The 54881-nt window shown below is 66.6% G+C and carries 58 protein-coding genes (1 of these 58 running past the window's edge); 22 read left to right on the plus strand and 36 right to left on the minus strand.

The window, feature by feature from the left end:
* Positions 1-261 precede the first annotated feature (261 nt).
* From AC5JDC_RS04260 to AC5JDC_RS04285, 6 genes are all read right to left on the minus strand, one after another.
* Positions 262-861 (minus strand): dihydroxyacetone kinase subunit L, encoded by a 600-nt coding sequence (locus tag AC5JDC_RS04260; protein WP_495839402.1) that lies wholly within the window; start codon positions 859-861, stop codon positions 262-264.
* A gap of 2 nt (positions 862-863) precedes the next feature.
* The gene (locus tag AC5JDC_RS04265) at positions 864-1862 is read right to left on the minus strand and encodes a dihydroxyacetone kinase subunit DhaK (protein WP_495839404.1); all 999 of its coding nucleotides are present in this window, start codon (positions 1860-1862) and stop codon (positions 864-866) included.
* 34 nt (positions 1863-1896) lie between these two features.
* Positions 1897-2916 carry an ABC transporter permease gene (locus tag AC5JDC_RS04270; RefSeq protein ID WP_106775442.1) on the minus strand — a complete coding sequence of 340 codons (1020 nt, stop codon included), beginning with the start codon at positions 2914-2916 and terminating at the stop codon, positions 1897-1899.
* Positions 2917-3390: 474 nt separating this feature from the next.
* Positions 3391-4908, minus strand: coding sequence for a sugar ABC transporter ATP-binding protein (locus AC5JDC_RS04275; protein WP_495839406.1), 1518 nt, complete (start codon positions 4906-4908; stop codon positions 3391-3393).
* A gap of 338 nt (positions 4909-5246) precedes the next feature.
* On the minus strand, positions 5247-6269 hold the full coding sequence (locus AC5JDC_RS04280) for a sugar ABC transporter substrate-binding protein (protein ID WP_495839408.1): 1023 nt from the start codon (positions 6267-6269) through the stop codon (positions 5247-5249).
* Positions 6270-6571: 302 nt separating this feature from the next.
* Positions 6572-8002 (minus strand): S8 family serine peptidase, encoded by a 1431-nt coding sequence (locus tag AC5JDC_RS04285; RefSeq protein WP_495839410.1) that lies wholly within the window; start codon positions 8000-8002, stop codon positions 6572-6574.
* Positions 8003-8142: 140 nt separating this feature from the next.
* Between AC5JDC_RS04285 and AC5JDC_RS04290 the strand changes: the two genes are divergently transcribed.
* Positions 8143-8682 carry an RNA polymerase sigma factor gene (locus AC5JDC_RS04290; RefSeq protein ID WP_495839412.1) on the plus strand — a complete coding sequence of 180 codons (540 nt, stop codon included), beginning with the start codon at positions 8143-8145 and terminating at the stop codon, positions 8680-8682.
* Positions 8679-9449, plus strand: coding sequence for an anti-sigma factor family protein (locus AC5JDC_RS04295; protein WP_495839414.1), 771 nt, complete (start codon positions 8679-8681; stop codon positions 9447-9449). Before AC5JDC_RS04290 ends, AC5JDC_RS04295 begins: the two co-directional genes overlap by 4 nt.
* Here the strand turns inward: AC5JDC_RS04295 and AC5JDC_RS04300 are convergent.
* Positions 9370-9897 carry a hypothetical protein gene (locus AC5JDC_RS04300; protein ID WP_495839416.1) on the minus strand — a complete coding sequence of 176 codons (528 nt, stop codon included), beginning with the start codon at positions 9895-9897 and terminating at the stop codon, positions 9370-9372. The genes AC5JDC_RS04295 and AC5JDC_RS04300 overlap by 80 nt on opposite strands.
* 117 nt (positions 9898-10014) lie before the next feature.
* On the minus strand, positions 10015-10728 hold the full coding sequence (locus tag AC5JDC_RS04305) for a DUF6065 family protein (protein ID WP_495839418.1): 714 nt from the start codon (positions 10726-10728) through the stop codon (positions 10015-10017).
* A 740-nt stretch (positions 10729-11468) separates the two neighbouring features.
* On the opposite strand from AC5JDC_RS04305, the gene AC5JDC_RS04310 reads away from it, so the two are divergent.
* The 3 genes from AC5JDC_RS04310 to AC5JDC_RS04320 are packed head-to-tail and all read left to right on the plus strand — an operon-like array spanning position 11469 to position 14792.
* Positions 11469-13628 carry a transglycosylase domain-containing protein gene (locus AC5JDC_RS04310; RefSeq protein WP_495839420.1) on the plus strand — a complete coding sequence of 720 codons (2160 nt, stop codon included), beginning with the start codon at positions 11469-11471 and terminating at the stop codon, positions 13626-13628.
* Positions 13629-13684: 56 nt separating this feature from the next.
* A complete protein-coding gene (locus tag AC5JDC_RS04315) occupies positions 13685-14257 on the plus strand; it encodes a DUF1214 domain-containing protein (RefSeq protein ID WP_495839422.1) in 573 nt (190 codons plus the stop codon).
* Entirely contained in the window at positions 14250-14792 is a 543-nt protein-coding gene (locus AC5JDC_RS04320; protein ID WP_495839424.1) for a DUF1254 domain-containing protein, read from the plus strand. The genes AC5JDC_RS04315 and AC5JDC_RS04320 overlap by 8 nt, the downstream gene beginning before the upstream one ends.
* Positions 14793-14801: 9 nt before the next feature.
* On the opposite strand, the gene AC5JDC_RS04325 is transcribed toward AC5JDC_RS04320, so the two are convergent.
* On the minus strand, positions 14802-15065 hold the full coding sequence (locus AC5JDC_RS04325) for a hypothetical protein (protein ID WP_133170179.1): 264 nt from the start codon (positions 15063-15065) through the stop codon (positions 14802-14804).
* Positions 15066-15344: 279 nt separating this feature from the next.
* On the opposite strand from AC5JDC_RS04325, the gene AC5JDC_RS04330 reads away from it, so the two are divergent.
* A complete protein-coding gene (locus AC5JDC_RS04330) occupies positions 15345-16319 on the plus strand; it encodes a DUF2336 domain-containing protein (protein ID WP_495839426.1) in 975 nt (324 codons plus the stop codon).
* A 135-nt stretch (positions 16320-16454) separates the two neighbouring features.
* Here AC5JDC_RS04330 and AC5JDC_RS04335 read toward each other — a convergent pair whose 3' ends face one another.
* The 3 genes from AC5JDC_RS04335 to AC5JDC_RS04345 all read right to left on the minus strand — a co-directional run bounded on the left by AC5JDC_RS04335 (position 16455) and on the right by AC5JDC_RS04345 (position 19437).
* Complete coding sequence (locus AC5JDC_RS04335; protein ID WP_495839428.1) at positions 16455-16799, minus strand: DUF1491 family protein; 345 nt, start codon at positions 16797-16799, stop codon at positions 16455-16457.
* A gap of 165 nt (positions 16800-16964) precedes the next feature.
* A complete protein-coding gene (locus AC5JDC_RS04340; protein ID WP_495839430.1) occupies positions 16965-17702 on the minus strand; it encodes a peptidoglycan-binding domain-containing protein in 738 nt (245 codons plus the stop codon).
* Positions 17677-19437 carry a sensor histidine kinase gene (locus AC5JDC_RS04345; RefSeq protein WP_495839603.1) on the minus strand — a complete coding sequence of 587 codons (1761 nt, stop codon included), beginning with the start codon at positions 19435-19437 and terminating at the stop codon, positions 17677-17679. Before AC5JDC_RS04345 ends, AC5JDC_RS04340 begins: the two co-directional genes overlap by 26 nt.
* 462 nt (positions 19438-19899) lie before the next feature.
* On the opposite strand from AC5JDC_RS04345, the gene AC5JDC_RS04350 reads away from it, so the two are divergent.
* Together AC5JDC_RS04350 and AC5JDC_RS04355 are read left to right on the plus strand one after the other, a co-directional pair.
* Positions 19900-20292: a DUF5330 domain-containing protein gene (locus AC5JDC_RS04350; protein WP_495839432.1), complete on the plus strand. Its 393-nt coding sequence runs from the start codon at positions 19900-19902 to the stop codon at positions 20290-20292.
* A 64-nt stretch (positions 20293-20356) separates the two neighbouring features.
* On the plus strand, positions 20357-20785 hold the full coding sequence (locus tag AC5JDC_RS04355; protein ID WP_495839434.1) for a SufE family protein: 429 nt from the start codon (positions 20357-20359) through the stop codon (positions 20783-20785).
* Between the two features lie 3 nt (positions 20786-20788).
* On the opposite strand, the gene AC5JDC_RS04360 is transcribed toward AC5JDC_RS04355, so the two are convergent.
* On the minus strand, positions 20789-21583 hold the full coding sequence (locus tag AC5JDC_RS04360) for a DUF6456 domain-containing protein (protein ID WP_495839436.1): 795 nt from the start codon (positions 21581-21583) through the stop codon (positions 20789-20791).
* Between the two features lie 2 nt (positions 21584-21585).
* On the minus strand, positions 21586-21996 hold the full coding sequence (locus AC5JDC_RS04365) for a helix-turn-helix domain-containing protein (protein WP_245428661.1): 411 nt from the start codon (positions 21994-21996) through the stop codon (positions 21586-21588).
* Between the two features lie 202 nt (positions 21997-22198).
* On the opposite strand from AC5JDC_RS04365, the gene AC5JDC_RS04370 reads away from it, so the two are divergent.
* The gene (locus tag AC5JDC_RS04370) at positions 22199-22528 is read left to right on the plus strand and encodes a cytoplasmic protein (protein ID WP_495839438.1); all 330 of its coding nucleotides are present in this window, start codon (positions 22199-22201) and stop codon (positions 22526-22528) included.
* 39 nt (positions 22529-22567) lie between these two features.
* Here AC5JDC_RS04370 and AC5JDC_RS04375 read toward each other — a convergent pair whose 3' ends face one another.
* Together AC5JDC_RS04375 and AC5JDC_RS04380 are read right to left on the minus strand one after the other, a co-directional pair.
* Entirely contained in the window at positions 22568-22999 is a 432-nt protein-coding gene (locus AC5JDC_RS04375) for a Ros/MucR family transcriptional regulator (protein ID WP_106775715.1), read from the minus strand.
* Between the two features lie 396 nt (positions 23000-23395).
* Positions 23396-23761 carry an SH3 domain-containing protein gene (locus tag AC5JDC_RS04380; RefSeq protein WP_495839440.1) on the minus strand — a complete coding sequence of 122 codons (366 nt, stop codon included), beginning with the start codon at positions 23759-23761 and terminating at the stop codon, positions 23396-23398.
* A gap of 113 nt (positions 23762-23874) precedes the next feature.
* Here AC5JDC_RS04380 and AC5JDC_RS04385 point away from each other — a divergent pair, with 113 nt between their 5' ends.
* Complete coding sequence (locus tag AC5JDC_RS04385; RefSeq protein ID WP_495839442.1) at positions 23875-25977, plus strand: S9 family peptidase; 2103 nt, start codon at positions 23875-23877, stop codon at positions 25975-25977.
* 85 nt (positions 25978-26062) lie between these two features.
* Here AC5JDC_RS04385 and AC5JDC_RS04390 read toward each other — a convergent pair whose 3' ends face one another.
* The 9 genes from AC5JDC_RS04390 to AC5JDC_RS04430 form a co-directional block, all read right to left on the minus strand.
* Positions 26063-27004 (minus strand): DMT family transporter, encoded by a 942-nt coding sequence (locus AC5JDC_RS04390; RefSeq protein WP_495839444.1) that lies wholly within the window; start codon positions 27002-27004, stop codon positions 26063-26065.
* Positions 27005-27304: 300 nt separating this feature from the next.
* A complete protein-coding gene (locus tag AC5JDC_RS04395; protein WP_495839446.1) occupies positions 27305-28255 on the minus strand; it encodes a cytochrome c in 951 nt (316 codons plus the stop codon).
* Between the two features lie 22 nt (positions 28256-28277).
* On the minus strand, positions 28278-28715 hold the full coding sequence (locus tag AC5JDC_RS04400; protein ID WP_495839448.1) for a c-type cytochrome: 438 nt from the start codon (positions 28713-28715) through the stop codon (positions 28278-28280).
* A 127-nt stretch (positions 28716-28842) separates the two neighbouring features.
* Positions 28843-29556, minus strand: a complete 714-nt coding sequence (locus AC5JDC_RS04405; protein WP_495839450.1) for a nucleotidyl transferase AbiEii/AbiGii toxin family protein — start codon at positions 29554-29556, stop codon at positions 28843-28845.
* A 63-nt stretch (positions 29557-29619) separates the two neighbouring features.
* Positions 29620-29841, minus strand: coding sequence for a hypothetical protein (locus AC5JDC_RS04410; protein WP_495839452.1), 222 nt, complete (start codon positions 29839-29841; stop codon positions 29620-29622).
* Positions 29842-30008: 167 nt separating this feature from the next.
* On the minus strand, positions 30009-30608 hold the full coding sequence (locus AC5JDC_RS04415) for a superoxide dismutase (RefSeq protein WP_495839454.1): 600 nt from the start codon (positions 30606-30608) through the stop codon (positions 30009-30011).
* A 107-nt stretch (positions 30609-30715) separates the two neighbouring features.
* Positions 30716-31594, minus strand: coding sequence for a branched-chain amino acid aminotransferase (locus tag AC5JDC_RS04420; protein WP_495839456.1), 879 nt, complete (start codon positions 31592-31594; stop codon positions 30716-30718).
* A 246-nt stretch (positions 31595-31840) separates the two neighbouring features.
* Entirely contained in the window at positions 31841-32509 is a 669-nt protein-coding gene (locus AC5JDC_RS04425; protein ID WP_495839458.1) for a Vgb family protein, read from the minus strand.
* A 30-nt stretch (positions 32510-32539) separates the two neighbouring features.
* On the minus strand, positions 32540-33760 hold the full coding sequence (locus tag AC5JDC_RS04430) for a helix-turn-helix domain-containing protein (protein ID WP_495839460.1): 1221 nt from the start codon (positions 33758-33760) through the stop codon (positions 32540-32542).
* Between the two features lie 241 nt (positions 33761-34001).
* On the opposite strand from AC5JDC_RS04430, the gene AC5JDC_RS04435 reads away from it, so the two are divergent.
* Positions 34002-34661, plus strand: coding sequence for a haloacid dehalogenase type II (locus AC5JDC_RS04435; RefSeq protein WP_495839462.1), 660 nt, complete (start codon positions 34002-34004; stop codon positions 34659-34661).
* A gap of 198 nt (positions 34662-34859) precedes the next feature.
* The gene (locus AC5JDC_RS04440; protein ID WP_495839464.1) at positions 34860-35591 is read left to right on the plus strand and encodes a L,D-transpeptidase; all 732 of its coding nucleotides are present in this window, start codon (positions 34860-34862) and stop codon (positions 35589-35591) included.
* Between the two features lie 38 nt (positions 35592-35629).
* Here the strand turns inward: AC5JDC_RS04440 and AC5JDC_RS04445 are convergent, their stop codons facing one another.
* Both AC5JDC_RS04445 and AC5JDC_RS04450 read right to left on the minus strand, forming a co-directional pair.
* Positions 35630-36691: a GSU2403 family nucleotidyltransferase fold protein gene (locus AC5JDC_RS04445; RefSeq protein ID WP_495839466.1), complete on the minus strand. Its 1062-nt coding sequence runs from the start codon at positions 36689-36691 to the stop codon at positions 35630-35632.
* 74 nt (positions 36692-36765) lie between these two features.
* Positions 36766-38334, minus strand: coding sequence for a helicase HerA-like C-terminal domain-containing protein (locus AC5JDC_RS04450; RefSeq protein ID WP_495839468.1), 1569 nt, complete (start codon positions 38332-38334; stop codon positions 36766-36768).
* A 228-nt stretch (positions 38335-38562) separates the two neighbouring features.
* Here AC5JDC_RS04450 and AC5JDC_RS04455 point away from each other — a divergent pair, with 228 nt between their 5' ends.
* Both AC5JDC_RS04455 and scpA read left to right on the plus strand, forming a co-directional pair.
* Positions 38563-40005, plus strand: a complete 1443-nt coding sequence (locus AC5JDC_RS04455) for a methylmalonyl-CoA mutase family protein (protein ID WP_495839470.1) — start codon at positions 38563-38565, stop codon at positions 40003-40005.
* Positions 40002-42122 (plus strand): methylmalonyl-CoA mutase, encoded by a 2121-nt coding sequence (gene scpA / locus AC5JDC_RS04460; RefSeq protein WP_495839472.1) that lies wholly within the window; start codon positions 40002-40004, stop codon positions 42120-42122. The genes AC5JDC_RS04455 and scpA overlap by 4 nt, the downstream gene beginning before the upstream one ends.
* Positions 42123-42240: 118 nt before the next feature.
* Here the strand turns inward: scpA and AC5JDC_RS04465 are convergent, their stop codons facing one another.
* The gene (locus AC5JDC_RS04465; protein ID WP_495839474.1) at positions 42241-42702 is read right to left on the minus strand and encodes a DUF1801 domain-containing protein; all 462 of its coding nucleotides are present in this window, start codon (positions 42700-42702) and stop codon (positions 42241-42243) included.
* A 126-nt stretch (positions 42703-42828) separates the two neighbouring features.
* Between AC5JDC_RS04465 and AC5JDC_RS04470 the strand changes: the two genes are divergently transcribed.
* Complete coding sequence (locus AC5JDC_RS04470; RefSeq protein ID WP_495839476.1) at positions 42829-43716, plus strand: arginase family protein; 888 nt, start codon at positions 42829-42831, stop codon at positions 43714-43716.
* A gap of 13 nt (positions 43717-43729) precedes the next feature.
* Here AC5JDC_RS04470 and AC5JDC_RS04475 read toward each other — a convergent pair whose 3' ends face one another.
* From AC5JDC_RS04475 to AC5JDC_RS04490, 4 genes are read right to left on the minus strand one after another with little or no spacing between them, the layout of a single operon-like run.
* Positions 43730-44257: a DUF1801 domain-containing protein gene (locus AC5JDC_RS04475; protein WP_495839477.1), complete on the minus strand. Its 528-nt coding sequence runs from the start codon at positions 44255-44257 to the stop codon at positions 43730-43732.
* 13 nt (positions 44258-44270) lie between these two features.
* The gene (locus AC5JDC_RS04480; RefSeq protein ID WP_495839479.1) at positions 44271-44636 is read right to left on the minus strand and encodes a DoxX family protein; all 366 of its coding nucleotides are present in this window, start codon (positions 44634-44636) and stop codon (positions 44271-44273) included.
* Between the two features lie 39 nt (positions 44637-44675).
* Positions 44676-45080, minus strand: a complete 405-nt coding sequence (locus tag AC5JDC_RS04485; RefSeq protein WP_495839481.1) for an SRPBCC family protein — start codon at positions 45078-45080, stop codon at positions 44676-44678.
* Positions 45077-45400: an ArsR/SmtB family transcription factor gene (locus AC5JDC_RS04490; RefSeq protein ID WP_495839483.1), complete on the minus strand. Its 324-nt coding sequence runs from the start codon at positions 45398-45400 to the stop codon at positions 45077-45079. Before AC5JDC_RS04490 ends, AC5JDC_RS04485 begins: the two co-directional genes overlap by 4 nt.
* A gap of 179 nt (positions 45401-45579) precedes the next feature.
* Between AC5JDC_RS04490 and AC5JDC_RS04495 the strand changes: the two genes are divergently transcribed.
* Entirely contained in the window at positions 45580-45810 is a 231-nt protein-coding gene (locus AC5JDC_RS04495) for an AbrB/MazE/SpoVT family DNA-binding domain-containing protein (protein ID WP_106774828.1), read from the plus strand.
* Positions 45807-46193, plus strand: a complete 387-nt coding sequence (locus tag AC5JDC_RS04500; RefSeq protein WP_495839486.1) for a type II toxin-antitoxin system death-on-curing family toxin — start codon at positions 45807-45809, stop codon at positions 46191-46193. The genes AC5JDC_RS04495 and AC5JDC_RS04500 overlap by 4 nt, the downstream gene beginning before the upstream one ends.
* 10 nt (positions 46194-46203) lie before the next feature.
* Here the strand turns inward: AC5JDC_RS04500 and greA are convergent, their stop codons facing one another.
* Complete coding sequence (greA, locus tag AC5JDC_RS04505) at positions 46204-46674, minus strand: transcription elongation factor GreA (protein WP_495839488.1); 471 nt, start codon at positions 46672-46674, stop codon at positions 46204-46206.
* 106 nt (positions 46675-46780) lie between these two features.
* Here greA and AC5JDC_RS04510 point away from each other — a divergent pair, with 106 nt between their 5' ends.
* Positions 46781-48160, plus strand: coding sequence for a TIGR03808 family TAT-translocated repetitive protein (locus AC5JDC_RS04510; protein ID WP_495839490.1), 1380 nt, complete (start codon positions 46781-46783; stop codon positions 48158-48160).
* A gap of 4 nt (positions 48161-48164) precedes the next feature.
* On the opposite strand, the gene AC5JDC_RS04515 is transcribed toward AC5JDC_RS04510, so the two are convergent.
* A complete protein-coding gene (locus AC5JDC_RS04515) occupies positions 48165-49175 on the minus strand; it encodes an asparaginase (RefSeq protein ID WP_495839492.1) in 1011 nt (336 codons plus the stop codon).
* Between the two features lie 80 nt (positions 49176-49255).
* Between AC5JDC_RS04515 and AC5JDC_RS04520 the strand changes: the two genes are divergently transcribed.
* A complete protein-coding gene (locus tag AC5JDC_RS04520) occupies positions 49256-50041 on the plus strand; it encodes a DUF3750 domain-containing protein (RefSeq protein WP_495839494.1) in 786 nt (261 codons plus the stop codon).
* Positions 50042-50614: 573 nt separating this feature from the next.
* On the opposite strand, the gene AC5JDC_RS04525 is transcribed toward AC5JDC_RS04520, so the two are convergent.
* Together AC5JDC_RS04525 and AC5JDC_RS04530 are read right to left on the minus strand one after the other, a co-directional pair.
* Positions 50615-51358: an SDR family NAD(P)-dependent oxidoreductase gene (locus AC5JDC_RS04525; RefSeq protein ID WP_495839496.1), complete on the minus strand. Its 744-nt coding sequence runs from the start codon at positions 51356-51358 to the stop codon at positions 50615-50617.
* On the minus strand, positions 51355-52521 hold the full coding sequence (locus tag AC5JDC_RS04530; RefSeq protein ID WP_495839498.1) for an acetyl-CoA acetyltransferase: 1167 nt from the start codon (positions 52519-52521) through the stop codon (positions 51355-51357). Before AC5JDC_RS04530 ends, AC5JDC_RS04525 begins: the two co-directional genes overlap by 4 nt.
* Before the next feature lie 202 nt (positions 52522-52723).
* Between AC5JDC_RS04530 and betI the strand changes: the two genes are divergently transcribed.
* The 3 genes in view from betI to AC5JDC_RS04545 are tightly spaced (at most 1 nt apart) and all read left to right on the plus strand, a layout consistent with a single transcriptional unit that may run on beyond the window.
* The gene (gene betI, locus AC5JDC_RS04535; RefSeq protein WP_495839500.1) at positions 52724-53311 is read left to right on the plus strand and encodes a transcriptional regulator BetI; all 588 of its coding nucleotides are present in this window, start codon (positions 52724-52726) and stop codon (positions 53309-53311) included.
* Positions 53308-54834 carry a choline-sulfatase gene (gene betC / locus AC5JDC_RS04540; RefSeq protein ID WP_495839502.1) on the plus strand — a complete coding sequence of 509 codons (1527 nt, stop codon included), beginning with the start codon at positions 53308-53310 and terminating at the stop codon, positions 54832-54834. Before betI ends, betC begins: the two co-directional genes overlap by 4 nt.
* Before the next feature lies 1 nt (position 54835).
* Positions 54836-54881, plus strand: the 5' portion of a protein-coding gene (locus tag AC5JDC_RS04545) for a glutathione S-transferase family protein (protein ID WP_495839504.1). The gene runs 596 nt beyond the window's last position; the window shows 46 of its 642 coding nt (coding positions 1-46); it begins with the start codon at positions 54836-54838; its stop codon lies beyond the right edge, outside the window.

The raw sequence follows: 54881 nt of genomic DNA on the forward strand, positions 1-54881 counted from the left end.
CGCTACGCGGCCCCGGAATGACGGTCATCATCGGCATATGCGATTGCCCTGCCCTCAAGGGGGAGGGGGACCGACTGGCACCTCCCCCAGGCGCCAATCGTCGATGGTTTCGCGCGGCATGGCCGCCGCAAAGTCTCCCTCCCCCTTGAGGGGAGGGGTTAGGGGTGAGGGTATCGGGCCAGGCGACGCTTGCAGAATTGCCATATCCGATGGCTCCGCCGCCCACTCCCCGGGCCGAAACGGCCGATGGCGCGAGCGCCCTCACAGTGCCCCCACCATCACCTTGAACGCCACCATGCCGGGGTCGTCCATGCCGACCGTGCGTTCGGCGAAGATGCGCGCCCGGCCGATCTTGTTCGGCTTGTCGCGGAATTCTGCCAGCGCCGCGTTCACGCCCTCCCGCGCCGCCGCAAGCAGTTCGGCCGGATCGTCCTTGCCCGCCGCCGCCTTCGCGGCGCCCGACACCGCGTCCATCACCGTCTTGTCGCCGAGGCTCGCCTTGCCGCGCGCCATCATCGCCTCGACCGCCTTGTCCAGGAAGCCCGGCACCTCGCTCCAAGACGCCTCCGTCCTGCCCCTGGTCAGCTTCGCCGCCGCCATCAGGCTGGTGGCGAGCAGCGTGCCGAAGCTCGAGCTCGACACCTTCGACACCGCGCTCGCCGCCTGCATCAGCGCCATGCCGAGGTCGTCGGGCAGATCGCCCTTGATGCGGTCGAGCTCGCGGAACGCCTTCAGCAGCGTGATGCCGAGGTCGCCGTCGCCGATCTGGCCGTCGAGGCTGGTCAGCGCCTCGTGCTCCGTCTCCAGCGCCGCCAGGATGCGGGCGATGGCGGTGCGCAGCGAGCCGGCCGTCAGCGCCATGGTCACACCTTCCAGAAGGCGCAGGCGGCCGGCGCCGTCAGATAATTTTCCAGCTCGCCGTCGAGCGGCAGCACGGTGAGCGAGGCGCCCGCCATCTCCATCGAGGTGGCGTAGCGCCCGACCAGCGGATGGGCGATGGTCAGGCCGGCGTCGCCAAGCCGGTCGGCGATGCGGTTGTAGAGGATGAAAAGCTCCTCCACCGGCGTGGCGCCGAGACTGTTGACCAGCACCGTCACGCGCTCGCCGCGCGGCAGCGCGAGATCCGCCAGGATCGGGTCGAGCAGCGCGTCGGCGATGTCGTTGGCGGCCTTGAGCTTCTCGCGCTTCACGCCGGGCTCGCCATGGATGCCCATGCCGACCTCCATCTCGTCGTCGGCGATGGTGAAGGTCGGCTTGCCCGCCTGCGGCACCGTGCAGGGCGACAGCGCCACGCCCATGGTGCGGCAGCCGTCGGCGGCGCGCTGCGCCACCTTGGTCACGCCGTCGAGGTCCAACCCGGCCTCGGCCGCCGCCCCGGCGATCTTGAAGGTCAGCACCATGCCGGCGACGCCGCGCCGCTTCTCCCGTTCCGCCAGCGGCGCGCTGGCGACGTCGTCGGCCAGGAGCACGGTCGTGCTGGTTATATCGTCGAACTCGACCATCTCGCCGGCCATGTCGAAGTTCATGACGTCGCCGCCATAATTGCCGTAGAGCCTGAGCACGCCTGCCCCGCCATTGGCGGCGCGCATCGCCGCCGCCATCTCGTCGGCCGAGGGCGAGGCGAACACGTCGCCGCAGGCGCAGGCGTCGAGGAAGCCCGGCCCGACATAGCCGGTGAAGATCGGCAGGTGCCCCGAGCCGCCGCCCGAGACGATGCCGACCTTGCCCTGCCGCGGCTCGCCGGCCCGCGCGATCACCCGCGCCGCCCCCTCGACCAGCCGGTAATATTGCGGATAGGCCCGCGTCAGCCCTTTCAGCGTCTCCTCGGCATAACTGAACGGGTCGTTCAATATCTTCTTCAAGGCGGTCCTCCGAAACGATGCCGTGCCCGGCAGACTATTCGCGCGCGCTCTCCCTGAGCTTTTGCGCGTAGACGTTGATCACCAGCGCCGCCAGCAGGATCAGGCCGCGGATCAGGATCTTCAAAAAACTGTCGATCTGGATGTGGTCGAGCCCGTTGTTGAGCACGCCCAGCACCATCAGGCCGATGATGGTGTTGCCGATGCCGCCGCGCCCTCCGAACAGGCTGGTGCCGCCGACCACCACCGCCGCTATGGCGTCGAGCAGGAAGGTGTCGAACTGGTTCTGCTGCGCCGAGCCGAAATAGGCGACGCCGATCATGCCGGCGATGCCCGAGCACATGGCGCAGATCACCATCACAGAGCCGATGATCAGCTTGACGTTGACGCCGGAATATTCGGCCGCCTCGCGGTTGCCGCCGACCATATACACGTAGCGGCCGAAGCGCGTGTATTTCAGCACCAGATGCGCCACCAGCATGAACAAGAGGCAGATCACGATCGACCATTTGACGCCGAGGATGGTGCCGGAGCCCAGCGTGGTGATCAGGTCGGGAAAGTTGTAGGCGATCTGGCCGCGCACCAGCATGGCGGACATGCCGTTGGCGATCTGCATCATGGCGAGCGTCATGATGAAGGAGGGGATGCCGATGCCGGTCACCCCGAAGGCGGTGATCAGCCCCAGCGTGAAACAGGCCGCCAGCGTCAGGATGATGGCGATCCAGCCCTGTACCGGCAGGTTGGCGATGTTCACATAGTCCGGCTGGATGGTGAAATAGGCCACCAGGATGCCGATGGCGTTGGCGATCGCCGCCACCGACAGGTCGATCTCGGCGGTGAGGATCACGAAGGTCAGGCCGACGGCGATGATGCCGGTGATCGAGGCCTGGCTGAGGATGTTCATGAAATTGTCGAAGGTGCGGAAACTCTCGGCCTGGGTCGAGAAGAAGATCACCAGCACGATCAGCGTGAACACCGGCGCGATGTTGCGCATCTGCTCGGCGAGGAACCGCTTCAGCTCGAAGGGTTTTGGGGCCGCCTCGGTTTGCAAGGTCATTTCGAACCAGTTCCCCTCTGCATTGACTTGGATCGCCGGCGAAGCACCCCCTCACCGGCTCGCTTCGCTCGCCACCTCTCCCCTGCTTCGTGGGAGCGAGGAGCGCGGCTTCTACGGTTGGCGCCAGTCCTGCAGCCGGCGCTCCTCTTCCCCGGGCAGGCGGGACAATCGCATGCGAGTTTACCCCCACCCCTAACCCCTCCCCTCAAGGGGGAGGGGAACCGAGTGGCGTCTCCACCGAGCACCAATCGTCGACGGTTTTGCGTTGCATAGCGGCCGCAAAGTCCCCCTCCCCCTTGTGGGGAGGGGTTAGGGGTGGGGGTACCGGACCGAGCGACGCTTCCAGAAGTCCCATATCCGGTTGCCCGGCCCTGCAGGGGGAGAGGTGGCGACCCCGAGCTTGTCGAAGGGGCGCCGGCGAGGGGGTGCTTCAACGCCCGCGCGCGCCCGCCCTCCGGTCCCCGGCTTCGCCCATCACGCCGCATTGAGCAGGTCCGCCTTCTCGATGTGGCCGTGGGTGAACTCCTGCGCCACCACGCCGCGCTTCAGCACGGTCACCCGGTCGGCCAGCGTCAGGATCGTCTCCGGCTCGGTCGACAGCACCAGCACCGCGACCCCCTTGTCGCGCAGCGACTTGACGATGCGGATGACGTCCTCCTTGGCGCCGACATCCATGCCGCGCGTCGGCTCCGACAGGATCAGGACCTTGGGCAGCTCGGTCAGCCATTTGGCCAGCGCCACCTTCTGCTGGTTGCCGCCGGAAAGATTGCCCAGCGCGATGTCCGGCCTGGGCGGGCGGATCTGCAGGTCCTTGATGTGCCGCTCGGTGATCTCGCGCTCGCGCCGCGGCTTCAGCAAGACCTTGTGGATGCGGCCGAGGATGGCGATCGACACGTTCTTGAACACCTGCTCGGTGCGGAACAGCATCATGCCGCGACTCTCCGGCAGGTAGGCGATGCCGGCCTTGCGCGCCGCCGCCGTCGAGCGGAAGTTCACCCGCCTGCCGTCCAGCCTGAGCTCGCCCGCGCTCAGCCGGCCCTTGCCGAACAGCGCCCGCGACAGCTCCACCTGGCCGCAGCCCATGAAGCCGTAGACGCCAGTGATCTCGCCGCTCCTCAGCGTCAGCGAGATGTCGCGGATCATCTGGCCGTCGCTCAGGCCCTTCGCCTCCAGCACCACCTTGCGGGCGTCGTCGCCGGCGAGTTCGGTACTTTCGCCCATATGCATGTCGGCCGAGCCGCGGCCGATCATGTGCGAGATGATACTGTCCTTGGTGAGCGCGCCGGTCTCCTCGGTGATCACCTTGCGGCCGTTGCGGAACACCGTGACGCGGTCGGAGATCGTCAGCACGTCGTCCAAAAAATGCGAGATGAAGACGATGGTGCGCCCTTCCCGCTTCAGCCGCCGCAGCGCCTCGAACAGCCGCGCCACCTCCGGCGGCGACAGCGCCGAGGTCGGCTCGTCGAGGATGATGATCTTGGCGCCGGAGAACAGCACCCGCGACAGCTCGATGAGCTGCTGGATGCCGACCGGCAGGCTGCCCATGCGCGCCGCCGGGTTGATGTCGAGGCCGAGGCTGGCGAGCTGCTTCTTCGCCTCGCGCCGCATGCGCCGCCAGTCGACCACCCCGCCGGCCACCAGCGGCTGGGCGCCGAGGAACACGTTTTCCGCGACCGTCAGGTCCGGCACGATCGACAGCTCCTGGTGCACCATGCCGATGCCCGCCCCCAGCGCGTCGCGCGGCGAGCGGAAATGCACGGTCTGCCCGCCCACCTTCATCTCGCCCTCGAAGCCGTGATAGACGCCGGCGATCAGCTTCATCATGGTCGACTTGCCGGCGCCGTTCTCGCCGACCAGCCCGTGCACCTCGCCTTCGCGCAGATCGAAATCCACCTCGCGCAGCGCATGGATGCCGCCGAACGCCTTCGACACGCCGATCATTTCGAGCAGCGGCGGTTTTTCCCCGGCAGGCAAGGAGGCGTCCAACGTCATGTTACCTTTCGTCTCGCCGCCGGCGCCGCTCCGCCTGTCGGCAGCAGGGCGACCCATGTGAGTTCACCCCCACCCCTGACCCCTCCCCTCAAGGGGGAGGGGACCGGCTTGCGTCTCCGCCACGCGGCAATCGTCGACGGTTTTGCGCGGCATCGCGGCCGCAAAGTCCCCCTCCCCCTTGAGGGGAGGGGTTAGGGGTGGGGGTACCCGGCCGAGCACGCTTCCGGAAACCCCATATGCGATTGCCTGGCCTCCTGAGCTTGCCGAAGGAATGGCGCGAAGATGCCGGCAGGCGGATGAAGGCCGGGCAAAACCTCCCTCACCCGCCATCAGGCCGCTTACATCAGAAAGTTCTTCTGCAGCCACAGATTGCCCGGCGCCGTCTCCGCCGTGATGACCGGGCCGTCGGCCCAGACATATTTCGGCATGTCCTTGCCGGCCTCGCCTCCGGCCACGGCGGCGACGCCCGCGGCGACCGCCCAGCCATGGATGCGCGAGGACGGGTTGCGCACCGTCGCCACCATGGTGCCGTCGAGCACCGCATTGACCGCCGGCGGCATGGCGTCGACGCCGCCGATGACGATGCCGGTGCGGCCCTTGGCCTTCATGACGTTGTGGGCGGCGAGCGCCATGTCGTCATTGTGGAAGAAGGCGCCGGCGATGTCCGGATACTTCGTCAGCAGCGATTCCCAGATGCGGGCGACCTTGGTGACGTCCCAGTCGGCCGGCTGCTCGTCGAGCACCTTGACGTCCGGGAAATTGGCGACGACTTCCTTGAAGCCCTTGGCGCGGCCCTGGGCACCGGAGTGGCCGAGCGCGCCCTGCGTCATGACGACATTACCCTTGCCGCCGATCTTCTTCATGATCTCGTTGGTCACCACCGAGCCCATGAAGACGTTGTCGGGCGCAATGAAGGAGTGCAGCGCGAGCTGGCCTTCCGGCGCCATCATCGTGTCCATGGCGATCACCGGCGTGCCGGAATCGATCACCTTCTTGATAGGGTCGTTGAGCGTGCCGATGCCGAAGGTCTGCAGCGCCACGAAATCCCATTTCTGGGTGGCGAGGTTGTCGACCGCGGCGCGCTGCTTGGTGGCCGAGAGCTCACCGTCGAACCAGGTGATCTCGACATTCATCAGCTTGCCCCAGGCTTCCGCCGCCTGCTTGCCCTGGGCGCACCATGTGGCCTGCAGGCCGGCATTGCCCATGGCCGCCTTCAGCGGCTTTCCGGACGGCTTCAGGTCCTGCGCCAGCGCCGGGTCGAGACCGGCCGAGCCGAGCAGCGCACCGGCCAGCGCCGTCGCTCCGATCGCCTTGAAGACGTCACGGCGCGTTCTGGATTCCTCGATAAGATCGTCGAGCATTTTTTCCTCCCAATGCCGGCGACCGCGCCGGACGACGTTTCCCTTCCCTTCGCGCCGACACTTGCTGGACCGGCCTCCTCCGCCTGCCCGACGGTTTTTCTGCGCGTCCCGAAAAATACGGCTGAAAGCGCCGCTAGGTCAACATGGCGGCGCGGCAAATCGTCAGACAAATCGGAAAATGCCAGCGGCGGTGAAAAATGTTGAATATGTAGCCTGGCGCCGACGCGATCGTTGCAGCCGCTGGCGGGTGGACATTCCGGCGGTGCCCGCGTTCTTTCTCCGCGTCTTCGCGGGGCGACTTCCTACGACCGGCAGGCCAGCGATGCATTCAGCAGCCCCCAGCCGAACACCGGGTCGCGGCCGGGCTCGCCCAGATCCTCGGCGGCGCGCGCCAGGCGTTCGGCGATCACCTGCGGCGTGACCGCCGGGTCGCCGGCCTTCATCAGCGCGACCGCCGCCGTCACGAAGGGCGCGGCGAAGGAGGTGCCGGTCTTCGGCCGCACGCCGCGCACCGAGGCCGCCGTCCACACCTCCACGCCGGGGGCGGCGAGGTCGACATAGTCGCCCTGGTTGGCCCGCCGGTAGACGCGCTTGCCGCGGTCGACCGCCGTCACCGCGATCACCTCGTCATAGGCGGCGGGGTAGACGGGCGCGGCACGCGGCCCCTTGTTGCCGGCGGCCGCCACCAGAATGCTGCCGTCGGCCGTGGCCAGGTCGACGGCGCGCTCCAGCAGCAAATTGCCCGGCCCGGACAGGCTGAGATTGATCACGTCGATGTCGCGCCCCGCCAGAAGGTCGATCGCCCGCACCAGCGTGAACAGGTCGGCGCGGTCGTCGCTGCCGGCGCCGCGATGAAAGGCGTCGACCGCCGTCAGCTTGGCGCCGGCCAGCAGACCCGGCGTGCGCGAGCCGGCCGATCCGACCAGCAGCGCCGCGACGGCGGTGCCGTGCTGGCGTGTCGATTCCGGCAGTTCGCTGCCCTCGGCCAGGCGGACGACGTCGATCTGCCCCTTGGCAAAGGCCTCGTGGTCGGGGTTGATGGCCGTGTCGATCAGGCCGATCGACGCGTCGGCGGGACAACTCCCGGCACTCCCGGCTGCCGGCCAGGCGACCAGCATGTGGTCGGCGCAATGGCCGCCGGCGCATTCGTCCTGCTGCGGCCGGTAGTAGTGGTTGAAGTCGGCCGGCGATTGCGGCGCGGCCGCCCGTACCTCGGCAAGGGCGGCCTCGAGCGTCCGGTCGCCCGGCACGCGCAAGCGCAGCATCTCCGCGTCGAGCAGCCCGACCTGCCGGCGTTCGACGACCGCATAGCCGGAGCCCACGAGCTGATCCAGGACCGGCTGCGGGAGGCCTGCCACGACGATCTCGGAAGGAACGCGCGTCGGCAGCGGCTGCGCAATGCGCGGTGCCGCCCGTCTCGGCCCGGCGCGGCGGGGCGCGGCACGGCGCGGCTGGACCACGCGCCGCGGCGAGAACCAGCGCGGCACGCGCAGGCGCAGCACCGAGCGCGGGCGGTCGTCGTCATCGTCGTCGAAGGCCCGGCCGCCGCTGCTGCGTCCGCCGCCGCCCCCGCCGCCGCCGTCGTCCCCGTCGTCGTCGTCCGCAAGCGCCACCGCAACGCCGGCAAAGCCGGAGACGGTCGGCGACGTCTCGGCGACGGCGGCCGCAAAAAACTGCACGGCGACGAACCAGAGGGCGAGCCGCTTCAGCCTTGCTGTGGTGAAATGGACCATGGCTCACATCTCCGGGTGCGATACGGCAGTCGTTGTGATAGCTCATACGAGCCATCCGGCAAACGCCGATGACGGAAACGCGAGCCCCGCCCCCTTATTCCCGGGCCCCACGGTGGAAAATCCTTCGCAGTGAATTCACGATGAATCAGACGGACGAAACGGTCGAAGGACAGCTCGTCGCCTTCCTGCCCAATCTCAGGCGATTCGCGATCTCGCTCACCGGCTCGCGCGATCTCGCCGACGATCTGGTGCAGACGGCCTGCGAGCGCGCCCTGAACAACGCCGCATCCTTCACGCCCGGCACGCGCTTCGACGCCTGGATGTTCCGCATCCTGCGCAACCTGTGGATCGACCATCTGCGCCGCGGCAAGACCGCCGGCGTCCACGAGGACATCGACGAGCGCCACGATCTCGCCGGCGTGTCCGGCCAGCAGGTGATGGAAGCCCGGCTGACGCTGAGATCGGTCGCGGAAGCCGTCGCCCTGCTGCCGGGCGAGCAGCGCGAGGTGCTGCTGCTGGTCTGCGTCGAGGATCTGTCCTATCGCGACACCGCCGAGCTTCTGGACATCCCGATCGGGACGGTGATGAGCCGGCTGTCGCGGGCACGCAGATTTTTGGCCGAAGCGGCGGGAATTTCGGGAGAAATGGCGCGTTCTTCCGTCGAGAAGGATAAGAAATGATGGGCAGCGCTGCCGAATTCGACGACATCACCCTGATGCGCTACGCCGATGGCGAGCTCGACGCCGCGACGTCGGCCGCGATCGACCGCGCGCTCGAAACCGACGAGGCGCTGGCCGAGCGGCTCGCGCTGTTCATGGAAACGCGCAGCCAGGCCAAGGCCGCCTTCGCCCCGCTGCTCGACGAGCCGGTCCCGGCAGCGCTGGCCAAATCCGTGCAGGCGATGGTGGACCGCAAGCGCTCGGAAACCCAGGATACAGCGCGCGTCCTGCCCTTTGCCGCAAAACCACGCCCGACCCGCTCTCCCTGGCTGCTGCCGCTCGCCGCGTCGCTCGTCGCGGCCGTCGCAGGCGGGTTGGTCGGCTATCAGCTCGCCGGTCCGGGCGAAGAAGAAGGCCGGCTGGCGCTCGGCCGCATCAGCCAGCCCGCTCTCGACACCGCGCTCCTGTCCGCCGCCTCGGGCGACCAGCTCGGCCTCGACGGCGGCTCCGTGCGCATGATCGCGACATTCCGCAATTCCGCCGGCGCGCTCTGCCGGGAATTCGAGGTCGATCCCGCCGGCGGCGACACCGTCGTGTCGGTCGCCTGCCGCCGGGACGGAGCCTGGAACGTCACCTTCGCGGTGGCCGCCGCGGCGGCTTCCTCCGGCTACGCGCCGGCCTCGTCGCTGGAAGCGCTCGAATCCTACCTCACCGCCATCGACGCGCAGCCGCCGCTGCAGCCGGACGAGGAAAAGAGCGCGCTGGCCGAGGCCCGGCAGGCGGACTAAGCAGCTCCAGGCGGAATAAAGCCAGCCCCCGCCCGTTCCTCCCGCGGATCGAAATCGATCCGCACAAGAGGAGCAAGTCCATGAAACCGCATCTGAAAATCTTCTCGATCCTGGTCGCCGGCGTGGCTTCGGTCGCGACCACCGTGGCCGAGGCGAAGCGCCACCAGCCGGTGTTCACCGGGCTGGAGCGGCCGGTGCCGCAGGGAACGAACCGTTCCGACGGCTCGATCATCGTCGCCGGCAACAGCTCGTCCAATTCGTCGAGCAACTCCAGTTCGAACGGCTCGTCCAACTCGAGCTCGAATTCCTCGTCGAACCGATCCTCGAATTCGAGTGCCAATTCGTCTTCCAACCGGTCGTCGAATTCCAGCTCGAACTCGTCGTCGAACCGATCCTCGAATTCGAGCGCCAATTCGTCCTCCAACCGGTCTTCGAACTCGAGTTCCAACTCCTCGTCGAACCGTCCCGAGCACGGCTGGCGCTACTGGCGCTGAGGACAGACAAAGGGCAGCCGGCACATCATGCCGGCTGCCCTTTTTTTTGTTCCTCGGTCGAAAATCGCCGGCTACCGGCTTGCCCGCGCCTCCTTGCGGTACCAGCCGTCGGCGGCCAGCGTGCTGCGATAGACGCGGTCGCGCTCTTCGGCCTCGGCCGCCGTCTCGCTGCGGATCTCCGCCTTCAGGGCCAGCGCGTCGCGGCGGAAGGGGATCACCTGCACCAGCGGGGTTCCCCGCTCGACCGTATGAACGCCGTCGGCGACGGTCATGAAGAACGGAAAATGGATCTCCGCCGTGTAGGTGTCGGTGTCGACGATCCCGGCCACGCATTGGAACGGCTGGTGCGCCCGGTTGAGCGGCGGCACGAACAGGCAGCTCCAGCCCGGCGGAGTGCGGATCGACCAGTGATTGTGGAACTTGCAGGGCGGCGCCGGCTCGCGCGGGTTGCCGGCGACCTGATGCGCGCCGTGGTTGCTCACCATCACCTTGTCGAACTCCCAGCCGGCATTGACCGTGCGGCCCTCGTCGGCCACCTCCAGCCGCACCGTCGCCGCCAGTGGCAGGATCCAGCCGGCGGTCATGGCGTCGAGGAACGGCATGCAGCGCTTGACCGTCAGCCCGTTATTGCCCGGAGCAAGCTGCGCGGCGTCGACGGCCGGCAGTTTCCGGAACCAGTCCGGCAGCACCGTCTTGGCCGGAACGGGCGCTGCGATCACCCCAAAATCCTCTGGCCGGCACAGGAAACGGATGGTGTCGGCGGCTTTTCGATGAAAATGGAACATTGCGCGTCTCCTTCTGTCGGAGAGCGAACGGACGGCGTGCCGGTATATTCCACTGTCGCAAGGTTGCACCGGCAATGCGACCGCCACCGCCGCCGCGGCACCAGCGCCGCATCATGTGGAGAGATAGCGCCGGCAGTGCCGAAGGATGGGCGCAGGCATCGTTTGAGGCGCCAGTACTGCCCCTTCAACGATTACCGGTCAGGACCAGGTTCTCCACGGCGCCCAGCACGCGCGCCGAATTGGCCAGGCTGAAGGTGATCGAGGATTGGACGGTGTCGAGACCGGTTGGTCGACTGCCGACATGACTTTACCCCCTGCCCCTTCCACCATCTGGATAGTACACCGTCAGAAAATTATCCATCGTCGAAATCTTATCTTACGATTCCGACAGATGAACATGTGGTTCTTCTGATGCTGGAACCAATCGCCGCAATGCCGCCGCGCAATGGGCCGGGCTCCCCACGCCACGAGATGACCCGACTTGCTCCGACATATCTGGCGATCGGCGGCGCGGTCGCCTATCCTGGGACATGCTCCTCGCCGGTGCCGTGTCCGGCGGCTACCGGCCGTACCCCGTCGATGACGACAAGGCGACGTTTACCTGGGAGCAGCATGCAGCCGCTATGATGGCCGGGCCTTGTTGCCCGCCCGCGATCGTCCGATAGTCGGTGCTGGCGGCAGCCGCCCCGAAAATGCCTGCATGCGCGAAAAATATCGCTGCTCGAATACCGGAAGCCCGCTTGACCGACGAGACGCCCAGCACCAGAAAACCGAAGGCGCCGAAGGCAGGCTTCCTGCTCGCCGTCGACGCCTGGATCGATTCGACGGTCTACGAGGCCGGGTTCAAGATCGGTCAGGCCTGGGAAGGCCTCACTGTCTTCTTCCGCCGCTTCCGCGCCGAAGGCTGGCGGCGCGGCGCCGTCGAGATCCTGAGCGAAGGGCTGACGCTCGGCGCGGCCGGCTCGGTGGTGATGCTGGCGCTCGCCCGTCCGGCCTTCGTCGAGACCGTCGGGGACTGGCGCAACCAGGGCGACTTCGCCGTCACCTTCACCGACCGCCACGGCACCGAGATCGGCCGGCGCGGCATCATGCAGCGCGATTCCGTGCCTGTCGACGAGATGCCGGACCACGTCATCAAGGCGGTGCTGGCCACCGAGGACCGGCGCTTCTTCGAGCATTACGGCATAGACGTCCTCGGGCTGGCGCGCGCCATGTCGGAGAACGTGCGCGCCAATTCGGTCGTGCAAGGCGGGTCCTCGATCACCCAGCAGCTCGCCAAGAACCTGTTCCTGTCCAACGAGCGCACCGTCGAGCGCAAGATCAAGGAGGCCTTCCTGGCGATCTGGCTCGAGGCGAACCTCTCCAAGAAGGAGATTCTCCAGCTTTACCTCGACCGCGCCTATATGGGCGGCGGCACCTTCGGCATCGCGGCGGCCTCCGACTTCTATTTCGACAAGGAGGTGAAGGACCTGACGCTGGCCGAGGCTGCCATGCTGGCCGGCCTGTTCAAGGCGCCGGCCAAATATGCCCCACACATCAACCTGCCGGCGGCGCGCGCCCGCGCCAATGTCGTGCTCAACAACCTGGTCGACAGCGGCTTCATGACGGAAGGCCAGGTGCTCGCCGCCCGCCTCGGTCCGGCCGACGTGGTCGATCGCGGCAAGGCCAAGAGCCCGGACTATTTCCTGGACTTCGCCTTCGAGGAGGCCAAGCGGCTGGCCGCCCGGTCGGGCGTGCGCTCCATGGTGGCGCGCACCACCATCGACCTCGACCTGCAGCGGGCGGCCGAGGAATCGCTGGAGTTCAACCTGCGCCAGCACGGCAAGGAATACCGCGTCACCGAGGGCGCGATCGTCGTGCTCGACACCGACGGCTCGGTGCGCGCCGTCGTCGGCGGCCGCGACTATGGCGAGAGCCAGTTCAACCGCGCCACCAGGGCGCTGCGGCAGACCGGCTCGTCCTTCAAGCCCTATGTCTTCGCTACCGCCATGGAGCACGGCTTCAAGCCCGATTCGGTGATCTCGGACGGGCCGATCAACTGGGGCGGCTGGTCGCCGCAGAACTACGGGCGCCGCTTTTCCGGCCGCATGACCCTCGCCACTGCCCTGATCCGGTCGGTCAACACGGTGCCGGTGCGGCTTGCCAAGGATCACCTCTCCATCCCGCCGATCAGGGCGATGGTCGAGGCTATGGGCGTCGAGACGCCGCTCAACGGCCACAAGACCATGGTGCTCGGCACCTCCGGCATGACCGTGATGGACCAGGCGACCGGCTACAACACCTTCGCCAATGGCGGCCTTTCAGGCACGCGCCACGCCATCCTGCAGATCACCACCCATTCCGGCGAGATCGTCTACGACTACGGCCGCGACGCGCCGAAGCCGAAGCGCGCGCTGTCGGAGCAGGCGGTCGCCGCGATGAACTCGATCCTCGTGCAGATCCCCGAGATCGGCACCGCGCGCCGGGCAGCCCTGCCCGGCATCCGCTCGGCCGGCAAGACCGGCACGACCCAATCCTACCGCGACGCCTGGTATGTTGGCTTCACCGGCAACTACACGGCGGCCGTCTGGCTCGGCAACGACGATTTCTCGCCCACCCGCGAGATGACCGGCGGCTCGGTGCCGGCGATGGTCTGGCAGCGCCTGATGGCCTACGCCCACCGCGATGTCGAGCTCAAGGCCATCCCCGGCATCGAAAAGCCCTTCGTCGACCCGGAGGTCGCGGCCAAGGCCGCCGAGGCGGAGAAGAAGCGGCTCGCCGAAGCCGCCGAGCAGGCGGCCGAGCGCCCGGCCGTGCTGTCCACCGCCACCGCGCGGCTGTTGCGCGACATGTCGGAGACCTTCCGCAAGACCCCGCCGATCCGGCGGCCGGGCAGGCCGGAGAAGCTGTCGGCGTTGTAGGCCGGCATCACCCATCGACGCTTGCGGTCCCCTCCCCGCCACGCTACCCCGTCTTCATGCTCAGGATCGCCTTCCTCACGCTGCTAGCCCTTGCCGTCGCCATCGGCGGCGGGGCGGCCAGCGTCTGGTATGCGCTCGGCAGCGAGGAGAGCATCGGCGCCACGGCCGTCGGCACCTGGCTCACCTATCCCGATCTCGGCACGGTCAACGCCGACCCCTATTCCAGGGCGAAGGTGGCACGCGAGGGGGCGCTGGTGCTCGGCCGCGCCGAGGGCCTGCGCTTCGTCGCGCAGCGCGACGCGGCCGGCGAGCCGCTGGTGCGCCAATGCCGCTACACGGTCGAGGGCACGATCCCGCCCGCCCGCATCTGGACGCTGCATGCGGCCGAGCGCGGCGGTGCGCCGGTGCCGCCCGCCCGGGCGCTCAACGCGCAGATCGTCACCTACCTTCCCGGCGGTTCGCTGGCCGCCACGGTCGGCGCCCGCCCGGCCCCCGGCAACTGGCTGGCGACCAGCGGATCCGGGCCGATGGCGCTCGTGCTCACGCTCTACGACAGCCCGGTGGCGGTGAGCACCGGCGTCTCGGACATCCAGCTGCCGCGCATCGCCAAGGTGGGTTGCGATGGTTAGGCCCGCCTGGAAGGGCGTCGCCTACGCGCTCGCCGTCGGCCTGGTCGGCGCCGGCATCGTCCACATCGTCATCCTGCTGATGATCCCCAGCTTTTCGGCGCGGGACGCCTGGACCCGCCTGTCGGCGGCGTCGGGCCTCTACGAGGTCGCGCGCATCGATACCGGCACCGGCGGGGCGGCCGATCCGTCGGCGGCCGCGGCCGCCTGCCGCTTCGACCTCGCCGACGGCGTCGTGCATGTCAGCGCGCCGAGCAAGGTGCCGTTCTGGTCCATTTCCGTCTACGACCGCGGCGGCACCAATCTCTACAGCCTCAACGACCGCGCGGCGCCGGATCGGCTGCTCGACCTGGTGGTGCTCACGCCCAACCAGATGATCGAGCTGCGCAAGGATCTGCCCGAGGAATTCGCCCAGTCGGTGCTGGTCGAGCTGCCGCTCGGCGAGGGCATCGTCGTGCTGCGCGCGCTGGCGCCGGACGCAAGCTGGAGGCCGGCCGTCGACGCCTTCCTGGCGGAGGCGGCCTGCATCCCGCGCTGAGCGCTCTTCTCAACTCGTCGGCAGCGGCCGCTGCAGATGGCCGATCCAGGTGACCGGCGACCATTTCGCGGCGCTTTCGCCCGTCATCCGCTCGTAGCGGACACCCGGGAAGATGATGACCGTCGCCGATGCCTTGTGCTTCTTCGGCGCCGCCGCGCCATTTTGTTTACGCGGGCGGAAAGCCAGTATGTTGCCCATGTCCTTGCCCTCTCGACTGCCGGGAGCAAACCACGCAACGCCTCCGCCCTGATAAGGCCACCAGTCGGTTAACACTTCTTTACCATTGCTGGACGGCCGGGCGGCCTGACCGCCCGGGGCGGCGCGCCGGGGTCATCAGCCGGTGCGCATTTGTCATGATGCTATCCAGCGCAGGTTTCATGGCGATGGCGTCGGCGGCACCGGAATGTTTCCGGCTGCGCGCCAGACGCCATCGCCGTCGGGGCACGCTCGGTTAACAGTGCGCTAACAAATTTGCGTCAATTTGAGCGGTGCCGCGTCCGCCCGCACGCAGCCGGGCTGGCTGCGGAGTGTATGAGTATCGGGCGTTCATCCGTGTCAGCTTCAGATTTCCGAGACATCGTTGTCAGAGGTGACGCCGGCAAGGCCGAGCGGCTTTTCCGCGCCGCCGTCTCCGCCTTCTGCTCGCTGCCACGTCCGTCGCGCCGCGAGGTGGCGCAGCTCGACGACCTCACCCTGCCGCTCATCGAGCTGGTTTCGGTCGAGGCAAGGCGCTATGTCGCCGCGGCGCTGTCGGAATGCCTGATCGCGCCGCCCGGCCTGCTCGGCCGGCTGGCCGACGACCGCGTCGACGTCGCCGCGCCGCTGCTGGTCCGCTCGCCGCTGCTCGGCGACGTCGACCTCATCGCTCTGATCGGCAAGCACGGCCTGCCGCATGCGCGCGCGATCGCCCGCAGGCCGCAGCTCAACCCGACCATCGCACAGCTCATCCGCGCGCTCGAGGCGTCGGCCGCCGCAGCGGCACAGGCTTCGCCGGAACCGGCCGAAGCGCCGGCCCCCGAGCCCGAGCAGCGCTCGGCGGAGGAGACGCGCCAGCGGCTGCGCGCTATGATGCGCGAGGAACTGGATGCGCGACGGCCGCGGGCGGACGACTTTGCCCCGGATCCCGCGCTGTTCGGCAAGCTGCGCGACACGGCGCTCACCGGCAACGACCTGATGTTCCAGACTGCGCTGGCGGACGCGCTCGGCATGAGCGTCGAGGCGGTCCGCGCCATTGCCCGCCTGCCCGGCTATTCGTCGCTGCTGGCGGCGCTTAGGGCTCTCGATCTCGGCGAGGAGCAGGCCTTCCTGATCACCGCCGCCGTCAGCCCCACCCAGTTCCCCCACCCGGAGACGATCCGCATGTTCATCGAGCGCTACCGCGCGCTCGACCGCGCCATCGCCGTCGAGCGGGTGCGCGGCTGGAAGCTGGAGATGGTGGCGAACTGGATCCAGCGCAACGGCGCCGCCGCCCGCGCCTCCGGTTCCGCTTCGGGCACGGCTGCGGCGAAGCGCGCCGGCGCGAGATGACGTGCGCGGAGTCGGTCACCCCGCTGCAACAACGCTGTTGCCGCATGAACCGATCCGAACTGCACTTTCCGGAACTGCTGTCTCCCGGTTTTTTGCAACTCCGGACGCGAAATCGTTGCTTTTGCGGGAACTGCTCTAGGATTTCGTGATTGCCAGCAGCGTCTCTGGCGTTTCGCCGCCCGCCTCGATCTCGACGATCCAGATGTCCGGATCGAAGCGCCGCTCCTTGTCGAGCCGCGCGCCGACCGCCTCGTCGCCACCGCGCATCAATTCGGCGAACAGCCGCTCGTCCGGCCGCGCGCTGTCGTAGCTCGCCTGCGCCGCCGGGCCATACAGCACCACCTCGCCGGTGCGTTCCCGGCAGGTCACGAAGACCGCACCCGCCTCGAAGGCTCCGCGATTGACGACCGCGCCATAGCCGCCGCTCGAGAAGACGCGGCGCAAGAGGGCGGAGACGAAGAGGTCGGAGGTGACGCGCATGTGTGAACCGAAGCGAATAGTGAATAGTGAATAGCGAATAGCGAATAGCGAATAGCGGGACAGCAGGATTGGAGCATGAAGGCAAGGCTCGGAGAAACTCCTTCCCAGCCGCGCCCGGGAAGATCAATTCTATTCGCTATTCGCTATTCGCCATTCGCTGACCCCCTACTCCCCCACCAACCCGATCTCCCGCATCTTCGCATGGACCGTCTCGTCCGGCTCGCCGGTCACGGGCAGGCCGAAGATCGACTGGAATTCGCGGATCGCCGCCTTGGTCCTGGCGCCCGGGATGCCGTCCAGGTCGATGCCGTCATTGCCGAAGGCCTTCAGGCCGGCCTGCACCTTCTTCGTCAGTGCCGCGTGATCGGTCGGCGGCGGCTCGGCGGCGCGAGGCGCCGGCGAAGGACGGATGCCGGCCGTCGTCGGCTCAAGGCCGAGCTGGGTCAGCAGATCCTCGTCGATGGCGTCCGAGACCGTTAATCCGACCTTCGCGCGGTACGCCTCGATGGCCCGGCTGGTCGCCGGCCCGGAAAGCCCGTCCACCGCTCCGGAATAGAAGCCGAGCTCCTTCAGCACCCCCTGCACCTTCGCCGTCGTCGTCTCCATCGCCGGTGACGGCCGCGACGGCGCTTCGGCCGGCCGCTCGATGACAAAGGTGGTCTCGGGCTCCGGCACCGGCACTTCTGCGGAGCGCACGAAGTCCCGGGTCGGGAAGAAGGCGCCGCGATGGATATGCGGCTGGTACCAGATGGCGTTGGCCGACACGTAGAACAGCGCGACGAGGAAGGCGGTCGAGCCGCCGGCGACCACCGGGTTACGCGCGATCAGCGCACCTACAGCCGATACGCCGCCGAACCGAGGCCGGGCGGCCGGGCGTTTAGCTTGCCTTGCGGAGCGAGCCATTCGCGTTTTCCCCCGATGCTTTGCCCCGCAGTAGCGCAATGCCGCGGTCCGCGTCCACCGCCATTGTCGGGCCGTCGACAGGAAGGCTGATCGTGACGGTCGTGCCCTGGCCGAGGGCGCTGTCGATCGACATCGTGCCCTGATGCAGGGCGACCAGTCCCTTGACCAGGGCCAGGCCGAGACCGGTCCCTTCCGATTGCCGGGTATAGTCGCTCTTCACCTGGGTGAAAGGCTCGCCGAGCCGGTTCAGATCGTTTTCGGCAATGCCGATGCCGGTGTCGCTCACCCAAAAATGCAGGCGCGAGCCGATCCGCTTGGCGCCTAGCGACACGCGTCCGCCTTTCGGCGTGAACTTGACCGCGTTGGACAGCAGGTTGATCAGCATCTGCTGGACGGCGCGCCGGTCGGCGCGGATCTCGCCGAGCGAAGGCTGCACGTCGCTGCCCAGCACGATCTGCTTGGCCTCGGCCTGCGGCCGGATCAGCGACACCGAGAGCGCGCTCGCCTCGCCGAAGCGGAACGGCTCCGGATTGATCGGATAGGCTCCGGATTCGATCCGCGACACGTCGAGGATCGAATTCACCAGCTCCAGCAGATGGGTGCCGGCGTCGCGGACGATCTGCACCTGCTCGCGCTGGCGCGGGTCGCTGAAGCGGCCGTGGATCTCGCACAAGAGCATGTCGGAGAAGCCGATGATGGAGTTCAGCGGCGTGCGCAGCTCGTGGCTGACCACCGCCAGGAAGCGGCTCTTGGCCACATCGAGGTTGGCGCTCTCCTCCTTGGCGCTCGCCAGCGCGGCCCGCAGCTCGGCGACTTCGCTATTGTCGCGCAGCGTCGCGGCGATGTCGCCGCCACCCGCTCCGGCGGATGAAAGCTCGGCGGCGAACGGCCGGTAGGCGGCCTTCCCTTCCCCTGCCGGCAGATGCAGGCGCAGTTCCACCTTGCGGTGCCCGGCGGCATCGCGCAGGTCGGCCAGCGCGCACAGGAAACCCACCCGGTCGGCGACGTGGATGCGCTCGAAGAAACCGGTCCCGGCAAGGAGGTCGGGATCGATGCCGAGCATGTCGCGCGCCGCCGCGCCGAGCTCGCGCAGATCGCCATTGGTGGAGAACGACAGCGGCAGGCGGCCGGGCTCGGCCTGCGGCAGCACCGACGGTGCCGGGCGCACGGCAAGGAACGCGCCGAGGCGCGGCAGCAGCGTCGCCGCATAAGCCAGCGGGATCAGCCAGTGCCAGGCCGCCGCCTGCGCACCCGCGAACGGGCCGGTCATCACGGCCGGCAGCACGAGCGCCGCCGCCATGGCCGCGGCGCCGCGGCCGAGCGCGCGCCGGGTCCGGAAGGTCAGCCACGCCTCGACGGGCAAGGCGCAGGCAATGAGGCTTGCCGGCGACCGCAGGCCGCCGGCCGCGGCGATCAGCACGGCGATCTGCACGGCGGCGAGCACCAGCGCCACGGTCAGGACCAGCCGGGCGTCCCGACGCGCCGTGACCGCGAGCACGCTAAGGGCCGAGGCGCAGAAGGAGGCGCTGATGAAACCGAAGGTATGGGCAAGGCCGAGGCCGGCGGGCAGCAGCGTCCAGGCCGCCGCCGACAGCAGGAACGGACCGGCGATCAGCATGCCGATCAGGCGGCGCTGCTCGGCGCGCGCCGCTTCATCGATGACGAACGCATGCACCAGCCGGTCGCACCCGGCGGCCACGGCCCGGATCAGTTCGGCATATCTGATCACAAACACACTCAACTCAAACGCATCCGGCACAGTCCGCTTGGCGGATCGATCTTGATTGGTTGGACCCTCGCACCGAGCCTTTAAGGAATGAATAAAAGAGGTCTCCGCCTGGACGGCCGGCGGGGGGAAAACCCGGCGAGCCCCGCCGAAACGTCGAGGAATTCGCTCCATAGTAAACGGAGGGTTTTCGACCGCTTCGCCTCGGCCGCCGGCGCCGAACGCTCCGCAGCTTCCTGCCGTCCGCCTAAAGCCGTTTCTTTTCAAGGCATTGAATGGTTACCGGAAGCTTGCCGGAATGCATCGGATTTGATGCGAATTGGACGCGTTTTGGACCGTTTAGAATTCCTTTCAAACACGCTGAAAATGCCATCCTTCCCGGCAAGCGCTTCTTGGCAGGTGCATGCCATCGTGCCTGCGCTGGTCGGGCCGAATGCCGGTCGGTCCGGCGGACGAATCGGGGACGCTCCCATGGGCTTTCTTCTGCGTACGGCATTCTGGTTCTCTCTTGTCCTGCTCGTCATCCCTTTCGACGTGGGCGGCGGGGATGCGGCCAGCGAGCGCGTCGGCCCCATCGAGACCTTCTTCGCCGCGCGCGAGGCGGTGTCGGACCTGTCCGGCCTGTGCGAGCGCAAGCCGGAAGTCTGCGAGGTCGGCAAGTCGGCGCTCAACACGGTGGGGCTGCGGGCGCGCGAGGCCGCGCGCATCGCCTATCAGATGCTCGACGAGAATTTCGCCGAAACCGCCGCGTCGACCGACACCAGCACTCTGACGGGCGGCATCGAGCGCCTGATCGAGGACGCCGACAAGGTCGTCCCTGCCGCCGAGCCCGTGCCGCTGCCGGCCGCCGCTCCAAAACCCTGAACGCCGCCGCGCCTTTTGCGCTTTTTCCGTGACGCCACGGCATGCGGCGCCTATATGCGGCATGATGAGCGCGACCATTGAAAGCATACGCGACGACTTCGCCTTCCTCGAAGATTGGGAGGACAAGTATCGCTACGTCATCGAGCTCGGCGAGGCGCTGCCTGCCTTTCCCGAGGAGGCGCGCGACGCCGAGCACAAGGTGCCGGGCTGCGTCAGCCAGGTCTGGCTGGTGTCCGATCGAGGCGACGGGGCCGATCCGGTCATCACCTTCCTCGGCGATTCCGACGCCCATATCGTGCGCGGGCTGGTGGCGATCATGCTCGCGCTGTTCTCGGGCCGCCGCGCCAGCGAGATCATGGCCGAGGACGCCGAGGGCCTGATGCGCTCGCTCGGCCTCGACGAGCACCTGACGCCGCAGCGCGCCAACGGCCTGCGCTCCATGGTCAAGCGCATCAAGCAGGATGCCCAGGTCGCGCTCGCCGAAAACGTCTGACCCTCACCGCAGTTCCGGCCGATAATCCTCGGCGCCCCAGTGGAGCACCGACGGCCGGACCGCCCCTTCGCGCGGCGGGTGATAGTGCCGGGCGAGGATGCCTAGCGCCGTCTTGAGCAGCATCTTGGCCGAGCGGGCCGGCCAGGCGCGCTCGCGTTCCACCGTCTCCAGCCCCTTCAGGAAGCAGCAGACGTCGACCAGCAGCCCCGACAGCTCCGGCCCGACCGCCTTCAGCGCGCGGTCGACCCGCTGCCTGGCGGCAAGTGCTGCGTCGGTGAGATCGGCCATCCCGCCGCTGCCGTCGCGCCGTCCGGCCGACACGCTCGCCTCCCAGTTGGCGCCCAGCCGCGGCATGATCTGCCCGCGCGTGTAATCGCTGCGCAGGCGCTCGCCCGCCTCGAACTCGGCGCGCGATAGGAACGGCCGGCCGTCCTTGTCCTTGCGCCGCATCAGTTGCCCCAGCGGCGACTCGGCGAGGTTGATCTCGGCCGACACGGCGCCCGTCCCGTCTTCCAGGCTCACCCGTGCGACGTCGCGATGCTGGCGGCGGAAGCCGTCCGGAGCGTTTTCGCGCAACGCCGCCTTCAGGCCGGCCGGAGTCGCCGACAGTTGTTTGCCCTTCCTGACGATCGCGCCACTGCCGGCCATCTGCTCCAGGACAGCCCTGTCGACGGCGATCGTGCCGCTTCCGTTGCGCAGCAGCAGAAAGCCGTCGCTCGCCGCCGGCTCGACCAGCGCCGGCCCGGCCGACAGCAGGGCGAGCGCGCGGGCGGCCGCCTTGTCCATGCCTGCGGACATTCCTAAACCTCCAGCCTTGCCTTGAACGCCGCCAACGCCACCCGTTCGGTCATCGCCACGGCGCGGTCGAAGTCGATGTCGTCGCGCATGTCCTCGATCAGGTGGCAGGCATGCCGCACCGTGGTTCGATCGCGGGCGAAGCCCCGCCCGACCTCCGGCATGCTGATCCCCAGCGCGACATGCGTGACATACATGGCGATCTGCCGGACGCGTCCGACATCCGCGACCGGGCGGCCCGTCCGCCGCATCTCCTTGCTGGGAACGCTGTAGAGCGCGGCACAGACATCGATCATCGCCTCGCAAACCTCCATGATCCGTTCCTCGCGGCGCCCCGTCGCCGGCGGATCGGCGCTCGCGTCGGCCGTCCACTCCCTCTCCGTCATCTTGATCGCGAATGCCGTCCGAGCCTGCACCACACCCTCCATAGGAATATCTTCTTATACCAAGCAGGAGGATGGCTGTGAACAAAAAGCGAACCGATAGACCCATATTTCCGGTTGCGAGGATTGAAAAGATTACGTTTTCTCGTTTCGCGCCGGTATTCGGCAGCCAATTTTGTCCCCCTTCGGAACGGCGCCGGTAGGCTTTTCCCTCTCAACAAGCGGGAAAAGAACGATGTCCCTGAAAGACGAAATCCGCGACTTCCTGGCCGCCGGCGTCGAGGCGCGGGCGAGCGCGGCACAATTGGTGGCGCTGCAATGCCTCTGCGGCATCGACCTCGTGGATGTGATGAAGGCGGATTTGCCCAGGCGCGCCGCAGCTCTGGGCCGGATCGCCCGGATGCTGGAGCGCGAAAGGATGAAGGGCCTTGCCGGCCACTGGGCCTACGACCTCAACCGGCATATCGCGCTGAAGCAGGCGGCCGACCGGCTCCGCGGGATCGACGCCGTCCCGCCGGCCGAGCGCCAGCGCAAAGCAAAACGGCGCCCCAGGGGGCGCCGTTGACGAAACGAGATGGCCGAACCGCCGAAGCGGCCCGGGGACTTAGCGCGCCGCAACCTTTTTCTTGCGGCCGAGACCCATCTTCTTTGCCAGTTGCGACCGGGCAGTGGCATAGTTCGGCGCCACCATCGGATAAGACGGATCGAGATTCCACTTCTCTCGATACTGCTCGGGCGTCAAATTGTAGTGAGTCATCAGGTGCCGCTTCAGCGACTTGAACTTCTTTCCGTCTTCCAGGCAGACGATGTAGTCGTCATGCACCGAACGTTTCGGATTGACGGCCGGCTTCTGCTTGTCGACCGGCGGCTGCTCAGCCGGCGTTCCGACGCGCCCTAGCGCGGCGTGAACGTCCGCGATGAGGTTGGGAAGTTCACCAACCGGCACGGGATTGTTGCTCACATAGGCAGCAACCACGTCCGCGGTCAGTTCGATCAGCATTTCACTGCTCTTCGCAGTGGTATCCACGATATCCATTGTTTTCGGGCCCCAAGAGTGTGAGAACACGCGCCCCGTCTTAGCTTGGAGGATGCAGGGCTACGCCAGATTTGACACCAACGTGTTGATCACGAGTCGTGTCGACACGACTAGATGGGACACGTTGCAAGTCAAGTCAATACAAAGATGCGGTTTTATTGGAGATAAATTCAGTCATTCACAATGTTCAGCAGAAATCTGTTGCACTGGCCGAGGCCCGAGGCCAATTTCGCTTGAACCGTCCACGAAATTTTGAGCCCGCATCACTAACCGGGTTGGTCCAGCCTTCCACAGATATTGGCCAGGATGCCGCTTCTGGTACGACCAGCGGCCGCCGGCGTGGCGAAACAAGCCGTTTTGCATTCCTTTCCTGATGAACTTCATGCCGGACGATTGTCAGGGTCGATGCGGCGTGATGTAGCGGCCATAGACCCAGCCGGTGACGAACTCGCCGTTGCGGGCCGGATCGTGCCAGACTTGGCACCAGCGGTAGCGCACCGCCTGCTCCTGCTTCCATCTCGGCTGGCCGGCGATGTCGAACAGGTCGAGCCCGCCGGTGCATTTTCCGGTCATCTGCAGCACCGTCCCGTTCGGGTAGGCGGCCTGCTTCTGAGACTGGTTGGACGGATACTTCCGCACATTCAGCGTATCGCCGAATGCGAGCCCGTTCACCTGGAAAGCCGCAAAGGTTGCCGCCGTCGAAGTGGTCGCGGCTGTCAGCAGGATCGCGGCCGCCATTCTCGTCACAAGGGTGTTCGTCATCGATCTCCTCCGTTATACCGGCGTCAATGGGCGGAACTCTACCGCCTCGTCCCTGAATGCTCGCCGAGCGGGCGATTCATACGCCATTCACAGTAAATCTTGCGTGAGATCCAATGAAGCAGAAGCCCTTTCCATCCGTTATGGCACCGCCGACGGCCGAGCATCCGTCGAGCGACACCCGCCACGGCATCACACGCACGGATGAATTCGCCTGGCTGCGCGCCGCCAACTGGCAGGAAGTGTTCCGCGATCCGTCGCTGCTCGACCCGGCCATCCGCACGCATCTCGATGCCGAAAACGCCTACCAGCGGGCGCTGATGGCCGACACCGAGGCGCTGCGCGGAAGGCTGTTCGAGGAGATGAAGGGCCGCATCAAGGAAGACGATTCATCGGTGCCTATGAAGGACGGGCCCTACGCCTACGGCTCCTTCTACAAGAAGGGCGGGGAACAGCCGCGCTTCTTCCGCACGCCCCGCGACGGCGGCGCGGAAGACATCATTCTCGACGGCGACCGCGAGGCCGAGGGCAAGGCCTATTTCCACCTGGGCGGCATCGATCATTCCTCCGACCACCGGCGGCTCATCTGGGGTTATGACGACAAGGGCTCCGAGTTCTTCACGCTGAAGACGCGCGATCTGTCGACCGGCACCGACCTTGCCGACACCATTCCCGACACTGCCGGCTCCGGTGTCTGGGACGCCGGCGACACCGGCTTCTTTTATACCAGGCTCGATCAGAACCATCGCCCGTCGAAGGTTCTGTACCATCGGCTTGGCACAGGAACCGTCGAGGACCGGCTGATCTACGAGGAAACCGATCCGGGCTTTTTCATGAATGTCGGCGGCACACGCGACAACCGGTGGATCCTGATCGGCATCAACGACCACGAGACCTCCGAATACCGCATCCTGCCGGCCGCCCGGCCCGACGCCGAGCCGAAGCTGGTGGCGGCGCGCGAGACCGGTCTGCAATACGACCTCGAGGAAGGCGGCGACGTCTTCTTCATCCTCACCAATGCCGACGGCGCCAAGGACTTCAAGATCGTGACCGCGCCCGTCGACGACCCGCGCCGCGAGAACTGGCAGGAATTCGTCCCGCACGAGCCGGGCCGGCTGATCCTGTCGGTCATCGGCTTCAAGGATTTCGTCGTGCGGCTGGAGCGCAAGGACAGCCTGCCGCGCATCGTCATCCGCGACCGGGCGGACGGCAGCGAGCATGTGATCGCCTTCGCCGAGGAGGCCTATTCGCTCGGACTCGCCGGTTCCTACGAATACGACACCGACATCGTGCGCTTCTCCTATTCGTCGATGACGACGCCCGGTCAGGTCTTCGACTACGACATGCGCACGCGCCAGCGGATACTCCTGAAGACGCAGGAGGTTCCCTCCGGTCACGACCCCGAGCACTATGTGACGCGCCGGCTGATGGCCCCCTCGCATGACGGCGAGCTGGTGCCGGTCTCGCTCATCCACCACCGCGACACGCCGATCGACGGCAGCGCACCCTGCCTGCTCTACGGCTACGGCGCCTACGGCATCGCCATCCCGGCATCCTTCAACACCAACTGCCTGTCGCTGGCCGACAGAGGCTTCGTCTACGCCATCGCCCATACCCGCGGCGGCAAGGACAAGGGTTTTGCCTGGTACGAGGACGGCAAGCGGGCCAAGAAGATCAACACGTTTCTCGACTTCATCGCCGCCGCGAAACATCTGGTCGCGGAAAACTATACCGCGCATGACCGCATCGTCGCCCAGGGCGGATCGGCCGGGGGCATGCTGATGGGCGCCATCGCTAACATGGCGCCGGAGGCATTCGGCGGCATCATCGCCGAGGTTCCCTTCGTCGACGTGCTCAACACCATGCTGGACGACACGTTGCCGCTGACTCCGCCGGAATGGCCCGAATGGGGCAATCCGATCCTGTCGGCGGACGACTACCGGACGATCGCCGCCTATTCGCCGTATGACAATGTCGAAGCCAAATCCTATCCGCCGATCCTCGCGGTAGCGGGACTTACCGATCCGCGCGTGACCTACTGGGAGCCGGCGAAATGGGTGGCGCGGCTGCGCAAGCTGAACAGCGGCGACCAGCCGGTGCTGATGCGGATCAACATGGATGCCGGCCACGGCGGCGCCTCCGGGCGTTTCTCGCGGCTGGAGGAGATCGCCTATAACTATGCCTTCGCGCTGAAGGTGACGGGCAAGGCGGAGGCCTGACGCCCCGCACGGCACGGGTACCGGCACAGGGCCTGCAAAGGGGGTCGGCGCGCGGGTTCGGTGAACCGGCGCCCGTCGCGTCGTGCTACCGCCGTCCCCGAATGACCAGCACGTTGCCCACGCCGACCAGCACCAGGCCGGCCAAGGCAAGAAGCGTCCAGCGGTAGCCCTCCAGGCCAGTGGAGATGAGCAGCGCGAAAACCGGAAAGATCACGGTGGCGTAGCCCGCCCGGGCGGCGCCGATCCGGTTGAGCAGGGTGAGGTAGGCGGCGAAGGCCATCACGGTCGAGACCACCGCCAGGAAGATCAGCGATCCGAGATAGGATGCGGTCAACTCGATGATGAAGGGCTTGCCCTGGACGAGCGCCAGCAGCGCGCTCCACAGTGTACCGTAGAGCATGCCCCAGGCATTGGTCGTGACGATCGGCAGGCCGCGCCGATAGCAACTGGCCGAGACCAGGTTGCCGCAGCAGAAGGACAAGGTCCCGCACAGGCAGAGCGCGAGGCCGGTCAGTGTGCTTCCGGAAAGCCCGTCGCGGGCGATCTCGGGAAGGAACATCAACGCAATGCCGGAAAAGCCCAGCAGCCCGCCGATCAGCACGCGCTTGGCGGGTCGCTCGCGCATGACCAGGGCGGCGAGGCCGAGATTGATGACCGAGGCCAGCGAAAACACCACCGACAGGAGCCCGCTCACCAGATACTGAGCGCCGTAGTAGAAGAAGAGAAAGTTCGAGGAAAAGATCAGCACCCCGAGTGCCGCCGCGCGAAAATGATCGGCGAGGGTGATGCGCAGCCTGCCCCCCGACACCACCAGCCAACCAAACATCAGCAGCGTCGCAATGGCGAAGCGCCAGACCAGGTTGACCTCGTTGGGCACGGTGCCGACCTGCAGCTCGATGGCGAACCACGATGCACTCCAGGCAACCACCGTCAGCGCGTAAAGGCCGTAGTCCAGCGGCTCGAAGGCACGATCCGTGGTCCCGGCGCGCGGAACCGCATCGGCTTGCAGCGCGGGGCGAATGTTCATGAAAGCTCCTCCTGAGAGGGCCATAGGAGGCCGCGGCCCCCACGTCCAACCAATTCGCCTGATGAACTCTTCAGCGCGCCGGATGGAGAGCGTGGGGCAGTAGGGCAGTAGGGCAGTAGGGCAGTAGGGCAGTAGAAGGGGAACGTGACGCTGCGGAGCAGTCAACGGATCAGTAGCCGTCCACTCATCTAAACGAGCGCCAAAGGCGAGGCCCGGGAGCGGTGTGCCCTACTGCCCTACTGCCCTACTGCCCTACTGCCCTACTGCCCAACTGCCCTACTGCCCTACTGCCCTACTGCCCTACTGCCCTACTGCCCTACTCGCCGGATACCCGTTGGCATGCGGCGGCACTGCCTTGAGATAGGCGGCGATCGCCGCGCGGTCCTCGGGCGTCAGCTGCGCCATGTTCTTCTGCACGTCCACCATCGTGCCGCCGACCGAATCGAAGTCCGGCGTGAAGCCGCTTTCCAGGAAATAGGCGATGTCGCTCTGCGACCAGTCGCCGATGCCGCCTTCGCCGCCGGTGACGTTGGGCACGACACCTTCCCCTTCGGCCGCGGCGGCACCGGCCAGCCACTGCTCCTTCAGCAGCCCGCCGAAGGAGTCGCGCGGCGTGTGACACTCGCCGCAATGGCCCGGCCCCTCGACGAGATAGCGGCCGCGTTCGACCGGCTCCGCCGCGTCGTCCGGCAGAGCGACCACCGGCTCGCTGCCGAGATATGCGCGTTTCCACAAACCCAGGCCGCGGCGAAAACTGTAGGGAAAGCCGAGGCTATGCGCGGCGGCCTTGCCCGGAACAGCCGGCAGCGTCTCCAGGAAGGCATGGAGATCGGCAATGTCGGCGGGCTGCATGCGCGCGTAGGACGTATAGGGAAAGGCCGGATAGTAATGCGCGCCATCCGGCGAGACGCCCTTCAGCATGGCATTGGCGAGGTCGGCGGACGACCATGCGCCGATGCCGTCGGCCGGGTCCTGCGAGATGTTGGGGGCGACGAAGATGCCGAAGGCGGTCTTCAACCGGACGCCGCCTGCAAGCTCCAGACGCGCATCCCCTTCCGAGCCGGGCTTCGCATGGCATGAAGCACAGCCACCCGCCCAGAACATGCGTTCGCCGCGCGCTGCATCACCCGTGCCCAACCCGGCCAGGGTCGCTGCGTCGAGCCGCTCCGGTCGCGTCAGCAGCCAGAATGCGCCGGCAGCGGCAACGGCGAGCGCAACGACACCGACGGCAAGCCTGGAAAACATCGGCATTGCGCAGCGGGCCGGGCGCTGCCTAACCCTTCTTCACCCGGAACGCCTCATGGCAGGAGGAGCAGTTCTGGCCGATGCCGCCGAGCGTCGCCCTGACGCCGGCGACATCGGCCGGCGGGGCGGCGATCGCGGCCGCTGCGTTGGCCTTGAACTTGTCGACCTCCGCCTGGAAGCCTGCCAGGTCTTCCCAGATCTTCGGCGATGCGGTGGTGTCGCCCTTGTCGGTGCCGGCCGGAAACAACGTCGCCACGTCGAGCTTCTGGGCGTCCTCGTTGAGGGTCGTCAGGGCTGCCAGCACGGCGGCAGCGTCGAAGGGCTGCTCTCCCTTGGCGATGGCGGCAAGCTGCCCGGCGGCCTTCCCGTTCGCCTTCATCAGGGCTTTGCGATCGGCGATCGGATCGGCCTGGACGGCCGTGGCGGCGAGCACGAGCAGGGAGACGGCGACGAGCAGTTTCTTCATGGATGATCCTTGGGTTGCGGGTGGCTGCCTGAGGAGGTCAACGACGAGGTTGCACCAGTTCTTGCGACGCGCAACTTCACGGTTGTGTGAAGACAGGCCGGGGACGATCTTCCGACCGCTCAGGCGATCAGCCTTCGATGGCGCCAGCCGGCCAGATGCGGCAGCATTCGGCTCGAAATGCCGCCACGGCGCCGGTCGCCACGGCCAAGTCCATCTGCAGTGCCGCAGCAGCCTCGCGCAGTCTTCCATCTTTGCATAGTTCGTTGACCACCCAGACCGCCTTCCGCTCGATGTCGGCACCGTAAGCGTGCATGGCCTTTTCCAAGGACTCCGCGGGAATACGGCCATGGGCTTCGACCAGCCTGCCGAGGTCGACTGCGTCCCGATAGGCAGCGGAGCGATCCATGCATCGATCGGCATTGGCCAGCAGCTTTTCAGCGAACATGTCCACCAAGCCAAGGACAGGCACGCCAAGCCTGTCGTCAAGGGCTCCGCTGAGTGTGATGCGGGCTTCGCGGATGATCTCGAACTTGATCGGCTGCCCCGCCTGTTCGAGAAACATGCGGATGCCATAGGCATCCGCTCGCGGCTCACGGACGCTCACAACGTCCTCGCCGAAGAGCTTCCTCGTGCCGCCGCCCACGACAGAGTTCCTGATTTCCCTGTAGCCGTTCGTGTCGGCGCAGAGAAAATCGACATCGAGCGACCGCCGATACTCGCCATAAAGAAGCACCACGGCTGTTCCGCCGCCGAACCAGCAGCGGGTTTCGGTCAACATCCGGTGATTCATGCGCCGCAGCATTGCAGCGATGATTTGGTGTTCTCGTCGAACGAATTGCATGGCGTTATCCGCTCCGCCTATCCGAACCACGATAGCCGCAGGTGCCATTCCGCGGAAGCGGAGTTATCTCAGCTTGAAGCCGTTGCCATACACCCGTGCAAGCTCGTCGATGAGGTCGGCCTCGCGCTCGGTCAGATGGTTCTCGTCGACAAACCGCCAGTTCCGCTCATATAGCGCAAAGGCCTCGTCGGCTGCGATCGGCCGCAGCGGATCCCTGTTCCAGACGAGCCGCTTCAGCTCGGGGAAATCGGCCGGAACGATCTGCTTGCCGAAATGTACCGTCATGACGGTGCTTATAGCACGAAAGCGCACCTGCACGATGGAGGCTCTTCCCGCGGGCCGGCGCGACTGCCCGCCTCCTTCAAACGCCAGACCCCGCGCAAGCACGGGGTCTGCAGATTCGGTCGGCACCTGTCGGACCGGCAGGCCTTTGACGGTGCCGGCAGGCGATCTCACTCGGCCTTTTCGTAGAGCTCGAGCACGTAGTCCCAGTTGATCAGGCTGTCGACGAACGCCTCCAGATATTTCGGGCGGGCGTTGCGGTAGTCGATGTAGTAGGAATGCTCCCACACGTCGACGCCGAGGATCGGCGTGGCGCCATGGACCAGCGGGTTTTCGCCGTTCGCCGTCTTGGAGATGGCGAGCTTGCCGTCCTTGACCGAGAGCCAGGCCCAGCCGGAGCCGAACTGCGTCGTGCCGGCGGCAATGAAGTCCGCCTTGAACTTGTCGTAGCCGCCGAGATCGCTGTCGACCGCCTTCTGCAGCGCGCCCGGCAGCTTGTTGCCGCCGCCGCCCTTCTTCATCCACTTCCAGAAGTGGATGTGGTTGTAGTGCTGGCCGGCATTGTTGAACAGGCCGGCATTCTTGCCGAACGACTGTTTTACGATCTCTTCCAGCGAGAGGTTCTCCATGCCGGCCTCGGCGGCCAGCTTGTTGCCGTTGTCGACATAGGCCTTGTGGTGCTTGTCATGATGGTATTCGAGCGTCTCCTTCGACATGAAGGGCTGGAGCGCCTCATAATCGTAAGGCAAAGCGGGCAGTTCGAAAGCCATGTCAGTACTCCCTCGTTGGCTAGAAGCCGGCACTTGTCGGGCCGGCGAAAGACAGGTCGCAGCGCACGGGAAACTCCGCCGCTTCGCGTCGGTTCCCTTCTAGCGGCTCAAGCCGCGGAAGTCGAATGCGCCCACTCCCAATAGAGCTCGCGCGCCTTGCGCGCCACCGGGCCGGGCTGCAGCTCACGATCCTCGATGCGCGTGACGGGTACCACCTTGGAGTGGTTGCCGGTCGAGAAGATCTCGTCGGCTTCGAGGAAATCCCGCACCGTCAGCGTCGCTTCGGTGGTGCGGAAGCCGTAGTCGCCCAACAGGCCGATGGTGCGCGAGCGGGTGATGCCGGACAGGAAGGTTCGGTTCGGCGCCGGCGTGTAGATATGCCCGTCCTTGACCAGGAAGATGTTCGACGAGCCGGTCTCGGCGACATTGCCCAGCATGTCGAGCACGAGCGCGTTGTCGAAGCCGCGCTTGCGCGCCTCCAGGATGGCCCGGCCGTTGTTGGGATAGAGACAGCCCGCCTTGGCGTCGGTCGGCATGGACTCGATCGTCGGCCTGCGGAACGGCGAGACGGTGAGCGAGAAGCCCGACGGCGGGATCATCGGCGCCTCGTAGAGGCAGAGACAGAAGCGCGTAGACTCGGGATCGGCCGGCACACCCATGTAGCCGCCGTGCTCGGCCCAATACATAGGCCGGATGTAGATCGCGGTTTTGCCGTCGAATTTCTTCAGCCCGTCCCAGGTCAGCCCGACGATCTCGTCGGCGCTCATGGTCGGCTTCAGCCCGAGGCTGATGGCGGAGGCGTTGACCCGCGCCGCATGGCGGTCGAGGTCGGGCGCCACACCCTCGAACCAGCGGGCGCCGTCGAACACCGTCGAAGCAAGCCAGAAGGCATGCGAGCGCGGCCCGATCAGGGCGACGTTGCCGTCATGCCAGTCGCCGTCGACATAGGTCCAGGTGGTAGTCTGCGCGGGTGTCGCCAAACTCATCGAAGCGCCTCCGATCGGGCCGACATGGAAAGCCGCTTTGCGCGGCGAGGTCAACCGGGCGTCTGGCCAAAACAGTGGGCCAGCTTGGATTCCTGGTGGAAACAGCAAGCTGCCCGGCCTGACCGAAGGAAGGCACGACATGCGCGGCTCCTCGCCGCGCAGTGCCTCTGCACATAAGGATGGCTGCTTCGCGGTAAGGCAGTGCCATCGTGAAAGCGGCGGCGTTCCGACCACTTGCCCGTGGAGCTACTTGCCCGCAGAACCGCCGGGTGCGTCGGCAGTCCGCCTGGGCCGGCGGACGGCTCTTACCTTCCCGCTCGTTGCGCCACCGCAGAAGAACCGGTCGCCGCCGTCGGATTCCAGACCCGACACGGCCATCCCGGCCGGCATGGCGAGTTCCTCGAGAACGTCGCCGGTTTCAGGGTCGATCCGCCTCAGCTCGCTCGCCTCGTTTTCCCAGGTCGCGTGCCAGAGTTCGCCGTCCACCCAAGTCACTCCGGTGACGAACCGATCGGTGTCGATAGTGCGCAGGACGGTCCCGGTGTGCGGATCGACCTGATGGATCTTGCGATCCCGATACTGCCCCACCCACAGCGACCCTTCAGCCCATGCGAGCCCCGAGTCGCCGCCGCCTCCGGGCGCCGGTATCGTGGCGAGCACGCGGCCGCTCTCAGGATCGATCTTCTGGATGCGGTCCTCGGCGATCTGGAACAGGTGACGGCCGTCGAAGGCGGTTCCCGCATGCGCGGCGACATCGATCGACCGCACCGCTTCTCCGCTCGCGGGATCCACGGCATTGAGCCTGTCTCCGGAGGCAAACCAGACGTGCCGGCCGTCGAAGGTGAGCCCGTGCACCTTATCGGCGCCCGGAAAAGGTCCGTATTCACGAAGCACCTCGGCTGCGGATCGTTTCATGGCCATTTCTCCACTTGCTGGCGAAGATTATTAGCCTCCCGGCAGCGGACCGGGGAGTAACAAGGCTGGCGGGAATCCCGGAACCGACGCGGTCACCCAGCGGCGCGCCCGCCCGCGGCCGAAGGACTGCACCTTGCCCGCCGCCGCAAGCAACTCCAGACCGCGCTGCACGGTGCGGGGACTGGCGCCAAGCGCCATCGCCAGAGCCGAGCTCGACCAGGCCTCACCGTCCGCCAGCAGGGCGAGCACCGCCGCGTACTTTTCGTCAGCCGGCGGAGCCAGCACGACGAGCCGGCGTCCGTCGTGCGGATCGAGCGCAAAGCCGCGCTTGGTCGCGCCGACGTCCGCCAGGGACCGCAGCTCCGCCCGCAGCCGCCCGACTTCCACGCGCAAGCGGGCGCGATGCGATTCATCGGCATGCTTGCCCCCGAAAGCCCTCGCGACAAGCGCGCTCCTCGGCATGTCGGCCGGCCAGGCTTCCGCCATTGCGCGCGCCAGCGCGAACAGGACGGGACGCGTCGCCAGCGAGACCATCCGCTCTTCGCAACGAACGAGGTTGCGACACGCATCGACGACCAGCACCTGCGACGACAGCAGCGTTTCGACCTGCTCCAGCAGCAGCAGGCGCTGCTCGCCACCGGCGATCAGGCGGGCCGCGGGCATCGTCATCGCCAATGAGGCACGTTCGACCTCCGCCGACAATGCCGGGATGGCCGCCTCGCGCGCCGCCCGCCCCGCCCGGCTCAGCGCGCCGCGCGCCGCGCGGGCCTGCAGGCGCCGTATGGCAATTCCCGCGATGGCGAGTTCATGGGCGGCTCGCAGGGCGGGCGGGAGCGACGTGGGATCGAGCCCTGCAAGCATCCGTTCCGCCTCATCCAGACGACCGATGAGGAGCAGGCGCCGCGCCTCGATATGCCGGGCATGCGCGGCATTCACGCGGTCGCCATGTGCTTCGAGCGCCGTTCGTGCCGCCTCGAGCGCCTTCTCGGGCCAGCCCAGGTCCCGCGAGACGAGTGCGATCTCGGCCTCGGCGACCATGCATCTGGCGCGCGCCACGACTTCCTTTGGCCCGAAAGCCCGCCCCGCTCTCCGGAGCAGGGCCTTTGCGCGAACGAGATCGCCGAGCTGCGCCATGGCGATGCCCCGCAGGGCCAGGGCGGGCGCATCGTCACGCAGGGCAACCCGCTTCAACGCGCCGAGCGGATCACCTGCCGCCAGCGCGCGTGCCGCGGCCGTGATCAGCGAGTCCATGGCAATCCGGTCACGCTGTCACCTCACCATTCTCAGGCCGGCCTGGCCTTTCTCGCGACGACCGGTAGTCATGCCGGAACGACCAAGCCGGTACCAGAGGGAGAATCGCATTGGCTGACATCCACACAGGGTCCGACCTCCAATCGTATCGCCCGGCGCCGCCGGACGCGTGGAGGCCGAAATCGAGCCGTCATACCAACAAGTGCTTGCTTTTGCGGGTCTATTGCCCAACGTAGAGGCGATGCGACACGCTGCCTATGTCTTCGACGCCTACGGCACACTCTTCGATGTGCATGCCGCCGTTCGCCGCCTCGCGGAGCGGGTTGGCCCCGATGCGCAGCGGCTTTCCGACATCTGGCGCGCAAAGCAGCTCGAATATTCCTGGGTGCGCACGCTGATGGGCGCCTATCAGGATTTCTGGGTGCTCACCGAGCAGTCGCTGGATTTTGCCATGGCGGCGGTAAAGCTCCACGATGCGGCGCTGCGCGCCGACCTGCTTGCCGCCTATTGGACACTCGACTGCTATCCGGAGGTTCCGCACGTCCTCCGGACGCTGAAGGCGTCCGGCGCACGGCTGGCTATCCTCTCGAACGGGTCTCCGGACATGCTGGCGGCGGCAGTCAAGTCGGCTGCGCTCGAAAATGTGATCGACGCGGTTTTTTCCGTCGATCCGGTCCGCCGCTTCAAGACCGACCCCGCCGTCTACGACCTGGTGACCACCGGCTGGCGCCTCTATCCCGACGCGGTGTCGTTCCAGTCGTCGAACCGCTGGGACATCGCCGGAGCCGGCAAATTCGGCTTCCGTACGGTCTGGATCAACCGCAATGCCCAGCCCGACGAGTACCGCGACCTGCCGCCGCATCTGATCCTGCCGTCGCTGGAAGGATTGCTGACGGCCTGAGACTCATTGTCCTGTGGCGGGCATGCCACATGGCCAGGCAGTCACATCTCCGCCACCGTTCCTCCGCCATCGCGCCGGAATTGCAACCTTAACCCTCCAGCAGCCACGGGGCGCCGGAATGCAACCTGGCGTTTACCTGTTGTTGCCGACTGGCCGGCACTGTCCGGCCGCACAAACCGAAAGAACCGAAAGAAAAGAATGCCTGACGATCTGCCTTCCAGCCCGCTCATGTCGCGGCGCCGCTTCCTCGGCGCTGCCGCAGCCGGTGCCGCCTCCCTCACCCTCTCAGCCTGCGCGACCACCCAGCCCTATCCGGACTTCGCCGGGCCGGCCACGCCGACCCGGCCGGACGAGCCGTCGCTTGCCGGCTACGAGGCGATGTACGCCGCGGTCGTCGACGAGGGTTATGAAATCCCTGCCATTCCGCTGAAGAAGGTCGATCCGCGCTTCCTGCGCCAGATCGTCGACGATCCGACCGGCGAGCGGCCAGGCACGATCGTCGTCGACACCTCGACCCACTACCTCTACCTCGTCCGGGAGAACGGCAAGGCGCTGCGCTACGGCGTCGGGCTCGGCCGCGCCGGTTTCGACTGGTCGGGACGCGCTGTCATGCAGTGGAAGCGGAAATGGCCGAAATGGACGCCACCCGAGGCGATGATCGGCCGTCAGCCGGAACTCGAGCGCTACAGTGCCGCCAATGGCGGCATGGCACCCGGCCTCAACAACCCGCTCGGCGCCCGCGCGCTTTACATCTTCCAGAACGGCCAGGACACGCTCTATCGCATCCACGGCTCGCCGGAATGGTGGTCGATCGGCAAGTCGGTCTCGTCCGGCTGCGTGCGCCTGATGAACCAGGACATCATCGACCTCTACGACCGCGTGCCGGGCAAGTCGCCGATCCTCGTCACGTCAGGCATCGGCGTCGCCTAAGGGGACCGGCAAACGGATTGACTCCTGGACGTCCACGCTTACCAGCCGGGCGTCATGCTCCTTCCCGAAGGGTGCGCGCCGCCGATATCTGCCGCACGCACCCTGCTCTCCAAGGCCCTGACCGAAGCGGGCAACACGCTCAGAGCGGAATCGTCGGAGAAAGGCAGGCCGAGGCGTGTAGCGGCAATGGCCGCGCAAGCTCTTGCTTGATCCATGTCACGCGTTCTCTTGCGGGGGTCGCGACGCTCGTCGCTGGAGACCCATGCCTTGTGCAGGGCGAACACGCGCGGATCAAGACAGGCAAGCGGTGCGGGATAGCCGTCTTCACCGATCGCGATCGCTTCGAATCTGGGAGCGTTGACAAGCCAACCCAAGCCGCTGATCGGTGAACCATGAATCTCCTCTTGCAGATCGGAAAGGGCATCGCGCTCTTCGTCGCGCATAACATCCCGGGACTCCGGCCGAATCAGATCGACAAAATAGCCATCCCGATTGGCAGCCCGAAAGCTTCCCTTGCGAACCGGTGAGAAGGAGTGATCGAGCCTCCTCAAGATACCCAGCAGTCCTATTTCTCTCACTTGCCGACCCACAAGAGAGAGACGCCGGCGGGAATCGAACAACAAGTCGACGTCGCCGGTCGCAAGCAACTCCGCAGCCAGCCTGACTCCGGCTCGGGCCTCGTAGGCGAACAATGCGTTCGTGCCGACGACGAACAGTTGATGGCCAAGAAGGTCCCGCTCGTCGAGATCGCGCAAAATTCTGGCGGCGGTAACCGGAACACGTCCAAGGCCCATTGCCTTGTTGACAGGGGCCATCTGATCCAACCGGAGCGCGAGCCCCGACAGCCGGTCGCCGTTTCTTTCGCGGCCGCCGACAAACCGCTCGAACGCTTCCTGCGTTTCGGCGCTGATCGGGCCGAGGGAACGCTCCCGCGAGCCCACTTTGCGCAACAGGTATCGTCTGCCGCCGCGGTTCACCCAGCGCATACTACCGGAAAAGCGGCGGCGCCGCTCGACATTCGCTTCCCGCCACGCCTCGAATATTTCGACCGTGTCGATCAGTTGCCGCTGTTGGTCGCCTCTAAGCTCGGTAAAGAACATTTTCCACTCTTGCGACCGAAAATCGTCTCAATGGTGGAAAATATCAAAAATTCAGCCAGATAGCCAGTGATCCGCTAGCGTCGCTTGGTCAGGCTGCCGAGAATGCCGCGCACCAGGGCGCGACCGACCTGCGAGCCGACCGACCGCACGACCGACTTGATCGCCGCCTCGGCCACGGTCTGGCGATTCGACGGCCGCGGTGCCGGCGTCTGCCGCTGGCGCGGCGCCGGCTGGTAGCGGTCGGACGGCGCCGGCTGCTGCCCGCCGCCGAAATCCGGCAGCGTCCAGCGCGATCCGCCGGCCTGCGTGGACTGTTCTTCGGGTTCGATCTGCTGCCGCTGTTGAGCCTTCTTCTGCAGCACCTCGAAAGCGGATTCCCGGTCGATCACCTGATCGTATTGGCCGGCGACCGGGCTTTCCGAGATAAGCTTCTTGCGCTCTTCGGCCGTCACCGGGCCGAGCCGCGAGGCCGGCGGGCGGATGAGCGTCCGCTGCACCATCGACGGCACGCCCTTCTCCTCCAGCGTCGAGACCAGCGCCTCGCCGGTGCCGAGGTTGGTGATCGCCGTGGCGCAGTCGAAATCCGGATTCGGCCGGAACGTATCGGCGGCGGTGCGCACCGCCTTCTGCTCGCGTGGCGTATAGGCGCGCAATGCATGCTGCACCCGATTGCCGAGCTGGGCCAGCACCGTCTCGGGCACGTCCAGCGGGTTCTGGGTGATGAAATAGATGCCGACGCCCTTGGAACGGATCAGTCGCACCACCTGCTCGACCCTGTCGACGAGTATCTTCGGCGCCTCGTCGAACAGCAGATGCGCCTCGTCGAAGAAAAAGACGAGCTTTGGCTTGTCCGGGTCGCCCACCTCCGGAAGCTGCTCGAACAGCTCGGACATCAGCCACAGCAGGAAGGTCGCGTAGAGCCGCGGGTTCATCATCAGCTTGTCGGCGGCGAGCACGTTGATGGCGCCGCGGCCGTCGCGTGTGGTGCGCATGATGTCGGCGATGCGCAGCGCCGGCTCGCCGAAGAAATGGTTGGCGCCCTGCTGCTCGAGCACGAGCAGCGTGCGCTGGATCGCCCCGACCGACGGCTTCGTCACATTGCCGTAGCGCCGCGAGATCTCGTCGGCGCGCTCGGCGATGTTGGTCAGCAACGCCTGCAGGTCCTTCATATCGAGGAGCAGCATGCCCTCCTCGTCGGCGATGCGGAAGGCGATGTTGAGGATGCCTTCCTGCGCCTCAGTCAGGTTCATCAGGCGCGACAGCAGCAGCGGTCCCATCTCCGACACGGTCGCACGGATGGGATGGCCCTGCTCGCCGAACAGGTCCCAGAAGATCACAGGGAATTCCTGGAACTCGTAGGGGTCGAGCTTCACGGTTTCGGCGCGCTTGACCAGAAAATCCTTCGGCTCGCCCATCATGGCGATGCCCGAGAGGTCGCCCTTGATGTCGGCGCAGAACACCGGGATGCCGGCATTGGAGAAGCCTTCGGCGATGATCTGCAAGGTTACCGTCTTGCCGGTGCCGGTCGCGCCCGTCACAAGACCGTGACGATTGCCGTATTTCAACAGCAGCTCTTCCGGCCGCTGGTACGAATCGTCCGGCTTGCGGCTGGCACCGAGGAAGATGCTGGTGGGATCGGCCATGAACTCTGCTCCCGGTCGTTCCGACGGATGGTTCGAAAATGACATCCGGCGGTTAGCCAATGGTATAGAGGCGCGCCAGCCGTGCTACAATGGGAGCGAAAGTGAAAGTGCAGGCGCGGGCTTGCGCTTGGAGTTCGTGTTTGGCAATCGGTACTTGACCCCTTTGGGTTCCGTCGATGCCGACCGGATACCCGCTTCGCCCGTGTCCCGAGTGGAGGAGTAACGAAGATGGACGTCGATCGACTGATCAGCGAATCCGCCTTCCCGGAGGCCGACCGGACGCGATGGCTGGCACTGGTGGAAAAGGCGCTTGCAGGCGCCGCCTTCGATGACGTGATGGTGGGGCGCAGCGACGACGGCATCGCGCTCGACCCGCTGGCGGCGCGGCGCGGCGACGCTGTGCCGCTGTCGCGCCGCAAGCCCGCCTCGCCCTGGCTCATCGTGCAGCGCTGCGACGATACCGATCCGAAGCGCGCCAACCGCCAGGCGCTGGAGGACATCGGCAACGGCGCGACCGGCCTCGCCCTGGTCTTCGAGGGCGCGCCCAACGCCTTCGGCTATGGCCTTCCGGACGAGGCCGACACGCTGGAGCGGGTGCTCGACGGCGTGCAGCTCGACAAAGTGCATCTCAGGATCGACGCGCATCCGTCGAGCCGCGCCATGGCCGACCGCCTCGTCGCCTTCCTGACCAGGCGCCGCGCCGATCCGGCGAAGCTCGGCATCTCCTTCGGCATCGATTCGGCCGCCACCTTCGCCGGCACCGGCCGGCTGCGCATGTCGATCGAGGCGCTGCAGGCTTCAATGCCGCAGTCGCTGGCGCATTTCTTCGCCATGGGCGTGCCCGGCATCCTGCTCGAGGCCGATGGCCGCGTCTATCACAACGCAGGCGCAACCGAAGCGCAGGAACTCGGCGCCATGCTCGCCGGCGCCGTCGCTCATCTCAGGCTGTTCCAAGACGCCCGCCAGGCGCTGGTCTACGCGGCGCCCTATATCGGCTTCGCGCTTTGCGTCGACCAGGACCAGTTCCTGTCGATCGCCAAGATCCGGGCATTGCGACTGCTGTGGCAGCGCGCACAGGAAGTGGTATCGATCAAGCCGTCGCGGGCGGTGATCCATGCCGAAACCTCCTATCGCATGGCGACGGCGCTCGACCCCGAGACCAACATCCTGCGCTCGACGCTGGCCGCCTTCGCCGCCGGTGTCGGTGGCGCCGATTCGATCTCGGTGCTGCCCCACACCATCGCGCATGGATTGCCGGAGGCCTTCGCACGGCGGGTCGCGCGCAACACGCAACTGGTGCTCGCCGCCGAAAGCCATGTCGACTTCGTCGCCGATCCGGTCGCCGGCTCGGGCAGCGTGGAGGCCTTGACCGAGGCGCTTGCCGAAGCGGGCTGGACGGAATTCCAGCGCATCGAAAAGGAAGGCGGCCTGCTGCGTAGCCTGGCGGCCGGTCAGCTCCAGACGCGTGTCATGGAAGCGCGGGACCGCCGCGCCGCCGACTACAGGTCCGGAAAACGCGGCATTGTAGGCACGACGCTGTTCCCGATAAAGATCGAGCTGCCGATCGAGACGCTTTCCGCCGACCGGCGGCCGCTGCCGACCGACGGCACGGTATTCTGCCCGAGGCTGGAATCGGCCCGCATCGACGAGCTGATCGGCGCAAAGGCATGATACCCGACTTTTCGAGCATCGGCTGGCAGCGGCCGGCTACCCTCGCCCCCGTCCGCGACAGAGCGCTCTGGGAAACGCCGGAAGGCCTGGCGATCAAGCGCTTCTACGGCGAAACCGACCTCGCCGACCTCGAGACGCTCGACACGTTCCCGGGCATCGCCCCGTTCATCCGCGGCCCCTACCCGACCATGTACGTCCAGCAGCCCTGGACGATCCGCCAATATGCCGGCTTCTCGACGGCCGAGGAGTCCAACGCCTTCTACCGCCGCAATCTCGCCGCCGGCCAGAAAGGCCTGTCGGTTGCCTTCGATCTCGCCACCCATCGCGGCTACGACAGCGACCATCCGCGCGTCGCCGGCGATGTCGGCATGGCGGGGGTCGCGATCGATTCCATCCTCGACATGCGCCAGCTCTTCGACCAGATCCCGCTTGGCGAGATGACCGTGTCGATGACCATGAACGGCGCGGTGCTGCCGGTCATGGCGCTCTACATCGTGGCGGCCGAGGAACAGGGCGTCGCCCAGAAGGATCTTGCCGGCACCATCCAGAACGACATTCTGAAGGAGTTCATGGTCCGCAACACCTACATCTATCCGCCGAAACCCTCGATGCGGATCGTGTCGGACATTTTTTCCTACACCTCGGCCAACATGCCGAAGTTCAACTCCATCTCGATCTCCGGCTACCACATGCAAGAGGCCGGGGCGACCGCCGACCTGGAGCTCGCCTACACCATCGCCGACGGCATCGAATATGCGCGCGCCGGCGTCGCCGCCGGGCTCGACATTGACAAATTCGCGCCGCGCCTGTCCTTCTTCTGGGCGATCGGCATGAATTTTTTCATGGAAATCGCCAAGATGCGGGCGGCGCGGCTGATCTGGGCGGCGCTGATGCAGAAGAATTTCGCTCCAAAAGACCAGCGCTCCCTGTCCCTGCGCACCCACTGCCAGACCTCGGGCTGGTCGCTGACGGCGCAGGACCCCTACAACAACATCATGCGCACCATGATCGAGGCGATGGCGGCGACGCAGGGCCACACCCAGTCGCTGCACACCAACTCCTTCGACGAGGCGCTGGCCCTGCCGACCGACCATTCGGCGCGCATCGCCCGCAACACACAGCTCATCCTGCAGAAGGAATCCGGTACCACCCGCTTCATCGACCCGTGGGGCGGCTCGGCCTTCGTCGAACGGCTGACGCATGATCTCGCCAACAAGGCGCTCGCGCACATCGCCGAGGTGGAATCCCTCGGCGGCATGGCGGCGGCCGTGGAAAAGGGCATCCCCAAACTGCGCATCGAGGAGGCGGCGGCCCGCACGCAGGCGCGCATCGATTCCGGCGAGCAGCTTCTGGTCGGCGTCAATGCCTTCCGCCCCGAGAAGGATATCGCGGTCAACGTGCTCAAGATCGACAATGCCGAGGTGCGGGCGCGGCAATTGTCGAAACTGCAGCAGCTCAAGGGCACGCGCGACGTCGCCGCCGTCGAGACCGCGCTCGACCAGCTCACCGCCGCAGCGCGCGAAAACGGCAACCTGCTCGACTTCGCCATCAAGGCGGCTCGGGCGAAAGCGACGGTCGGAGAGGTTTCGCTGGCGCTGGAAAAGGCGTTCGGCCGCCATGTCGCGGAGGTGCGGACCATCGCCGGCGTCTACCGCGAGGCGATCGGCGAGAATGCCGTCGTCGACCGCGTCCAGGAAAAGGTTTTGGCCTTCGAGAAGGCCACCGGCGCCAGACCGCGCATCCTCGTCGCCAAGATGGGCCAGGACGGGCACGACCGCGGCCAGAAGGTGATCGCCACCGCCTTCGCCGATCTCGGCTTCGACGTCACCGTCGGCTCGATGTTCCAGACGCCCGAAGAGATCGCAAAACTGGCCGCCGAGCACGACGTGCATATCGTCGGCGCCTCGTCGCTCGCCGCCGGCCACCTCACCCTCATCCCCGAGCTCAAGGCGGCGCTGAAAAAGCTCGGCCGCGACGACATCCTCATCGTCGCCGGCGGCGTCATCCCGCCTCAGGACTTCGATGCCGTCCGCCAGGCCGGCGCCACGGAAATCTTTCCGCCGGGAACGGTGATCCCGGAGGCCGCGGAGCGCCTGCTCGACAGACTGGCGAACTGAGCCGAACACGGCGGGCACCGTCGACCACCGTGCCTGCCGTCTCGTAGCGTTGCGCGCGCATGCATTGTCGCGTCGACGGCTCAGCCGCCCGTCCGCTTCACTTCCCCTGCCGGCTCGCTCAACCGCTCTTCGGCTTCTTCCCGGAGCGGCTGCTGTTCAGCGCCACGGCAGCGCGAACGAGTGCCTTGAAAGCCTCTTCGTTGATGCTTTCACCGTCATGAAGATCGATGGCGCGGCGGGTGTTGCCTTCGAGGCTGGAATTGAAGAGGCCTGCAGGATCGTCCAGCGCCGCACCATGGGCGAAAGTCAGTTTCACCTTGTCCTTGTAGGTCTCGCCGGTGCAGACGATGCCATCGTGCTCCCACACCGGAACGCCCAGCAAGTTTGACGGCTTTCGCCACTTCACCTCCTCGACCATTTCGGGGTCCGCCTGCTTGATCAGCGTCCGCACCCGGGCGAGCGTCTTGCCTCGCCAATCGCCCAGCTGCTCGATGCGCGCATCGATCAGCTGGGCGGGCGAGGCTCCGCCTTCCGCGACCTTCGAGGCGTCCGCCGTCATGGTCGTTGCCGCGTTCTTCATCGTACAAACTCCGGCTCTTCGTGCATTCCAGCGCCTGCCGTCGCGACGGCTTCTCGACGTCGCGGACGAAACCTTCCTCTCGCTTGAGGCGTTTGTAGCAGGGATCGTTCGAAATGGAGCGTCTGCTTGGCGCGTTTGCTGAACATCATCGGCGCCGCCACCAGCGCCGGCGCCTATGCGCCGGGCCAGGAACGAGCCCCCGCGGCCTTCCGGCGGCACGGGCTGGCGGCGTCGCTGGCAAGCCGGGGCAGAACCATCCGGGACCATGGCGACGTGGCCTCGTTCCGATGGCGGCCGGATTTTTCGCGGCCGAACGCCATGAACCTGGAGGCAGTGCGCCACGCTTGCCAAGCGGTTGCAAACCGTGTGACGGCGACGATGGCTGCTCGGGAGGACGTGCTCGTCCTTGGAGGCGATTGCACCGTGGAGTTGGGAACGGTCGCCGGTGCGCGCGCGGCCGGCGTCCGGATCGGGCTCGTCTACATCGACTTCGACGCCGATCTCAACACGCCCGGCACCAGCGACGGCGCCCTGGACTGGACCGGCGTCGCCCACATGCTCGACCTTCCCGGATGCGAGGCTTCGCTTGCCGGTCTCGGCGGCATTGGTCCGATGCTCGCGCCCGCGCAGATCCTCTATTTCGGCGTCGAGAACATCACGCCGCCGGAGGCTGCAGCGATCAAGGAACACGCAATCGAGCTCATATCGCGCCATGAAGCTGTCGGCGACATCGAGGCGGCGGTAGCGCGCGCTGCCGGATGGGCGGCACATTTCGACTGCGTGCTCGTTCACTTCGACGTCGATGTCCTCGCCTTCGTCGACTTTCCGATCGCGGAAAATGTGCGCCGTTGCGACGGTCTCAGTCTGGAACAAGCCGGCTTCGTCCTGAAGCGGCTGGCCGCCTTGCCGCAATGGCGCTGTTTGACGATCACCGAGGTCAATCCGGACCATGCGCCGGAAGAGGCCGCTGCGTTCGCGCGCTTTAATGAGGTGCTTGCGGACGCCCTTGGCTAGCTCGGAAACCATCTCACAGTTTTTCGCCGGGCAACTCGCTCGCCTGCCTCACCCAGTCGGCGAATTGGGACTCGTCGAGCTGGTCCTCATGAATGTCGAGATAGCGCACCTCCGGATGCTTTGACGCGCCGGGCGGCACGGGATCCAGCGACGTGCCACGGAAGAACGTCACCTTCACGTATTTGGCGAAGACGTGGAAGCTGGCGAACCAGAGATCGTCCTCGACGCCGTAGAAGGGCGAATTCCATTTCACCGCCTTGCGCACATTGGGAACCGTGCGCTCGATGATCGCATCGAGGCGGCGCCCGACCTCGCTTTTCCAGCCCGGCATGGCGGCGATGTAGGCCCGCACGGGCGCATCGCCATAACCTTTCGGGATCTGCGGATTGCCGCCCGAAAGCAGCACCGGCTGGGCGCCCGCCGTCTTGCCCGCGGCAGCCGCGGAAGGCTTGCCCGGCGCCTTCGGCTTTTCCGGAGCCGGTTTCTTGCCAACGGCGCGCGACGGGCGCTTGGGCGTCGTGGGATCGGTCTTGCGGGTCATGGTCGGCTGCCTCTCAAAGAGGTTTCAGGACGAGCCTGCCATAGGCGATGAAGGCACATAGGGCAGCCACAACCAGCCAATAGATCATAGGACCGAAATTCGGGTCGCCGGAATAGATGTGCAAGGCGCAAAACAGCAGCATCTCCGCGGCTATCAGCGCCGCCGCGATCGGAACCAGCATGGCCAAGGGTTTGTAGAATGCCGGGAGAATCAGGCCCAGGGCGCAGATGAGCTCAAGGACGCTCATCGTCAGCCAAGCACCGTGCGGGATCGCGCTCAAGGAAGGCACGGTCTGCGCGGAATTGGAGAACTTCCAGACCGCGCCCGTCACGGTATGCAGGGCGAGCAGGATTTGAAGAACCCACAAGAGAATATTCATGTTACCTCCCGGCTCGCGATGAAGTGCCGCGGCTTACGTTCAGTCCAGCCGCTCCAGCACCTGCTCCAGATTGGCGAAGAAGCGCTGCCATCCGGCGATCGCGCCGCGGTAGTAGGACTGCTGGTCCGGCCGAAAACCCGACTGCTCCATGCGCAGAACCGTGCCCGTGGGCGTCGGTGTAAGCGTCCAGGTGATGACGCTCCTGAGGTCCTTGGTGTCCCAGGTATAGGATAGCGTCCTGTTCGGCTCGACCGCCAGAACTTCGCCGTCCACGGCGCCCCAGGCGGCGCTGAGATTGAAACGGCTGCCCTCCTCCGGCCTGAAATCGGTCTTCATCAGCCACTCCTCGATCAGGTGCGACTGCGTCAGTGCGCGCCAGATCCTTTGCGGCGGATGCGGGATTTCCCGCTCGATGACGACGGAGCGCGGTTCTGATTGCTTCATTGGTCCATCCTGTCGAGCAGGTTTTCGAGCTGGTCGAACTTGCTCTGCCAGAAGCCGGTCATCTCGTTCGCCCAATCGGTCAGCGGGGCGAGCGCACCCGCCTGCGCGCTGTAGTGGGTCTGGCGGCCATTGTGGCGGTCGCGCACCAGCCCGGCCTGCTTCAGCACGCCGAGATGTTTCGAGACGGCCGGCTGCGAGACACCGGCCCGCGCCGTCAGCGCGCCGACCGTCTGCTCGCCTTCGCGGCACAGGCGCTCGAAAATGGCCCGCCGCGTCGGATCGGCGAGCGTTCTGAACAGCATGTCCTGCGCGTCCGGCATTTTTCCTTGATTGATAACTTTTGGGCTATGGGATTGATCAATAACCGCCGGGATATGGATCGTCAACCGGCATTGGGAAGCCGCCACCGATTACCGGCTGGCTTGGCGTGACCGTTGTCACATCCGTTGCAACAGGCCCCGCTCCATGTTATACATGCCGTTATAACATGGAGGTCCCCATGAACACCGTCATCCGCAAGATCGGCAATTCCGAGGGCGTGATCCTGCCGAAGGAACTGCTCACAAAACTCAACCTGCAGGCCGGTGACAATGTCCTGATCGTGCAGGAGGGCGATGAGCTTCGCCTGCGCCGCGTCGAGGATTCGGCGGAGGAATTCGAGCGCAAGATGGCGGTCGCACGCGATCGCATGAAGAAATACGAAAAGGTCTATCGCGCGCTGGCGAAATGACCGAGTTCCATTCGCTCGACTTCATTCTCGCCCTGCATGCCGAGCAGTTGCGCCTGCATGGCGGAGCTGCCGGCGTGCGCGACGAAGGCATGCTGGATTCTGCGCTCAATCGGCCGCTGCAAAAACAGGCCTATGGCGACTCCGACTTGTGCGAACTGGCCGCCGCCTATCTTTTCGGCATCGCCAAGAACCACCCGTTCGTGGACGGCAACAAGCGTACCGCGTTGGCGGCAGCCGATACGTTTCTCTTCTTCAACGGACTTGAGCTGCAGGCCGGAGATGAAGACCTTATCCACTTCGTCCTGATGGTCGCCGCCGGCGAAATCGACGAGGACGGCGCCGCTGCCTTCTTCAGGGATCACACGGTTGCGCTTGAAGGCTGAGGCTGCCGTCTCAGCCTGCCTTCATCCCGACGATCTCGAATTCCTTGCCGTTGACGCTCGCCTCGTCGCCGACACCCTTGCCGAACAGCGCCCGGGCCATCGGCGAGACGTGGCTGATCGATCCCTGCGCGGCGTCGGCCTCGTCCTCGCCGACGATCCTCCAGGTGTGCCGCTTGCCGTCCTCTCCGAGCAGCGTCACCGTCATGCCGAAACGCACCACATCGGACCCTGGCTCGGGCACGGAAACCTCCGCCGTCTCGCGGCGGGACGTCCAATAGCGCAGGTCGCGCGACACCAGCGCAATGCGCTCGCGGTTGGACGAGCGCTCGGCCTCGCCGAGCTCTTCCCTCAGGCGGGCAAGTTCCTTCTCGATGTGCGCCAGGCCTTTCTCGGTGACGAGGTTGCGGTGCTGACTCACCGGCCGCTCGCCGATGTCGGCGATGGCCTCGTTGTCGTCTTCGCGTGTGAACGCCCTGCTCATCGACCAAATCTATGCCTTCGGCCGGTAGCCGGCAAGCCATTCGAGGACGACCGGCCGGTGGCACGTTTCGTGCTCCTCCCACCCAAAAGGCAGACAGGGTGTGCCGATGTTGAACAGACGCCACTTTCTGGCGGGCTCGGCCGGGCTTGCGGCCCCCGCGGCGCTGTCGCTGCCGGCGGCGGCGGTGCAGCGCCCGCCGGCAGGGATCGAGACGGCGCACCTGCGCGGCGCCATCAACGCCGCCGAGTCCGGTATCGCGCCGGGTGCCCTGGACGACCAGAGCAAGGCTTTCGCGAAGCTCCTGCGGAAGGCGGAAACCAGCGACGCCCCGATCTTCCTGCCGCCCGGCACCTATGTCGTCTCCAACATCACCTTGCCGCGCCGCGTGCAGCTCACCGGCGTGTCTGGCGCCACCCGCATCCTCTATGGCGGCGACGGCCATCTGCTCATGGCCGAGCACGGCGACCACATCGAACTGTCCGGCCTCGTGCTCGACGGCGCCAACCGCTGGATCGGCGAGTACGCGCATGGTCTCGTCGATCTGCGCCGCATCAGTCATCTCGTCGTCGACGATTGCCAGATCCTCGGCAGCGGCAGCAACGGCCTGGCACTCGAAGGCGTGTCCGGCCGCATCGAGCGGACGACCATCTCGGGAGCCGGGGAATCCGGTATCTATTCGGTCGAGGCCGGACGGCTGTCGATCGCCGGCAACAGCGTCACCGACTGCGCCAATGGCGGTATCCTGGTCCATCGCTGGCAGGCGGCCGACGATTTCACCATGGTGACGAACAATCGCGTCGAGCGCATCGCTGCGCGCAGGGGCGGCACCGGGCCCTATGGCAACGGCATCAACGCCTTCCGTGCCGACCATGTCATGATCGCCAACAATTCGATCGTGGACTGCGCCTTTTCCGCCATCCGCGCCAACAGCAGCGGTGACATCCAGATCGCCAACAATACGTGCGTGCGCAGCGGCGAGACCGCCATCTATGCCGAATTCGCCTTCGAGGGCGCGGTGATCGGCGGCAATGTCGTCAACGGCGCGGCAAACGGCATCTCCGTCGTGAACTATAACGAGGGCGGCCGTCTGGCGATCGTCAGCGGCAACATCGTGCGCAATCTCGTCACCGCCGGCCCCTACCCCGCCGACCCGCCCGGCTTCGGGGTAGGCATCACGGTGGAGGCCGACACCACCGTCACCGGCAATGTGATCGAGGAGGCTCCGCTCTACGGCATCAAGATCGGCTGGGGGCCCTATATGCGCAACGTCTCGGCGACCAGCAACGTCATCCGCAACAGCCATACCGGCATCGCCGTCAGCGTGGTCGAGGGTTGCGGGCCGGCGGTCATCGCCGACAACGTCGTCGAAGCCGCACCCGCCGGCGCGGTGGTCGGCTTCCGCTGGAGCGAGGCGGTCACCGGCGACATGGCCGAGACGGGCAGCGGCTACGGCCATCTCACCGTCGAACGCAACCACGTGAGCTGACGGGCTACCCCGTCAGCGCCGCGGCTGGGCGGACCAGGCCCACCGTCGCGCCCTTGCGGCTCAGCACCGGCGGGTGCGCCATCGCCATCAGCCTTCCGGCAAGATCGGCGTCATGGCCGCCGAGCAGCCGGGCCAGCACCGCGGCGATCATGGCGGCGGCGCCGCGCTCGCCGCCGTCGAGGCATTTCAGGGCGATGCCGCAGCCGAGTTCCGGCAGGGCGGCGCAGAAGACACCTTCGGCGCCGACCTTGACGAAGATTTTTCCGGGCGCCGCCTGCATCAGCCTGGTGTCGGCGCGGCCGGTCCCGGCGACGAAGAACGGTTCGGCCATGCAGGCAGCCAGCAGCCGCTTCGCCGCCTGGGCGCGTGCCGGCGCAAGCCCCTGCCCTGTCGCCATACGGGCGAAGCCGAGCGCCAGGCTTTTCAGCGGCACGGCATAGGTCGGAATGGAGCAGCCGTCGGTGGCGCCGTTCTCCTCGCCATGCCCGGCACCGGTCACCGCCTGCATCGCCTCGCGCACCATCTGCTGCGAGCGGTGGCCGGCCGCCACATAGCCGCGATGGTCGACGCCGAGATGGCGGCAGGTGCAGAGGAAGCCGGCATGCTTGCCGGAGCAGTTGTTGTGCAGACCGCCGGGCTCGCCACCCGAGCGTGCCAAAGCGAGGCTCGACTCGAAATGGCTCGGCCAGTGGACGCCGCACTCCAGGTCCGCCTCGTCGAGACCGGCGCTGGCGAGCATGGCCGCGGCCAGTTCGACATGGGCGGGCTCGCCGCCATGCGAGGCGCAGGCCAGCGCCAGCTCCCGGTCGCCGAAGCCGCAGGCGTCGGCAGCGCCGCTTTCCACCAGCGGCAACGCCTGGATCGCCTTCACCGCCGAGCGCGGAAACACCGGCTGGCCGACGTCGCCGATCTCCAGCACCGTCCTGCCGTCGGCATCGACCACTGCGACGGCGCCGCGATGCGCGCTCTCGACATGGCCGCCGCGCAGCACCTCGACCAGCACCGGATCGGTCACGATTTCACCATCTTCGATCGTCTCATTTCGGCGGGCGGGCGCCCTGTCCATCCTTGCCCCAAATGTCGAGGTTCCGCCAGATGCGGCTGGTCAAGCGCCTGTTTCTGTTCCTGCTCGTCGTCTTCGTGGCACCGGCTCTGGCGGCGATCGCCTGGTGGCAATTGGGCGAGCATCCCAGTTCGTGGCGCGACGCCGACTGGTCGTCCTCCGGCCTGCTGGCCGAGCCGCAAGACGACCCGGAAGCCGCCATCTACGTCATGGCGGCGCGCACCGGCGGGCTGAAGGGCGCGCTTTCCGTCCATAGCTGGATCGTCACCAAGGCGGCCGGGGCATCCTCCTACCAGCGCTACGACAAGGTCGGCTGGGGCTCGCCGGTGCGCCGCAACGGCTACCCCGCCGATGCGCGCTGGTATTCGAACCTGCCCACCGTCGTGCGCAAGATTTCCGGCGGCGAGGCCGAGCGGCTGATCCCCAAGGTCGAGGCGGCGATTGCCGCCTATCCCTATGGCAGACCCGGAGACTATCGAATCTGGCCCGGCCCGAACTCCAACAGCTTCGTCGCCCACGTCCTTGCCGCCGTGCCCGAGCTCGGCGCGAAAATGCCGTCCAACGCTACCGGCCGCGATTTCGCGCCGGGATTCGCGTCGGTCGCCTGGTTGCCGGGAACCCGCGATCTGCACGCGACGCTCGGCGGCTATCTCGGCTTTTCCGCAGGCATCACCAGCGGGCTGGAGATGCATTTCCTCGGCCTGGTCGCGGGAGTGGACATCACCGAACCGGGGCTGAAGATACCGGCCTTCGGGACGGTGTCGCTTTCGGGCGTGGCACAGGCGGCCACGGGCGGCCACGGCGACACAGCCGAATGATACTGTCTCACGCATCCAGCCTCCATCCTCGCCACGCCCTGCCTTCGCAGTCTGGCCATTGTTCAAAGAGCGCTCCCTGCCTCGGAGGGAAAAGTCGGGAAGCGGGGCGCTGGGCCGAGCCTCTTTAGTAAATATATGGCGCGGCCTTCGCGCCCCGCCGGCGATTTCGGGCCCTATCCCGTTCCGCTTCGCTATAGCTCCGGCTCCGGCTTCTTGCGTCGCCTCGGCTGGCCATGCCGCAGCACTCGTCCAGTGCGCCCCGCACATAGTTGCGGAGGAGGAACCTTCGGACGGGCCTCCCCGGGCGCGGGCTACGTCTTCCCGCACCGGAGGCGCCGGTCCCTCCCCACCAAACCACCGTCGCGACCGGCGTTCCCGCGGGAGGAACTGCCGGCAAGGATAAGGGAGGCGGAGATGTGGGGGATAAAAAGGCCGGGATTTTCGCGGCCACGGCTGTAAGCAACTGAACAGGCCGGAAAATATTCTCGGCTGCGGATTTTTCATCCCCAGGGATTGGGTGCCAAGCGCCCTCGTCCACGGCTTCAGGTTGGCAGCGAAGCCGTTGCGGCAGCCTCACCTGTCGCCGACGATCCCCGTCGGCAGAAATCCGCCGTCGACCACCAGCGTGTGGCCGTTGACGTAGCTTGCCTCCGGCGACAGCAGGAAGGCGACGGCGGCGGCCACCTCCTCCGGCTCGCCGTAGCGGCCCTGCGGGACATGGCGCAGCCACAGCCTGCGCTCTTCCACGCCGTGCAGGCGCGCCGTCATCGGGCTCTCGATCGGGCCCGGCGCCACGCAGTTCACCCGCACGCCGCGATGGCCGTATTCGGTGGCCATCACCTCCGACATCAGCTTCACGCCGGCCTTCGACGCGCCATAGGCGACCCGGCCGGCATTGGCGCGCAGGCCGGACACCGAGGCTATGTTGACGATCGACAGGCTGGCGCCCATGCGCTCCAGCGCCGCCTTGGCGGCAATGAAGGAGCCGACCAGGTTGACATCGAGGATCTGGCGGAACAGCTCGGCGCTCGTCTCCTCCACCGAAAGATCGCTGATGATGGCGGCCGAATTGACCAGGCCGCCGATCAGGCCGAGGCGGTCGATGACCGCATCGAAAGCCTCCGCCACCTCGTCCTCGTCGGTCACGTCGGCGGCCAGGAAGACCGCGTTCTCGTCTGAAAAAGCTTCTTCGGCCGTCGCCAGCGCCGCCTCGTCGGCATCGACCAGCGCGACCGGCCAGCCCTCGTCCAGCAGCCGCTTCACCACGGCCATGCCGATCCCCGAGGCGCCACCGGTCACGACGGCCGAGTGCTTCATCTGATGCGGTCGAGGATGGAGACGTAATTGGCGACCGCGGCACCGCCCATGTTGAAGATGCCGCCGAGCTTCGCGTCCTTCACCTGGATGCCGCCGGCCTCGCCGGTGAGCTGCATGGAGGTCAGCACATGCATCGATACGCCGGTGGCGCCGATCGGATGGCCTTTGGCCTTCAGCCCGCCCGACGGGTTGACGGGCAGCCGGCCGCCCTTCTCCGTCTGGCCCTCCAGCGCGACCTTGGCGCCCTGGCCGCGAGGCGCCAAACCCATCGCCTCGTATTCGATCAACTCGGCGATGGTGAAGCAGTCATGCGTCTCGACGAAGGAGAGATCGTCGAGCGTCACGCCGGCCGACTTCAACGCACGCGCCCACGCCTCCTCGCAGCCCTCGAACAAAAGAATGTCGCGCTTCGACATCGGCAGGAAGTCCTGCACGTGCTCGTTGGCGCGGAAAGCGACGGCGCGGCGCATGGAGAGCGCCGTGGTCGCGTCGGTCAACACCAGGGCTGCCGCGCCGTCCGACACCAGCGAGCAGTCGGTGCGCTTCAGCGGACCGGCGACGAACGGGTTCTTGTCGCTCTCCTGGCGGCAGAATTCGTAGCCGAAATCCCTGCGCATATGGGCATAAGGATTGTCGACGCCGTTCCTGTGGTTCTTCGCGGCGATCGCGGCAAGCGCGTCCGACTGGTCGCCATGTCGCTGGAAATAGGCCGCAGCGATCTTTCCGAACTGGCCGGCGAAGCCCGCGGGAATGTCGCCCTCCTCCGGCATATAGGAGGCACGGATCAGATTCTGCTGAACCTGAGGGCCCGGCGTGGTGGTCATCTGCTCGGCGCCGACGACCAGGACGAACTTCGCCGCTCCGACCTCGACCGCCCGGATGCCCTGCCGCACCGCCGCGGAACCGGTGGCGCAGGCGTTCTCGACGCGCGTGGCCGGCTTGAAGCGCAGCCGGTCGTCGGTCTGCAGGACGAGGCTCGCAGTAAAATCCTGCGGCGAGAAGCCCGCATTGAAATGCCCGAGCACGATCTCGCCGACGTCCTGCGGGCCGATGCCGGCATGCTCGAGCGCCTCGGCGGCCACCTTGGTGATCAGGCCCTCGAGCGTCTCGCCCTCCAGCTTGCCGAAACGCGAATGCGCCCAGCCGACGATGCATGCGGTCATGGCGACCTCCTCTGAGTAGTGCATGTTGCGCCAAAAACGGCGGAATTCCAACGCCGTCAAATCTGTTCAATCATGAACGGCTTTTGCAGTGCGGTAAAGATGGAAGTGGTTGTTCGGTGCCGCTTGGGTAACCGAAACAGGTCAGCCGATTTTTGTTGATTGACCCGTCAATAAAAAATAAATTCGCCGCAGGAGAAGACCAATGCCCAAGCTCGGAATGGAGCCGCTGCGCCGGCGTGCCCTCATCGATGCCGCGATCTCGGCGATCAGCGACCGCGGCACGCTCGACGTCACCATGTCCGACATCGCCGGCCGCGCCGGGGTGTCGTCGGCGCTCGCCCACCATTATTTCGGCGCCAAGGAGGACCTGCTGCAGGCGACGATGCGGCACCTGCTCGCCGATCTCGGCCGCGACACGGTGGCGGCGCTGGCCAAGACCCGCACGCCGCGCGAGCGCATCTCCGCGGTGGTGCGCGTCAACCTCTCCGTCAGCCAGTTCCGCCAGGAGACCGTGCACGCCTGGCTTGCCTTCTATGGGGAGGCGCAGAAGTCGACGCCGCTGCGCCGGTTGCTGCGCGTCTACAGCCGCCGGCTCTACTCCAACCTGATGAGCGGGCTCGTGCCTCTCACCGGGCGCCGCGAGGCCGAGCGCATGGCCGAAACCATCGCAGCCATGATCGACGGGCTCTACATTCGCCGCGCCCTGCGCGACGGCCTTCCGCACCCGATCAGCGCCACGGCGCTGGTCGAGGACTATGTCGAGACCAAGCTGAAGCAGTGCAGCACATGACCCGGCGTCCCAACATCCTCATCCTGATGGTCGACCAGCTTGCTGGCACGCTGTTTCCGGACGGCCCGGCGGATTTCCTTCACGTGCCGAATCTGAAGGCGCTAGCAAGCCGTTGCGCGCGCTTCGCAAACAACTACACGGCGTCGCCGTTATGCGCGCCGGGCCGCGCCGCCTTCATGAGCGGCCAGCTGCCGTCGCGCACCGGCGTCTACGACAATGCCGCCGAGTTCGCCTCGTCGGTCCCAACCTTCGCGCATCATCTGCGTGCCGCCGGCTATTCGACCTGCCTCTCCGGAAAAATGCATTTCGTCGGCCCCGACCAACTGCACGGCTTCGAGGAGCGGCTGACGACCGACATCTATCCCGCCGATTTCGGCTGGACGCCGGACTACAGAAAACCCGGCGAGCGCATCGACTGGTGGTACCACAATCTCGGCTCGGTCACCGGTGCGGGCGTCGCCGAGATCACCAACCAGCTCGAATATGACGACGAGGTCGCCTTCCACGCGATCCAGAAGCTCTACGACCATGCCCGGCATTGCGACGACGCGGAGCGCCGGCCGTGGTGCCTCACGGTCTCCTTCACCCATCCGCACGATCCCTATGTGGCGCGGCGCAAGCATTGGGACCTCTACGAGGACTGCCCGGCGCTCGACCCGGCTGTCCCCTTCATCGCGCGCGAAAAACAGGACCCGCATTCGCAGCGCCTCTACGACGCCAGCGACTACGGCAGCTTCGACATCACGGCGGAAGACATGCGCCGCTCACGGCGCGGCTATTTCGCCTCGATCTCCTACATCGACGAGAAGGTCGGCGAGATTCTCGGCGTGCTCGAAGCGACACGGATGCGCGACGACACCGTCGTCGTTTTCTGTTCCGACCATGGCGACATGCTCGGCGAGCGCGGCCTGTGGTTCAAGATGAATTTCTTCGAGGGCTCGGCGCGGGTGCCGCTGATGATCGCCGGCAGGGGCATTCCGGCCGGCCTGGTCGAGACGCCGGTCTCCAATCTCGACATCGCGCCGACGCTCTGCGACCTCGCCGGCATCGACATCGGCGCCATCCGCCCGTGGACCGACGGCGAAACGCTGGTTCCGCTGATGAAAGGGCAGCCGCGTACGACGCCGGTGCTGATGGAATATGCCGCCGAGGGCTCGCAGGCGCCGCTGGTGGCCATCCGCGAGGGCCGCTACAAGTTCGTGCATTGCGAGATCGACCCGCCGCAACTGTTTGATCTTGAATCGGATCCGCTCGAGCTGAAGAACCTCGCCGCCGACCCGGCCAATGCGGCACTGGTCGAGGACTTCATGGCCAAGGTGCGCGCCCGCTGGGACATGGCGGCCTTCGACGCCGCCGTGCGCGAGAACCAGGCGCGGCGCTGGGTGGTCTATCCCGCGCTGCGCAACGGCGCCTACTACCCCTGGGAATTCCAGCCGCTGCAAAAGGCGTCCGAGCGCTACATGCGCAACCACATGGACCTCAACGTGCTCGAAGAGCGCAAGCGTTTCCCGCGAGGAGAGTGAGATGATCACCGTCTGGGGCAGAGCCACCTCCGTCAACGTGCAGACCG

The organism is Kumtagia sp. (genome assembly GCF_059502445.1).

Excerpts from the sequence above, each read along its gene's own strand:
- AC5JDC_RS04430 (WP_495839460.1), bottom strand. The coding sequence starts at position 33,760 with ATGGACTCGCTGATCACGGCCGCGGCACGCGCGCTGGCGGCAGGTGAT.
- AC5JDC_RS04305 (WP_495839418.1), bottom strand. The coding sequence starts at position 10,728 with ATGTTCCATTTTCATCGAAAAGCCGCCGACACCATCCGTTTCCTGTGC.
- AC5JDC_RS04270 (WP_106775442.1), bottom strand. The coding sequence starts at position 2,916 with ATGACCTTGCAAACCGAGGCGGCCCCAAAACCCTTCGAGCTGAAGCGG.
- AC5JDC_RS04295 (WP_495839414.1), top strand. The coding sequence starts at position 8,679 with ATGATGGGCAGCGCTGCCGAATTCGACGACATCACCCTGATGCGCTAC.
- AC5JDC_RS04280 (WP_495839408.1), bottom strand. The coding sequence starts at position 6,269 with ATGCTCGACGATCTTATCGAGGAATCCAGAACGCGCCGTGACGTCTTC.
- AC5JDC_RS04315 (WP_495839422.1), top strand. The coding sequence starts at position 13,685 with ATGCTCAGGATCGCCTTCCTCACGCTGCTAGCCCTTGCCGTCGCCATC.
- AC5JDC_RS04465 (WP_495839474.1), bottom strand. The coding sequence starts at position 42,702 with ATGAAGAACGCGGCAACGACCATGACGGCGGACGCCTCGAAGGTCGCG.
- AC5JDC_RS04355 (WP_495839434.1), top strand. The coding sequence starts at position 20,357 with ATGAGCGCGACCATTGAAAGCATACGCGACGACTTCGCCTTCCTCGAA.
- AC5JDC_RS04335 (WP_495839428.1), bottom strand. The coding sequence starts at position 16,799 with ATGCGCGTCACCTCCGACCTCTTCGTCTCCGCCCTCTTGCGCCGCGTC.
- AC5JDC_RS04285 (WP_495839410.1), bottom strand. The coding sequence starts at position 8,002 with ATGGTCCATTTCACCACAGCAAGGCTGAAGCGGCTCGCCCTCTGGTTC.
- AC5JDC_RS04510 (WP_495839490.1), top strand. The coding sequence starts at position 46,781 with ATGTTGAACAGACGCCACTTTCTGGCGGGCTCGGCCGGGCTTGCGGCC.
- greA (WP_495839488.1), bottom strand. The coding sequence starts at position 46,674 with ATGAGCAGGGCGTTCACACGCGAAGACGACAACGAGGCCATCGCCGAC.
- AC5JDC_RS04490 (WP_495839483.1), bottom strand. The coding sequence starts at position 45,400 with ATGCCGGACGCGCAGGACATGCTGTTCAGAACGCTCGCCGATCCGACG.
- AC5JDC_RS04425 (WP_495839458.1), bottom strand. The coding sequence starts at position 32,509 with ATGAAACGATCCGCAGCCGAGGTGCTTCGTGAATACGGACCTTTTCCG.
- AC5JDC_RS04480 (WP_495839479.1), bottom strand. The coding sequence starts at position 44,636 with ATGAATATTCTCTTGTGGGTTCTTCAAATCCTGCTCGCCCTGCATACC.
- AC5JDC_RS04395 (WP_495839446.1), bottom strand. The coding sequence starts at position 28,255 with ATGCCGATGTTTTCCAGGCTTGCCGTCGGTGTCGTTGCGCTCGCCGTT.
- AC5JDC_RS04445 (WP_495839466.1), bottom strand. The coding sequence starts at position 36,691 with ATGTTCTTTACCGAGCTTAGAGGCGACCAACAGCGGCAACTGATCGAC.
- AC5JDC_RS04435 (WP_495839462.1), top strand. The coding sequence starts at position 34,002 with ATGCGACACGCTGCCTATGTCTTCGACGCCTACGGCACACTCTTCGAT.
- AC5JDC_RS04370 (WP_495839438.1), top strand. The coding sequence starts at position 22,199 with ATGTCCCTGAAAGACGAAATCCGCGACTTCCTGGCCGCCGGCGTCGAG.
- AC5JDC_RS04360 (WP_495839436.1), bottom strand. The coding sequence starts at position 21,583 with ATGTCCGCAGGCATGGACAAGGCGGCCGCCCGCGCGCTCGCCCTGCTG.
- AC5JDC_RS04420 (WP_495839456.1), bottom strand. The coding sequence starts at position 31,594 with ATGAGTTTGGCGACACCCGCGCAGACTACCACCTGGACCTATGTCGAC.
- AC5JDC_RS04440 (WP_495839464.1), top strand. The coding sequence starts at position 34,860 with ATGCCTGACGATCTGCCTTCCAGCCCGCTCATGTCGCGGCGCCGCTTC.
- AC5JDC_RS04375 (WP_106775715.1), bottom strand. The coding sequence starts at position 22,999 with ATGGATATCGTGGATACCACTGCGAAGAGCAGTGAAATGCTGATCGAA.
- AC5JDC_RS04520 (WP_495839494.1), top strand. The coding sequence starts at position 49,256 with ATGCGGCTGGTCAAGCGCCTGTTTCTGTTCCTGCTCGTCGTCTTCGTG.
- AC5JDC_RS04475 (WP_495839477.1), bottom strand. The coding sequence starts at position 44,257 with ATGACCCGCAAGACCGATCCCACGACGCCCAAGCGCCCGTCGCGCGCC.
- AC5JDC_RS04275 (WP_495839406.1), bottom strand. The coding sequence starts at position 4,908 with ATGACGTTGGACGCCTCCTTGCCTGCCGGGGAAAAACCGCCGCTGCTC.
- AC5JDC_RS04320 (WP_495839424.1), top strand. The coding sequence starts at position 14,250 with ATGGTTAGGCCCGCCTGGAAGGGCGTCGCCTACGCGCTCGCCGTCGGC.
- AC5JDC_RS04385 (WP_495839442.1), top strand. The coding sequence starts at position 23,875 with ATGAAGCAGAAGCCCTTTCCATCCGTTATGGCACCGCCGACGGCCGAG.
- AC5JDC_RS04450 (WP_495839468.1), bottom strand. The coding sequence starts at position 38,334 with ATGGCCGATCCCACCAGCATCTTCCTCGGTGCCAGCCGCAAGCCGGAC.
- AC5JDC_RS04455 (WP_495839470.1), top strand. The coding sequence starts at position 38,563 with ATGGACGTCGATCGACTGATCAGCGAATCCGCCTTCCCGGAGGCCGAC.
- AC5JDC_RS04485 (WP_495839481.1), bottom strand. The coding sequence starts at position 45,080 with ATGAAGCAATCAGAACCGCGCTCCGTCGTCATCGAGCGGGAAATCCCG.
- AC5JDC_RS04400 (WP_495839448.1), bottom strand. The coding sequence starts at position 28,715 with ATGAAGAAACTGCTCGTCGCCGTCTCCCTGCTCGTGCTCGCCGCCACG.
- AC5JDC_RS04405 (WP_495839450.1), bottom strand. The coding sequence starts at position 29,556 with ATGCAATTCGTTCGACGAGAACACCAAATCATCGCTGCAATGCTGCGG.
- AC5JDC_RS04260 (WP_495839402.1), bottom strand. The coding sequence starts at position 861 with ATGGCGCTGACGGCCGGCTCGCTGCGCACCGCCATCGCCCGCATCCTG.
- scpA (WP_495839472.1), top strand. The coding sequence starts at position 40,002 with ATGATACCCGACTTTTCGAGCATCGGCTGGCAGCGGCCGGCTACCCTC.
- AC5JDC_RS04290 (WP_495839412.1), top strand. The coding sequence starts at position 8,143 with ATGAATCAGACGGACGAAACGGTCGAAGGACAGCTCGTCGCCTTCCTG.
- betC (WP_495839502.1), top strand. The coding sequence starts at position 53,308 with ATGACCCGGCGTCCCAACATCCTCATCCTGATGGTCGACCAGCTTGCT.
- AC5JDC_RS04415 (WP_495839454.1), bottom strand. The coding sequence starts at position 30,608 with ATGGCTTTCGAACTGCCCGCTTTGCCTTACGATTATGAGGCGCTCCAG.
- betI (WP_495839500.1), top strand. The coding sequence starts at position 52,724 with ATGCCCAAGCTCGGAATGGAGCCGCTGCGCCGGCGTGCCCTCATCGAT.
- AC5JDC_RS04340 (WP_495839430.1), bottom strand. The coding sequence starts at position 17,702 with ATGGCTCGCTCCGCAAGGCAAGCTAAACGCCCGGCCGCCCGGCCTCGG.
- AC5JDC_RS04500 (WP_495839486.1), top strand. The coding sequence starts at position 45,807 with ATGACCGAGTTCCATTCGCTCGACTTCATTCTCGCCCTGCATGCCGAG.
- AC5JDC_RS04530 (WP_495839498.1), bottom strand. The coding sequence starts at position 52,521 with ATGACCGCATGCATCGTCGGCTGGGCGCATTCGCGTTTCGGCAAGCTG.
- AC5JDC_RS04495 (WP_106774828.1), top strand. The coding sequence starts at position 45,580 with ATGAACACCGTCATCCGCAAGATCGGCAATTCCGAGGGCGTGATCCTG.
- AC5JDC_RS04390 (WP_495839444.1), bottom strand. The coding sequence starts at position 27,004 with ATGAACATTCGCCCCGCGCTGCAAGCCGATGCGGTTCCGCGCGCCGGG.
- AC5JDC_RS04525 (WP_495839496.1), bottom strand. The coding sequence starts at position 51,358 with ATGAAGCACTCGGCCGTCGTGACCGGTGGCGCCTCGGGGATCGGCATG.
- AC5JDC_RS04410 (WP_495839452.1), bottom strand. The coding sequence starts at position 29,841 with ATGACGGTACATTTCGGCAAGCAGATCGTTCCGGCCGATTTCCCCGAG.
- AC5JDC_RS04380 (WP_495839440.1), bottom strand. The coding sequence starts at position 23,761 with ATGACGAACACCCTTGTGACGAGAATGGCGGCCGCGATCCTGCTGACA.
- AC5JDC_RS04350 (WP_495839432.1), top strand. The coding sequence starts at position 19,900 with ATGGGCTTTCTTCTGCGTACGGCATTCTGGTTCTCTCTTGTCCTGCTC.